Source organism: Solilutibacter tolerans, from assembly GCF_900155935.1.
Lineage (GTDB): Bacteria > Pseudomonadota > Gammaproteobacteria > Xanthomonadales > Xanthomonadaceae > Solilutibacter > Solilutibacter tolerans.
In genome coordinates this window covers 224,069-281,739 of the sequence record NZ_FTLW01000002.1, presented here as the reverse complement: position 1 = coordinate 281,739, position 57,671 = coordinate 224,069, and the positions used below count along the sequence as shown (strand labels likewise).

Below are 57,671 nucleotides of genomic sequence, written 5' to 3'. Positions count from 1 at the left end.
GTGTGTAACCCGCCACCACGTTGCCGGCAAAGAACGGAAACATGCGATGCGCGACGGTCAGGTACACGGGCATCAGCAATCCGAACGTGCCGAGCTTGATCGCCACGAACATCCACCATGGATTGCCGTTGTGCAGGAACGTCAGCACGCACAGCAGGCCGATGAAGCCCAGCGTCATCGCGGCAAAGCATGACCATGCATGCCACGTCGGCCCCTTGCCCGCGCGCCGCTCGGCCAGCAGCGGGCGCAACAACTGGACCACGCCATAGCCCCAGCCCGCCGTGGCCATGAACAAACCGATCTGCACCCATGCCTCCAGCCCCAGCAACATGCCGCCGACCACCGCCACCTGTCCGCCGAACAAGCCCAGGCCGACCGGCAAGTAATGCCAGCGATGAAGCTCGGGCAACCCCATCCAGCGCGGGAACACCGTCAGCAAAAAGCCGAACATGAAAGGCGGCAGCAGTTGGTATTGCATGACGATGGCGTGCACCCAACCGGCGAACAACGGCGCTTCGGGCAGCCATCCAAGCTGCCATCGTGCATCGGCCAGCCACAGCGCCCACCAGGACATGGCCAACAAGACATTGATCGCGCCCACGAAGAACAACAACCGATGTGGCGCTGCTGCCAGCAGGCGGGGATCGAGGGACGTCGTGCGGCGCGGAGGCAGGCTCATGCCGGAAGCATCGATGAAGCGACGGGTCCTTGCCTTGATCGAGGTCAGAACGATTTGTCTGGAGCCGCTCTCGTCCTGGCTGGTGCGCACAAAAAAACGGCCGGGGATCCCTCCCCGGCCGTTCCCCGGTCAGCCTCATGCCAGCCTTCCGGGGCTCATTGGATCAGAGTGCGTCCTGCTGGATGGAGTGTTTGATGTCCTTCGCCGTGGTCGTGTCCAACGCCGGATCGACCTTCGGCATGATCCAGTGGCGCAGCACGAACCACGCCAGCAAGACTGCGCCAACACTGAAGATCACGTCGCCCGGCATTCGCATCCACACCAGTACGTCGATGATCGGCTTGCCCATGAATTCGGCGGAGCGCGCGTACCAGTAGCCGTTTTCCAGTGCGGCCTGCAGTTGCAAGGTGCCGAGCGGCAGCAAGGTGATCAGCGCCATCAAGGCGAGACCGATGTTGAAGCACCAGAACGAGGCTTTCAGCAAGCCCGGGTGCCACAAGGCATCGGGCTTGAGGCCGCGCAGGCAGAACAGCATCAGGCCGATCCCGAGCATCCCGTACACGCCGAACAACGCGGTGTGGCCGTGCAGCGGGGTCAGGTTGAGCCCTTGCATGTAGTACAGCGCAATCGGCGTGTTGATGAGGAAACCGAACAGGCCTGCGCCTACCAGGTTCCAGAAGCTCACCGCCATGAAGAACATGATCGGCCAGCGATAGCGCGCCATCCAGGGCACCGCGCGGCTATGGCTCCAGGTCTCGTATGCCTCAAGGCCGATCAGCGCCAGCGGCACCACTTCGAGCGCGGAGAAGCTCGCACCAAGCGCGACTGCCGCCGTCGTCGTGCCGGCGAAGTAGAGGTGATGGAACATGCCCAGCACGCCGCCTGCCATGTACACGATGGTGGCAAACAACACGTTGATCGTGGCCGACTTGCCGCGGATGAGGCCGAGCTTCACGAACAGGAAGCTGATCACCGCGACCGCGAAGACTTCGAAGAAGCCCTCCACCCACAGATGCACCACCCACCAGCGCCAGTACTCGACCATCGAGATATGCGTGTGCTCGCCCCACATGAGGCCAGCGCCGTAGAACAGGCCAATCGCGATGGTGGAGAGGAACATCAAGCCGACGATGGACGACATTTCATCGCGACGCTTGAGCGCAGGCCACAACGCGCGACCGACCAAGGTCAACCACAACAACAGGCCGATGAACAGGAACGCCTGCCAGAAGCGTCCGATATCGACATATTCCCAGCCCTGATGACCGAACCAGAAGTTGTGTTCCAGACCCATCTTCTGCATCACCGCGAACCATTGCCCGGTGAACGCGCCGACCACGATGATCAGCAAGCACACGAACAGGAAGTTGACGCCGAGGCGCTGGAATTTCGGCTCATGCCCGGAAATCGCGGGCGCAATGTAGAGGCCGGTGCCGAGCCACGCCGTGGCGATCCACAGCACCGCGAGCTGCGTATGCCAACTGCGCGTCAACGAGTACGGCAGGATGTCGGCGATGGCGAAGCCGTAGGCTTCTTGGCCTTCGACCTGATAGTGCGCGGTGGTCGCGCCGAGCAGGATCTGTACGAGGAACAGCGCGATCACGATCCAGAAATACTTGGCGGTCGCCTTCATCGACGGCGTGATCGTGAGGCCCTTCAGCGGGTCCGTCGCGGGCGGCGTTACTGGCGCTTCCTTGCCGTGATAGGCGGCGTAGTGCCATGCAAGCAAGCCGATGCCGCCGATCATGAAGAGGATCGAGAACATCGACCACATGAAGGTGCCGGAGGTCGGCGTGTTGCCGATCATCGGCTCGTACGGCCAGTTGTTGGTGTAGGTGCGCGCTTCACCTTCGCGATCGGTGCTGGCCGCCCAGGACGTCCAGAAGAAGAACGCGGTCAGGGCGCGACGATGTTCCGCGTCGGGCACGGTGTTGTTCTTCATCGCATAGGTTTCGCGCAGGTCAGCGGTGGCCGGATCGTTGGAGAACAGGCTGATGTAGTGCGCGGCCACCTGCGCGATCGCCTGCGCACGCAGGTCGCTTACGCGGATGTCGCCGGTCGCCGCATCATAGGTATTGGTGCGGAACTGCGGTTTGAGCGCTGCCTGCACGCGGGTTTTTTCAACCTCGTCCAACATCGCATAGGGTTCACCCGTGTTGGCGCGGGAATCGAGCTCGGCCAGTGCTTCGGCTTCGCGATGCAGCCAGTCGGCCGACCAGTCGGGGGCGATCAGGGCGCCATGGCCCCAGATGGAGCCCAGCTGCTGGCCGCCGGCGCTTTGCCAGACCTGGCGTCCACGTTCGATGTCGGCGCGGGTGTAGAGCACCTGGCCGTTGGCGGCGACCACGCGATTGGGAATGGGCGGCGCGGTCTGGTGCAGATCCGCGCCCAGCCACAACATGACGCCGAAACTGGCGATGAGCAGCGCTGCCAATCCCAGCCAGAGTTTTTTGGTGGTGGACATGATGAAGACACCCTCCTTTGGGTTGTCGTCATCCTCGTCCTGCGCCTTGGCCGGCGCGCTGATTCAGATCAAGTGAAGGGGGCTGCGATCAGTCGCGCAGGATGTCGCGCGCCAGCGCGTGCAAGCCGTCCATGTCAAGGATCTCGAAATCGCGGCGATCCACCTGCAGGATGCCCTCGGACTGGAAGCGGCGCAGCACGCGGCTGACCGTTTCCGGGGCTAGGCTCAGGTAATTGGCGATGTCGGTACGTGGCATCGCCAAATGGAATCGTTGCGCCGAATAGCCACGTTGCGCGTAGCGGCGCGACAGCGATAGCAGGAACGCGGCCATGCGTTCATCGGCGCTGAAATCGCCCGCCAGCAAATGCGCCTTGCCGATGTCGGCCGACAGCAGGCGGAACAGCTGTTGCTGCAGCCCGGGCATGCGGGTGGCCAGCATCGCCATCTTGGGGAAGGAGAAGCGGCACAGCATCACCGTGTTCAGCGCGACCGCATTGCAGGGGTAGCGCTCGCTGTGGATTGCATTGAGGCCGATGATCTCGCCCGGCAAGTAGAAGCCCAATACTTTCTCACGGCCGTGGGTATCGGTGACGTAGGTCTTGACCATGCCGGCGCGAACCGCGGCGATTGCATTGAAGGGATCGCCTTCGCGGAACAGCTCGCTGCCTTCGGGGAACGGGCCGACGTGATCGACCAGCACATGCAGCTCCTGCAGGCTGGCCTTGTCGTAACCCTGGGAGATGCAGGCGCTGGAGAACGCGCACGTGCTGCAGAAGTTCAGCGCATCCCCGTCATCGGCCATACCGGGGTCGGGACGCGCATGCCGGAGCGAGCGCGTCATGTCGCCGCCCTCCATGCACACGGCGTCAGATCGCTTTGGAGAAGCGCGGCGTTTGCGCGGCAGGGGAGAGATAGGCATCGAAGCACATCGCAATGATACGCAGCAGGAAACGACCTTGCGACGTGACCTGGATGACGCCGCGTTGCAGCACTACCAACCCTTCGCCGACCAGCGGCTGCAGCTGTTCCAGCGCCTCGGAGAAATAGTCGTCGAAATCGATGTCGAAGCGGCGCTCGAAGCGGGATTTGTCGATGCGTCCCTGGCACATCAGTTGCTGGATCACCTCGCCGCGGAGCACATCGTCATCGCTCATGCGCAAGCCGCGCCACACCGGCAACTTGCCCTCGTCGATCGCCAGCTCCCACTCCGGCAAGGTGCGCGGGTTCTGGCTAAAGGTATCGCCGACGTGGCTGATCGACGACACGCCCAGGCCGACCAGATCGCTGTCGGCATGCGTGGTGTAGCCCATGAAATTGCGATGCAGTCCCCCGCGTGCCTGCGCGAGCGCGAGCTCGTCGTCGGGCAGGGCGAAATGGTCCATGCCGACATAGACGTAACCCGCATCGACCAATCGCGCGATGGCGAGATGCAGCAGGGCGATCTTGGTTTCGGCCGAAGGCAGGTCATAGGCGTTGAGCTGGCGCTGGGCTTTGAACAGCTCCGGCAGGTGCGCGTAGCTGTAGACGGCAAGACGATCCGGGCGGATATCGATGACGGTATCGAGCGTTTTCGAGAAACCTTCGACCGTTTGCTTGGGCAGGCCATGGATCAGGTCGATGTTGACCGAGTGGAAACCATGCTCGCGGCAGGCATCGACAACCGCGCGGGTTTCCTCGACGCTTTGCACGCGATTGACCGCTGCCTGCACGTCGGGATCGAAGTCCTGCACGCCTAGGCTTGCGCGGTTGAAACCGATGGCCGTCAGCGCGCCGATGTCATCCGGGGTGACGAAGCGCGGATCGAGCTCGATCGAAATGTCCCGGTCGGGCGCATCGGAGAAACGGAAGTGCCGACGCATTTCGTCGACGATGTCGCGCAGCTCCGCGGGATTGAAGAAGTTCGGCGTACCGCCGCCGAAATGCAGCTGGATCACCTCCCGATCGCGATCGAAGAGCCCCGCCATCAGGCCGATCTCGCGCTTGAGCCGTGCGATGTAGGGCGCGCTGCGGGCCTTGTCGCGGGTGATGATGCGGTTGCAGCCGCAGTAGAAACACGGACTCATGCAGTACGGCACGTGCACGTACAGCGACAGCCGGCGCGGGATGGGATCGCCGTTGCTGGCGGTGATCGCCTCGCGCAGCGCAGGTTCGCCAAAGTCGGCGGCGAAATGCGGGGCAGTCGGATAAGAGGTGTACCGCGGGCCGGGCCGGTCGTGGCGGCGCAGCAAGTCGGCGGCGATGGGCGCAGTTGGGCTCATGCCAAGGAGACTGCCGCAGTCGTCTGGCAGCCTCCTTGATGCGGATCAATTCCCGCGTTGCGGGATGGCGTGCTTCAGCCGCAAGTGAGCCGGGTGATGACGCGCTGGCCATCGACCATGATGTTCAGGCGATCGCCGCGATAGTCCATGGTGGCGACATCGCCCGGGCCGAGCACGCGCACGCTGTTGGCGCCAGTGGCCTTGCGGGCGGCCTCGGTCACGCCGTGGTCCGCGCGCTTGCCTACATATGCATTGGCTGGGGCGATGTTGCAGCTCACCGGCGGGGCGGGTTCAGGAGTCGGGGTGGCAGCGCAAGCGGCCAACAAGCCGGAGAACAGCGGAAGCATCAGTAGCGACGTGCGCATCGGTGGGTCCATCCAGGAGAGAGCCGCGAGCATCGCATTCATCATGTTGCGCCGGGGTCAACGCAGCCGGGCAAGGCCCACGAACGTGACCGATGCGGCATCGACCATGGCTTTCGGCAGGGGTGCCTGCGCCGTGCGTGGGTAGGATGGAAGATTGCCCAGCCGGAGTCGTTCATGAAGCACCCCTTGTGCCCTCTCGTCGCGGCCATCGCCTTCGCATTTGCCGCCAGCGCCCACGCCCAAGTGCCGGAACCACGCGATGTGCCCTATGCGCCCGGCCCGATCACGGTGGAAGTGGATGCGACCAATCTGGGCCAACGCATCATGCGGGTGCGCGAAACGATCCCGGTCGCACCGGGCAAGCTGACCCTGCTGTATCCGGAATGGCTGCCCGGCAACCACGCGCCGCGCGGGCCGATCGACAAGCTGGCCGGCATCCAGTTCAGCGCCGGTGGCCAGAAGTTGGCGTGGAAGCGTGATCCCGCGGATGTCTACGCTTTCCATCTGGAGATTCCCCAAGGCGTGTCGAGCATCACCGCGGACTACCACTACCTGACGCCGACCGATTCCTCGCAGGGGCGCGTGGTGATGACGCCGTCGATGCTCAACCTGCAATGGAACGCGGTGTTGTTGTATCCGGCGGGCCATTACGGGCAGCAGATCGAGTTCCGTCCCAGCGTGAAGTATCCGAGTGGCTGGCAGGCCGGCACCGCGCTGGATGTGCAATCGAAGAACGGCGACACCATCGTGTACAAGCCGGTTGCGCTCGACATCCTGGCCGATTCCCCGGTCTACGCAGGCCGCTACTTCAAGCAGATCGATTTGACGCCGGCCGGCAAGCGCCCGGTGCGCTTGAATGTGGTCGCAGATGACCCGAAACAACTGGAAACGAAACCCGAGCACATCGCCCAACACAAGGTGCTGGTGGAGCAGGCACTGAAGCTGTTCGGCAGCGAGCATTACGACCACTACGACTTCCTGCTTTCGTTATCGGACCAGATGGCGGGCAACGGCCTGGAGCATCAGCGTTCCAGCGAGAACGGTGAGGATGTCGGCTACTTCAAGGACTGGAAAGAGAAGGAAGGCGGCGGTGACCTGCTGCCGCACGAGATGACGCATAGCTGGAACGGCAAGTACCGCCGCCCGGCCGATCAGTTCGTGCCCAACCTCAACACGAAACTCGAGGATTCACTGCTCTGGGTGTACGAGGGCCAGACGCAGTACTGGGGCAATGTGCTCGCCGCGCGCTCCAAGCTGCGGCCGATGGATCGCTCGCGCGACACGCTGGCGATGGTCGTCGCGACCTATCAGGACAACCGGCCGGGCCTCGCGTGGCGCAACGTGCTCGACACTACCAACGACCCGATCATTTCCGCGCGTCGCCCGAAGCCGTATCGCAACTATCAATTGTCCGAGGATTACTACAGCGCGGGCCAGCTGATCTGGCTGGGTGCGGACGCGCTGATCCGCGAGGAAACCGGTGGCAAGAAATCGCTGGACGATTTCGCCCGCACCTTCTTCGGCGTCAACGACGGTCAGTGGGAAGTGCCTGCGCCCTACACCTTCGACGACGTGGTCGCCGCGCTCAATGCCGTGCATCCGCATGACTGGAAGACGTACCTGTCCGATCGCATCGAAGGTCGCGTGCCGTTTGCGAGCAGCATCGAATCCACCGGCTGGCGGCTGGTTTACAAGGACGAGCCCAATGCCGCGGCCAAGGCCGGCAAGCGCACCGATGGCGACTTCGTCTACTCGCTGGGCCTGTCCTTGTCGAAGGAAGGCAAGGTAAGTGACACGCGATGGGACAGCCCGGCCTTCAACGCCGGCATCGGCACCGGGATGACGGTCGTCGCCGTGAACGACGTCGAATACAGCAGCGATGCCTTGGCCGAAGCCGTGCGCGGCGCGAAAGGCGGGAAGACGCCGATTCGATTGTTGGTGAAGGATTTCAATCGCTACCGCGACATCAGCATCGACTATCACGGCGGCCTGCGTTACCCGGCGCTGGAGCGCATCGAAGGCAAGCGGGACTGGTTGACGCCGATCTTTACCGCGCGCAAATAAGCAAAACGCAGCGGGGCGGCGCGGGCTCACCGCGCCATCACCCGGGCGCGTTATCGTCGAGGCATGAATACGGCGATGTCATGGGGATGCGCGATCGGGCTGTGCCTGGGCCTGTCCCTATGCGCGCCCGTGGCGGAGGCGGCGAAGAAGAAGGCCGCGCCGGCGACGATGGAATCGCGCGTCGTGCGGCCGGGCAGTTATGTCTGGCAACCCGAGCGATCGCCCGATGGCGCGGTGCTGGTGGTGGTCAGCCTGCCCGAGCAACGCGCGCACATCTATCGCGGCGGCAAGCGCATTGGCCTGACCACCGTGAGTACGGGCAGCGAGGGACGCGACACGCCCGCGGGGCATTTCGAGATTCTGCAAAAGCGCGTCGTCCATCACTCCAATCTGTATGACGACGCGCCGATGCCCTTCATGCAGCGTCTGACCTGGGACGGCATCGCGTTGCATGCGGGCGCGGTGCCGGGCTATCCGGCCTCGCATGGCTGCATTCGCCTGCCGCGCAAGTTGGCCGAGCAGCTGTTCGCAATCACCGACATCGGCACCCGGGTGATCGTCGCGGATGAGCACGAGTACGCCGAAGTCACGTATCCCGGCGACGCCGCCCCGGTGGATGCGCTGACCGGCGCCTACATCTTCCCGGATGCGCCGCCGCCCCCACCGCCGGCAGAACCGCCCAGCCAGCGGGTGACGGTGATGGGCGATGGACGCGTAGTGCGGGTGGAAGGCGCCGGAGCGACATCGTCCCCCGGTGCCGTGGTGGTCCCGGCCCCGACCGCCAACCCCACCGGGTCCGGCTACCAGCCCTACTCGGCCCCGGTGACCGACCCGGCCAAGCGCGTACCGCCGCCTGCAAAGCCCTGATTGAGGCGGCATCGAGGGCCTTCCGCCCTTTGATATCCAGAAAAATGAACACGGCTGACTGAATACGCAAATCCTGAATGAGCCAGCCGAATCACGGCGTATTCATGCAAATCAAGAAGTTATGCATGTATCGTCGCCCGAATGAAAAGACTTCACGCCGTCTTCATCGCGCTGACTGCCTCCACCCTGGCCAGTTGCTCCAGCACCCCGCAGCGCGAAACGGCCGCCATCCCTAAACCTGTGCAAGCCGCGCCGGTGCAGGTAGATCCGGACCAGGCGCTGCTGGCGAAATTGCAGCGCCTCGCCCCGACCGCCGACCCGGGCGTGCTCGCCTTGGCGGTGGAAGCGCGTGCCTGCGCGGTCGCTTCGGGGGAGGTCGCGCCCGAGACGCGTCTTGCCGTCATCGATTATTCCCGCCCGTCCACCGACAAGCGCCTGTGGGTGTTTGACCTGGCCAACGAACGCCTGATGTTCAACGAATACGTCAGTCACGGCCAGGGCAGCGGTGACAACTACGCCACCCGTTTCTCTAATGTGGAAGGCAGCTTTGCGACCAGCCTGGGCCTTTATCGCACCGCCGAAACCTACTATGGCAGCAACGGCTACTCGATGCGCATGGATGGGCTGGATGCCGGCTTCAACGACAACGCGCGCATGCGTGCGATCGTCATGCACGGTGCGTGGTACGCGAATCCGGATTTGATCCAGCGCCAAGGACGCCTCGGTCGCAGCCAAGGCTGCCCGGCCTTGCGCGAAGGCATCGCGCGCCAGGTGATCGACAGTTTGAAGGGCGACCAGCTGGTGTTCTCCTACGCCGATGATGCGCCGTGGCTGGAGCGCTCGCGCCAGTTCGGTTGTCGCGGCAAGAGTGCACGCCAGGTGCTGGCCTCCGCCCGCGCGGTGCGCAATGGCAGCTTGCCGGTGATGGCGACCGCGGTGCCCTGATTTTCTCGCGTTGCGTAAAGAATCACGGCCCGCATGCGGGCCGTTTTGTTTGGGTCGATGTCGCTTCGTTCAAGCGAACACGGCGGCCTGCTTGGGTGCGGGCAGCGCGGCTTGGATCATAGCGTTGAAACCAAGCGATAGGGTGGCGAAGCCGGCCTCGGTCGGATGGATTTCATCGAACCAGAAATCGCGGCCCAGGCTTGCGTCGAGCGATGAAAAATCCGCGAAGGTAAACAGTCCGCGGAAATCCTCGCGGCTGGGTACCAGCACCTGATCGCGGAAGCCATCGACCAACAATAAACGTGCGAAGCGAGCGGCCTCGGCCTTGCTGCCTAGCACCGGGCGCATCGTCGGCCACAACCACGGGCCCACCGCACCGATGAAAGGCGCGATCAGCCCCAGAGATTTGATATCGACCTGTCCCCGCTCGCCGATCGCATCCACATGCAATGGCACATAGGTGTGGCCGACGACGCGAAACTGCCGACCAATCTGCTGCATCGGGGTGAGTAGCGTTGTGTATCGACCGCGCAGGCGCTCGAATATGCCGTCATCGACCACGCGTCGGAATGCGCGCTCGGCATCCATGCGCCCGCTACTTGCGAATACGCGTTGCAGGTTTGCGCCCAGACAATCATTGCCACCGATGCTGACGCACAAGAGATCAAAGTCGCGGACGGCGAAACGCGCGGCGTTGTCGGCGCAGCGCGAGGGCGTGCACATCTCCGCCGCGCTGAGCCCCGGGCCGCCCAGCCGTATCGACATCCCTTCGATTCGGGCAAAGCTGTTCCAGTAGAGGTTCTTGTACAGCGGCGTGCTGAACCACGAGTCGCCCCAGTAGGCGATCAGCGGGCGGGTGCGCAGGTATTCGCGCCAGCGCCGGCGCTCCACGCTGCGAGGTGGTCCGCTGGCAGCATAGAGTTGTTGCCAGTTGTCGTAGATGCGCTTGAGGGGCATCGGCGGTCTCCCGCGGCCTGGGCGCGCAACCCCCTGTCTTGCGCGACGATGCGGGGCCACCGCATCGTCATGCCCATCCTACGACTCAAGCGGCCTGCATCACCACCCGCAGCGGATTGGCCCACTCTTTCAGCAATTCCGCCTCGCGCGCCTTGGCTTTCTCGAAGTGCGCTTCCTTGACGTGGCCAAAGCCGCGGATGTGCTCGGGGATGCTGGCGATTTCCGCCGCCAGCCCGACGTTGCCCGCATCAAGCGAACCCAGCAGACCGCCGACGGTGGCTTCGTAATCGCCGATCAACTGGCGCTCCATCCGGCGTTCGGCGGTATAGCCGAAGACGTCGAACGTGCCGCCACGCAGGCCCTTGAACTTCGCCAGCATGCCGAAGGCCTTCAGCATCCACGGGCCGTATTCGCGCTTCATCAGTTCACCCTTGGCATTGCGCTTGGCCAAGAGCGGCGGCGCGAGGTGCAGGTGAATCTTGTAATCGCCTTCGAACTGCTGCTCAAGGCGGCGCTTGAACTCCGGCGCGGAATACAGGCGGGCGACTTCGTATTCGTCCTTGTACGCCATCAGCTTGAAGAAGTAGCGGGAGACGGCTTCGGACAGGTCGGTCGAGCCCGGGGCGCGCTGCTCTTCTGCCGCACGCACCTTGCCGACGAAGTCGCTGTAACGCTTGGCGTAAGCGGCATCCTGATACGCGGTGAGGAAGTCGACGCGACGCGCGATCACCTCGTCCAGCGAACGTGACAGGCGCGCATCGTCCAGCGGCAGGAAGGCGACTTCGCCGCCGTGTGCGGGTACATGACGCAGCTCGTCTTCATCGCGCAGGTCAGCAGAGAACGGCGTCAGCCCCGATTCGCCGGCATCGTTTGGCGTGGCGCCGAGCAGCGGCAGCTCATGCGCACGCGATTCCGCCGCCGTCGGTGCATTGCGCACGATGCCGGCGGCCTCGATCACCGCTGGCATATCGACGGCCGCCAAACGGCCCCAGGCGAACGCGGTCTTGTTCATCGGCACCGCGGCGCCGTTGAGCTCGATCGCGCGCATCAGCGATTCAAACGACAGCGGCACCAAGCCTTGCTGCCAGGCATAGCCGAGCATGAAGAGGTTGGCGGCAATCGCATCGCCCATCAGTGCGGTGGCGAGCTGGGTCGCGTCCACTTGCAGCGGATCGCGACCTTCCAGCGCCGTGCGCACGGCAGCGACGATGTCGGCGGCCGGGAACTGCATGTCGGGGCGCGTGGTGAACGTGCCGGGCATCGCTTCGTAGGTGTTCATCACCACGGTGCTGCGCTCGGGGCGGATCTTTGACAGCACCCAGTAATCGTTCACCACCACCATGTCGCAGCCGAGCACCAGGTCCGCCTCACCCGCGGCGATGCGCACGGCGTGGATGTCGTCGGGAGACTTGGCGATTCGGATGTGGGTCGTGACCGCACCGCCCTTCTGCGCGAGGCCGGTCTGGTCGAGCACCGTGGAGCCCTTCGCTTCCAAGTGGCCGGCCATGCCAATCAGCGCGCCGATGGTGACCACGCCCGTGCCGCCGACGCCGGTGATCAAGATGTTCCAGGGTTTCGACAGATCACTCGCAAACGTCGGTGCCGGCAGGTTTTCCAACCGCTCGGCGGCGCTGATTTTCTTGCCCTTGCGTGGCTTGCCGCCGTGCACAGTGACAAAGCTCGGGCAGAAGCCTTCGACGCAGGAGAAATCCTTGTTGCAGTTGCTCTGGTCGATCTCGCGCTTGCGGCCGAACTCGGTGTCCTTCGGCAGCACGCTGACGCAGAACGATTTCTTGCCGCAATCGCCGCAGCCTTCGCAGACCAGCGTGTTGATGAGCACGCGCTTCTGCGGATCGACCATCTTGCCGCGCTTGCGACGGCGGCGCTTCTCGGTGGCGCAGGTCTGGTCGTAGATCAGCACGCTGACGCCCTTTACGTTGCGCAGGCGGCGCTGCACGTCGTCGAGGTCCTTGCGGTCATGGAATTCCACTTCTTTCGGGAAGAGGTAGCGCTGGCGCGTCCACTTGGTGATGTCGTCACTGAGCAGCACGATGGTGTGCACGCCTTCGCTCAAGACCTGCTGCGCGATCTGCGGCACAGTCAGCGTGCCGTCCACCGGCTGGCCACCGGTCATCGCCACCGCATCGTTATAAAGAATCTTGTAGGTGATGTTGACACCCGCCGCGATCGACTGGCGAATCGCCAGCGAACCGCTGTGGAAATAGGTGCCATCGCCGAGGTTCTGGAACACGTGCTCGGTCTCGGTGAAGGCCGCCTGGCCGGCCCAGGTCACGCCTTCGCCGCCCATGTGGGTAAAGGTGTCGGTGTCGCGGTTCATCCACGTCACCATGTAATGGCAACCGATGCCGGCCAAGGCGCGGCTGCCTTCCGGCACTTTGGTGCTGGTGTTGTGCGGGCAGCCCGAGCAGTAATGCGGCACACGCGGGAAGTTGGCCCGCGGTAGCGCCAGCTCGCCTTCCTTCGAGGCCATCCAGCGCAGCACGTCGCGGATGTGTTCGGAATCATGGAAGCGCTGGATGCGCTTGGCGATCACGCCGGCGATGCGCGCCGGGGTCAACTCGCCGGTGGACGGCAGAATCCACTCGCCGCTCTCATCGTATTTGCCGACGATCGACGGACGGTCACCCTCGAAGTTGTAGAACAGCTCCTTGATCTGGCTTTCGATGAAGCTGTGCTTCTCTTCGACCACCAGGATGTCCTGCAGGCCGCGGGCGAAGGCGCGGATGCCGACCGGCTCCAGCGGCCAGGTCATGCCGACCTTGTAGACGCGGATGCCGATCTCCCGGCAGGCCGCCTCATCCAGACCCAAGTACTCCAGCGCTTGCAGCACGTCGAGGTAGGACTTGCCTGTGGTGACGATGCCAAGGCGCGCATGGCCCGAGTCGATCACCGTGCGGTCGATCTTGTTCACGCGGGCAAAGGCCTGCGCGGCTTTCACCGCGTACCGGTGCAGGCGCATTTCCTGGTCCAGCGGCGGGTCCGGCCAACGGATGTTGAGGTCACCGACCGGCATCTCGAAGTCGTCGTCGCCTGGCAGGAGGATCGCTTGCGCGAAGGGGTTCACGTCCACCGACGCGGAGGACTCCACCGTCTCGGCGATGGTCTTGAAGCCCACCCAGCGGCCGGTGTAACGCGACATCGCAAAGCCCAAGAGGCCCATTTCGAGGATGTCCTGCACCCCGGCCGGATTCAGCACCGGCATCATCGCACTGACGAATTCGTGCTCCGAGCCGTGCGGGAGGGTCGAACTGCGGCAGTTGTGGTCGTCCGCGGCCAGGGCCAACACGCCGCCATGGCGGGAGGTGCCGGCCGCATTGGCGTGCTTGAACACATCGCCGCAGCGGTCCACGCCCGGGCCCTTGCCGTACCACATGCCGAATACGCCATCGACCTTCGCGCCCGGAAAGAGGTTGGTCTGCTGGGTGCCCCAGACCATGGTCGCGCCGAGATCCTCGTTCAAACCTGGGCTAAACTTCACCGAATTTCGCTCAAGATGCTTCTTCGCCCGCCAAAGTTCCAGATCGAAGCCGCCCAGCGGTGAGCCGCGATAGCCGGAGATGAAACCGGCCGTGTTCAGCCCGGCCGCGACATCGCGCAGGTGCTGCATCATCGGCAGGCGCACCAAGGCCTGGACCCCGGACAGGTAGATCCGGCCCTCGGTGCGGCCGTACTTGTCGTCGAGCGTGTAGTCGTGATCCTGGATGCCATGGGTCAGGCCGCCCTGAGCCGAGGCAGGAGAGGAGAGTTCGGCGGTGCTGGTCATGTAGCTGAATATTTGGCAGGCCGGACTTAGCCTGCTGATATTTTAGTGCCTGCATCCATTCACGAGTGAGTTGCGTATTCAAGGGTGTTGCGCCCTTGTGTGCAAACAAGCGCCTCCCAGAATGAATAGGCGACTTCTGTCACAAATCTGATACCATGCGCCCCAAATTTGGGGCAGTACGCCAAGTGGCTATGGCACGCATAATCACTTTATCCACCGGGTAATTGTGTTGGGTGTCACAACTTGCTTGCGCAAAATCTGGGCAGGCGTTTGTAGTCGCCACATGTCGTGGCGTACTGGGGGTGGTTGGTGAATTTGCAGTCTTTCGCGGGTTTTAAGTGGATGCGCGCCGCTATGGTGTGCATGTTGGCGTTGGGCGCAGCACCGGCCCTGTACGCCCAGAACGCCGTCAACACCGCCAGCGTCACACCTCCCGCCGGCGTGACCAACAGCGGCGCAAGCTGTACCAGCCCGCGCACTTTTACACCGGCTACAGGGGCCTGTTCGTCTGCGGATAGTGATGCGATTCTGCGACCCACGCTGACTCAGACCAAATCCGGCGTAGTCAATATGAATGTGGTTGCGCCAAATGGCGTGGCCAATGTCGGTGACCGTATTGATTACACGATCACTGTCGCAAATTCCGGCAATGGTACTGCGACGGGTATTTCTGTATCTGATCCCAAGATCGCAACTCTTTCCTGCACCATTGATGCGGTATCTGTCACGTTGCCGACCGATATCGCGGCTAGCAAGTCGTTGATCTGTACGGGTAGTTACACCCTAACTCAAGCGGATATTAATGCCGGGAGTGTAGCCAACACGGCTACCGTCACGGGTTCGAATGTCTGCAAGACCACAGATCCGGTGTGCGCGGCGCCGACGACGACGCCGCTGACGCAGGCACCGAGCGTGGCGCTGGTGAAGACGGCGGCAGCGCCGACGACGGGGCTGGGCACGAGCACGAGTGCGACCGACGCGGGTGACACGATCACCTACAGCTTCGTGGTGACCAACACGGGCAACGTGACGTTGACCAACGTCCGGATCACGAGCGACCCGAACCTGCCGAGCTTGAGCTGTACGGCGGTGACGCTGGCACCGGGTGCGTCGGCGACGCTGACGTGTACGGGCAACGTGTACACGATCACGCAGGCGGACATGAACGCCGGCCAGGCGAGCAACACGGCGGTGGCGAGCGGTACGCCGCCGACGGGTGCAGACGTGACCGATACCTCGGGCACGGCGACCAACAACAACACGCCGACGACGACGCCGCTGACGCAGGCACCGAGCGTGGCGCTGGTGAAGACGGCGGCAGCGCCGACGACGGGGCTGGGCACGAGCACGAGTGCGACCGACGCGGGTGACACGATCACCTACAGCTTCGTGGTGACCAACACGGGCAACGTGACGTTGACCAACGTCCGGATCACGAGCGACCCGAACCTGCCGAGCTTGAGCTGTACGGCGGTGACGCTGGCACCGGGTGCGTCGGCGACGCTGACGTGTACGGGCAACGTGTACACGATCACGCAGGCGGACATGAACGCCGGCCAGGCGAGCAACACGGCGGTGGCGAGCGGTACGCCGCCGACGGGTGCAGACGTGACCGATACCTCGGGTACGGCGACCAACAACAACACGCCGACGACGACGCCGCTTGTCAACCCGCCGGTCGCGAACAACGACAGCGCGACCAACGGCACGCCGGGTACGGCGACGACGTTGAATGTGGTCGGCAACGACACGGATCCGAACAACAACCTCGATCCGACGACGGTGGTGATGGTGAATCCGCCGGCAGGCAGCACGCTGTCGGCCGATGGCAAGACGTTGACGGTGCCGGGTGAGGGCACGTGGTCGGTGAACCCGACGACGGGTGCGATCACGTTCACGCCGGTGTCGACGTTCTTCGGTGATCCGACGCCGATCAGCTACACGGTGGCCGACACGACGGGCCTGGTCTCGAACGTGGCGACGGTGACGGTGGACTATCCGCAGGATGCGCCGGTCGCGAACAACGACAGCGCGACCAACGGCACGCCGGGTACGGCGACGACGTTGAATGTGGTCGGCAACGACACGGATCCGAACAACAACCTCGATCCGACGACGGTGGTGATGGTGAATCCGCCGGCAGGCAGCACGCTGTCGGCCGATGGCAAGACGTTGACGGTGCCGGGTGAGGGCACGTGGTCGGTGAACCCGACGACGGGTGCGATCACGTTCACGCCGGTGTCGACGTTCTTCGGTGATCCGACGCCGATCAGCTACACGGTGGCCGACACGACGGGCCTGGTCTCGAACGTGGCGACGGTGACGGTGGACTATCCGCAGGATGCGCCGGTCGCGAACAACGACAGCGCGGTGACACCGCAGAACGCGCCTGTGACCACGAACGTGCTGGCGAATGACAGCAGCACGGGGGCCCCGCTGGATCCGACCTCGGTGACGGTGACGACGGCTTCGCCGAACGGCACGACGACGGTGAACGCGGACGGCACGATCACGTTCACGCCGACGCCTGGCTTCTCGGGCACGACGACGTACACCTACCAGGTGTGCGACACCTCGACCCCGACGCCGGTGTGTGACACGGCGGTGGTGACGGTGACGGTGGGCGCGAACACGCTGACGGTGACGGACGATGCGGCATCGACGCCGCAGAACACGCCTGTGACCACGAACGTGCTGGCGAATGACAGCAGCACGGGGGCCCCGCTGGATCCGACCTCGGTGACGGTGACGACGGCTTCGCCGAACGGCACGACGACGGTGAACGCGGACGGCACGATCACGTTCACGCCGACGCCTGGCTTCTCGGGCACGACGACGTACACCTACCAGGTGTGCGACACCTCGACCCCGACGCCGGTGTGTGACACGGCGGTAGTGACGGTGACGGTGGCCAACGCGGTCTTGGCGGCGACGCCGGACACGATGGGCCCGATCAATGGCGCGGTGGGCAATCCGAATGCCGGCAACGTGCTGACCAACGACACCATCAACGGCCAGCCGATGACCGTGGATACAGTGAACCTGAGCGTGACGGATCCGGCGGATCCGTTGACACCGGGTGCACCGGTCCCGAGCATCGACGTCACCACGGGCAATGTCGTGGTGCCGCCGGGTACTCCGGCAGGCACGTACCCGATCACCTACCAAGTCTGCGACAAGGCCAACCCGACGCATTGCGCAACGGCGACGGCCACGGTGATCGTGGGTGCTTCGGTGGTCGACGCAGTCAACGACACGGCATCCATCCCGAGCACGGGTGGTGTGGCTGTGCCGAACGTGTTGGTTAACGACACGCTCAACGGCCAGCCGGTCACGCTGGAGGACGTCACTCTGACCCAGGTCAGTACGACGAACCCGAACGTGACGCTGGATCCGACTACCGGCGCGGTGAATGTCGCCCCGGGCACGCCGGCCGGCAGCTACACGCTGACCTACCAGATCTGCGAAGTGCTGAATCCGACGAACTGCGACACGGCTACCGTCACGGTAACCGTGACCATGGCGCCGGCCGTAGCCAATCCGGATCAGGGCAGCGTGACGGTCGTTGATGGAGGCGTGGCGGTGCCGAATATCCTGGTCAACGACACCTTGGGTGGCCAGACGGTCACGCTGGGCCAGGTCGTGATCACGGTGACCAGTCCGTCCTCGGATGATGGCGTGGTGTTGGATCCGGCAACGGGCACAGTGACCGTTGCCCCAGGTACGCCGGAAGGCAGCTACCAGATCGGCTACCAGTTCTGCGAACGGGCCAACCCGACGAACTGCGCGTTCTCTCGCGTGGTGATCACGGTGACCGGCGAAGTCAGCTCGATGCGGGTTACCAAGACCGCGACGCCGCGTGACGTGAAGGTAGGCGACCTGGTCCGCTACACGCTGGTCATCGAAAACATGGGTCAGAACCGTGTGGCCGATGCCACCGTGATCGACACGCCGCCTGCAGGCTTCAGTTACGTCGACGGGTCGTTGACGGTGGCTGATGCCGATGGTGCGGGTCGCCTGGTGGGCAAGAATCCGCTGTCGGTGGACAACATCGACATCGCGATTGGTGGCCGTGCGACCGTGGTGTACATCATGCGAGTCGGCGCAGGCGTGCGTCCGGGTGCGCATGTGAACCAGGCCAAGATGGTCGATAACGGCGTGGATTCGTCCAACGTCGCCAGCGCGGAAGTGCATGTTGTTGGCGATCCGCTGATGGATGACAGCCTGATCATCGGCACCGTGTTCGGTGATCGCGATGGCGATGGCTGGCAGGACAGCGCCGCAGCCAGCAGCTTGAAGGTGCAGGGTGGATTCGCACCGTCGGCTTACGTGGCCAACTCGACCACGGTGGATCGCGGCAATGGTCCGCAGCCGGAGGCCGATGCCAGCTCGCCGCTGCTGCATGGCATCGCGTTGGGCGACATCAGCGCACGTCAATCGGTGGCTGATCCGAAGGCGAACCACGCGATCGTGATCCGCCAGACCTTGTCGAGTCTCGACTTCACCAACGACTTCGTCCTGACCAACGCGCAGGGCTATACCGTCCGCATGAACGCGGCAGGTGAAACCACGGTCGAGAAGTCAGGTGAAGCGGCCAAGGGCCTGAATGCCGTCCAGCTCGAGGTCGAGCGCAAGGTGGCGCAGGTGGCAGGCGGCTATCAGGTCGACTACATCGTCCGCAATGCGGGTATCGATGAGCGCGGCATCCCGGGCGTGCGCATCGCGTCGGTGGAAGGCTTGCTGATCGAGACCGATCAGTTCGGTCGCTACCACGTCGCTGGCATCGATGGTGGCCCGACTGAGCGTGGTCGCAACTTCATCCTGAAGGTGGATCCGGCCACGCTGCCGCCGGGCTCGGTGTTCACCACCGACAACCCGCAGGTACGTCGGATCACCCCGGGTCTGCCGGTGCGCTTCGACTTCGGCATCAAGTTGCCGGAGGACGAGGCGATCGGTGGCAGCCGCGAGGATGTCGAGATGAACCTTGGCGAGGTGCTGTTCGAGCCGGGCAGCGCCGAAGTCCGTGACCGCTACGCCCCGGCCATCGAAGAGATGGCCCGGGCAGCGGACCGCAACCAAGGCATGGAAGTGATCATCGCGGCGCAAGGCGACACCGAGCTGCTTGCGTTCGACCGCGCGGTGGCTGTGCGGCGTGCCTTGCTGGATAAGGTGCGCCCCGAAACGCAAGCTAACTTGAAGGTGAGCCTGCGGACCAATCCACAAGACCCTTCAAGTACGGTGGTCGGACTGCTGGATTGGCCGATGCTGGGCACGGTTCTGTTCGACACGAATCGCGCCGAGATCAAGCCGCAGTTCCAGCCGCTGATCAAGAAAATTGCCGAGTACCTGATGGAAATCGAAAGCAAGCAGGTGTCGCTGGTCGGTCATGCCGATCCGCGAGCCAGCGATGAATACAACATGGCCTTGGGCCTGCGTCGCACACAAGCGGTCTATGAAGCGATCACCTCGCAGATGCCTGCGCAGGTCCGTGACAAGGTCCGGGTCGATTATGTGCAGGGCAAGGAGGGCCAGCCATGAAGAAGCGGGCACTACAAGTCGCGTTGCTCTATGCGCTGTATGGGATGTCGGGCGCTGTGGTGGCACAAGAGGCTGCCCCGGCGACCGCGACCGATGCGCAAGACGAAACGCAGTGCGATGAGGATGGCTGCACCTCTGATGAAGGCGTGTTGTTTAGCTTGAACTCGCATGGTGAGCAGGAACCTGCGGTCAAGAATGCGAGCGAGAACTCGGACGCGAAGACACTGGCCCCTGATCGACGTGTGACCATCCAAGCGGAAAAAGTCGACAGCAAGTGGCGCGAAGAGCTTCAGCCCGGGCAAGCCGTCGCGATCGGCAAATGGTCGGTGCAGCTGCCCGATGGCGGTGTGATCTGGGCGACGGAAGACCCTGACCTGGGCCGCCCCGAGATGTCGATGTCGGCCAGCAGCATGTTGTCCTTCGATGGCTCGCGCATTACCAAGCCGGTGAAGTTCTACGGCTACAGCAACTACGGTGCCTTCATCAAGCGCGCCGATGTGTTGGTGTTCGATGCGCGCGATGTCGACCTGGTCACGCCGCTTGCCACCATTCCTCTGCAAATGGGCACGGTGATGGAGGCCGAGTGGGATGGCCAGCTAGCCAATGCCAGTAGCCTGCGTGTGGGCGATGAGTTGGTCTACGTCGTCCGTGCGTGGGCAGATGAAAAAATCTATGACGAAACCTTCCCGCAGCGCATGCAATTGCTGCGTCCGGAGGAAGTCGAAGCTACCAACCAGCGCCTGCAGAACACCCTCGACAGCAGCCGCTACGGTTCGCTGACGGCGGAAGCCGCCGAGCGCATGCGCCAGGTCGAGAGCAGCTTTGGTCAAAACAGCCTCAATCGCCAGAACATTCCGGTGTATGGATCGCGCGTTCGCTTGCAGGGACGCAACATCCCCGAGAACGCGTTCCTGACCATCAATGGGCAGAGCATCCCGGTCGATCTCGAACGCAAATTCGTTGTCGAATACTTGGTGCCGGTCGGACAGCATGCATTCGATGTGCAGGTGGGCGGCCCCAATGCGAAGACTGGGGAGATTCAACGTCGTATCGATGTCGATGTCACCGGGCGTTATTTCTTCGCCGTCGCATTGGCCGATCTGACCTACTCGAACAACTCCGCGTCAGGTGCGGTTGGGCCGCAGAACCCGGACGGCCGCTTCGACAAGGACAGCCTGACCGAAGGCCGTCTTGCTTTCTATGCGAAGGGCAAGGCCAAGGGCAAATACCTGATTACCGCGCAAGCCGACACCGAAGAGCGCGAAATCAGTCGTTTGTTCAGTGATTTCTGGCAAGCCTATCCGCAGGATGTATTCCGTCGCCTCGATCCGGATCGTTACTACCCGGTGTACGGCGATGACTCCACCCTGTATCGCGATGTCGACACCATGGGCAAGTTCTATTTGCGCGTGGACTGGGATCAGAACCAGGCACTGTGGGGCAACTACAACACCGGCCTTACTGGCACCGAGTTCGCCCAGTACGCTCGCTCGCTGTATGGCGCCGCGTTCACTTGGCGCTCGACACGCACCACCGAATACGCCGAGCCGGGCACGTTCGTGCGCGCGTTTGGCTCGCAAACGCAAAGTGCGCCGGGCCATAGCGAATTCATTGGCACCGGCGGATCGCTCTATTACCTCAAGCACACCGATGTGCTGCCGGGCTCCGACAAAGTCACCTTGGAAGTGCGTGATGGCCTGACCGGCCGTGTCGAGAATCGCATCGAGTTGGTGCGTGGTGTGGATTACGAAATCGACGAATACCAAGGCCGCCTCATCCTCACCCGTCCGCTTGCACAGGTGACGCGCGAGAACATTCGCACGCTGACCCGTGATGACCCATTGGATGGCTACAGCCAACTCCTGTTGGTGGACTACGAATACGTGCCGACCGGTTTCCATAGTGATGAAGTCGCGGCGGGCGTGCGCGGCAAGCACTGGTTTGGTGATCACGTCGGCGTCGGCGCGACCTATGTCGAAGACAATAGCGGCGGTGACAACTATCGCTTGATGGGTGCGGATCTGACCTTGCAGGCGGGTCGCGGCACGTACCTGAAACTGGAGCAGGCCAAGAGTCGTGCGACCAGTGCGCCGGTGTTCTTCTCGGATAACGGTGGCCTCAGCTTTACCCGCACCAATCCGTTCCAGCCGGGCGGCGAAGGCACGGCTAGTGCGGTAGAGGCTCGCGCCAACTTCAAGGAGCTGGGTTGGACCCAGCGCGAATGGAGCGCGGGTGCCTGGTGGCGCCAGGTCGATGCCGGCTTCTCTGTGGCACGTTACGACACCGGGGCAGACATCGAAGAACGTGGTGCCGAAATCCTGGGTGATGTCAGTGAAGCGCTGCGCATCTATGCGCGTGTCAGCCGCGCGGACCGCGGTGCCGAATCGCTATCACAGGCCCAGGTAACCGCTGATTGGCGCATCAATGACGATGCGACCCTGAGCGCGGAATTGCGCCGCGTTGAGGAGTCGCGTCTGGGTGGCGAAGCGAGCGGCACCTTGCTCGCGGCGCGCTATCTGCAACGCATCGGTACAGCGCTTGATGTCTACGGCATCGCTCAGTTCACGCTGGATGATGACGGTGGGCAGTACGAAAAGAACAATGCGGTGACGGCGGGTGCGAAGTACAACTTCGCCAATCTGTCCACGTTGGGTGCTGAAGTCACTGCAGGTGATCGCGGCAACGCCGCGCAAGTGAATGGCGAATGGCGCGTCAGCCCGGACCATAGCTTCTACGGCAGCTATACCTACTCGACCGACACCACGGCGCGTGATCCGCTTTTCAATAGCGGCGCCAATCCTGGCTGGACGCTGGGCCAGCGCTGGCGTTTGTCCAACCAGGTCAATCTGTTCAACGAGAGCCAGTTCCTGAAGGCGCCGAATGAATCCGGTTTGGCCCACACCTTCGGCATGGATTTCTATCCGTCCATGGGATGGAACGCCGGCTTTACCTTGCAGTCCGCCGAGTTGGATCGTGAGCTTGGCCAGGTCAATCGCCGCGCGGTCAGCGTCAACGGTGGCCGCACGTCGGAATCCACGCAGTGGCAAAGCAAGCTGGAGTACCGCAAGGACACCGGTCTGGAACAGCGCGAGCAGTGGGTCACCACCAATTGGCTGAGCTGGAAGGCGAGTGAAAGCTGGCGCTGGGCGGCGCGCTTCAACTATTCCGATACGCAGGATGAGTTGGATGCATTGGCCGGTGCCAAGTTCGTCGAAGGCAATGTCGGCTTCGCCTGGCGCCCGTGGAACAGCACCAAATACGCCTTGTTCGGCAAATACACGTATCTGTACGACGTGTCATCGCTGCCGCAGGTGGGCGACAACGTTGCCTACTACGATCAGCGTAGCCAGATCCTTTCGGCCGAAGGTGTTTACCACCCGAATCCCCATTGGGAGTTCGCGGCCAAGCTCGCACGCCGTGATGGCGAGGTGCGCATGGGGCGTTTGACGGGCCAGTGGCTGGACTCGGGCGCCAGCTTTGCTGCCTTCCAGACGCGATATGCGCTCGGCAACACCAACTGGAACTTCCTGGGCGAGTATCGCTGGCTGAAGGTCGACGATGGCGGCGTTCGCAAGGGTGCACTGCTCGGCGTGGACCGCGACATCACCAAGAACTTCCGCGTTGGTGTGGGCTACAACTTCACCGATTTCAGTGACAACCTGACCAACTTCGATTACGACCACAAGGGTTGGTTCCTGAACGTGGTGGGACGATACTGAGAACGAGAAACAGGCCATGCATCCTCAACCCAGCCATCGCCGCACGCATGCCGCGGAGTCGCACATGAAGTCCATCAAGCCCGTGCGTGGCACGCGGATTGCGTCGGTGCTGGCTTGCGCCTGTGCCGTCGCGGGACTTCCGGTCCATGCGGCCCAAGTCTGCGCGCTGCCAGGAAGCGCCGGCAACGCGACGATTTCCGGTACGGTCAACACTTACTACGCAGTGCAGGCCGGAAGCTACGGGCCGAGCAGCAGCAGCATCGCGCTGGATGCCGGCAGCCAGCAGGGCGCGGCGGCGATCATGCAGCCGGGCGATCTGGCGCTGGTCATCCAGATGCAATGTGCCAACATCAATTCCAGCAACAGCACCTCATACGGCGATGGCGTGGCCGGCGAGCCGGCCAACGGCTATACCGATCCGGGCACCTGCGTGGCCGGCAGGCATGAATTCGTGCGTGCCGGTGCCGCCACCACGTCCAGCTCGTTGGACCTGGCCGGGTCGCCGTTGGTCAACGGCTATGTCCAGGCCGCCGCGACCGCGACCACCGGCCGTCGCAGCATGCAGGTCGTGCGCGTGCCGCAGTACTTGACGGCGACGGTTGCCGGCACGGTGACTGCCGCGCCGTGGAACGGGCGTAGTGGCGGCATCGTCGTGCTCGACGTGGCGAATACCTTGACCCTCTCAGGCGGCATCAACGTGGACGGGATGGGCTTCCGCGGTGGTGGTGGTCGGTCGCGCAGCCAGGTCGATCAGCAGGAGCGCTTCATCTCCAGCAGCGACCTGGTTCACGCCACGAAAGGGGAGGGCATCGCAGGGACGCCGCGCTACGTGAGCGAGAAGCGCGATGTCAGCTCCGGGCTGGCGGCCACCATCACCGATCTCGGGACGGGCTGGGGCGGCTATCCGAATGGTACGGCCAGCACGGGCGACTTCGCACGCGGCGCCCCGGGTACGGCCGGCGGTGGCGGTGCCTTCTGGAATGCAACGAGCGACAATGGCGGCGGCGGCGGCGGCGGCAACGGTGGTGCCGGCGGGCGCGGTGCAGCCGGTTGGCGCAGTGGCGGCTATGCAGGCATCAACAGCACGTACAGCAACCTCCCCGAGAAAAAATGGGGCTTTGGCGGTAGTGCATTTCTTGCGCCTGCGATCGGACGCCTCGTGCTCGGCGGTGGCGGTGGCGCAGGCGACAACAACACCAACAGCAGCCCCGGGGCATCGGCGGGCGCGGCGGGTGGCGGCATCGTGATGGTTCGTGCCGGGACCTTGGCCGGTTCGGGCGTGGTCAGCGCACGCGGTGCCCGTGCCCCGGACAACCCATCGAATGATGGTACCGGCGGCGGTGGGGCTGGCGGGAGTGTGGTGATGGTGGCCACGACATGGAGTGGTTCGCCTTCGGTCGATGTCAGCGGTGGACGCGGTGGCGACGCATGGGTGAATGGCGATTCCGCGCATGGGAATGGCGGTGGTGGCGGCGGCGGCGTGGTGATCAGAAGCGGGCCGGCGGTGTCCGTCGTCGCGGGTGGCGCCAATGGACTCACCAATACCGTGCAAGGCCAGCCCGGTGGTGCCGCACACGGTGCTGCAGCAGGCAATGCGGGCATCAATCAGTTGATTCCAGCGAGTGGCGATACGGTGGGTACCCATGTGGGGCGGACGTGCAAATCCGACCTGTGGATCACCAAGAGCAATACGCCGGGCATCAATGGCGAGGTCGACCAGACATCAGACACGGTGACCCAGGGGGCAACCACCACCTACACGATCACGGTGCACAACGATGGCCCAATGACCGCAGTCGATGCGATGCTCACCGATACAGCGACGGGCCTGCAGAATTGCGCCTACGTGGCTGGATCGTTGCAGACGACCGGCACAGTCATACCACCGGCGACGAGCGCACTGACTTACGCCAACCTCAGTGGCGCGGGCGTCAGCATCCCATCGATGGCCTCCGGGAGCACCTTGAGTTTCCGGATTCAGTGCGACGTACCCTAGGAAAGGCCGTTCCGCTCGACGTTTCCGAGTCGTCAATCCATTCCATGGCTGCAGAGGCCCGGTTCATTGGAAGCAAGTCGACGCTGTATTTGCGAAAGCACATCTGACTGGTGCATTTGGAACTATTGATGTCGTATCGAAGGACATGCCTGGAAATACTTGTGCTGGCATCGGTGTTCATTCCGGTGCAGGCAGCACTTGCCTCGACCGACCAGGTGATCTGGGAAAATCAGGGGATGGCCAATGGCGCAGCTATCGCCAATCCCAGGACATTGAATGATCAGTTGGGCTGGTTCACGGTTTCGGCTACCTCCAGCAGCACCATCAGCGGGACTTCCAGCTATACCTACAACGCCGGGACCACCGGCGGCCATGCCGGCTATGCACGTATTGAGTTCGATGCCACAACCGATTCGCCAAGCAATGCCTACACGGTCACCTATACTTTCAGCCAGCCGGTCTACAACCTGCAGTTCATGGTGATGGACGTGGACCGTTCCGGTTCGTGGGCGGATGCCGTCGAAATCTTCTACAACGGCACGAACAATGTGGTGGGAACAAGTTTCGCAACGCCTGGCAGCGGTGTCGCGTTGGACAACGAAAGCTACATGACGGGCTATGAGGGAGCGGATAACTGCTCCGGCCAAACCAACTGCAACATCAACATGAATTTCGGGTCGACTGCCGTCAGCTCGGTGACAATCCGTTTCTTCAGTTCGGACGATGCCCCATCGAATCCGAGCGCCCAGTTCATCGGCATCTCGGACTTCACCACGACGGTGGCGCGGGTCACCCTGCGCAAGCAGTGGTCGGGTGCGGTGGTCGGGGATGACGCCACGGTGGCCCTGAGCCGCGGCGGGACAGTCATCGACACCCTGGCCTCGGATGCTGGTACCGCGAATGAGCTGGATACCGATGCGACACCGGTCATCACCAACGTGAGCGAGACGCTGACGCTTGCTGAAACCTTGGCCGCAGGTAACACCGGGCTCTATGACGGCACCCTGGCCTGTACCGGCACCAGTGACACCACGCCGTCGAACGGCCTGACTGTCGGCGCCACCGATGGGGCGATCGTGTGCACCTTCACTAACACGCGCCAGCTGGCGGCCTTAGCCATTACCAAAACCGATGGCGAGAGCCAGGTTACATCAGGAGCAAGCACCACTTACACGATCACCGTGAGCAATGATGGCCCTGCCAACGTCGCCAATGCGCTAGTCCGTGACGTGGCGACGGGGAGCGGCTGCGGCACGTCTTCCGCCAGTGGGCTGTGCAACTGCAGCGTGTCGACGCAGTGCAGCGTGGTATCGGGTACGGCCACTTGTCCCGTCAGCAGCGCGCTGACCTATTCCAACTTGAGCGGGACTGGTGTTTCCATCCCATTGTTGAACGCCAACAGCAGTGTCCAGTTCCAGGTGAGCTGCCAGGTGTTTTGAACTGCATGCGCCAGGAGCGTCGTGCCGCGGCGGCGTAGTTGTTAAAATATCGTCATGAAACCGATTCGCATGATGATCCCCCTGTCCGGCTTGCTGGGCCTGCTGCTGCCGGTGACGGCCGCGTTCGCGCAAACGGTGCCCGCACCGTCCGAGTTTTATTTCGATGAAGATCGCAGCACTGCCCAGCCCATCATCGCCGTGCGCGGCGAGGGCGATGCGCTGGTGGATCGCCTGGCCAGGATGATCGAGCGTGACCCGCGCGCGCGTGAACCGATGCTGCAATTGGCCGGGATCGCTATGAAGAGTGATCGCGAAGCTTTGGGTCGCGACCTGTATGCGCGTGCGATGGCGGGGCTGGATCGGAATAATCGACTGATGCGCCCGGCCCGCTGGAACTACGGTTGGGATCTGTATCGCGCAGGGGATGCGAGTGGCGCACTGGCGCAATGGGCCGTGCTGGCCGAGCCGGGTCCGATTCGCGGCGAGTGGTTGCCCACCACCTTGGCCGTGGCCTTGTGGACGCTGGAGCGTAAGGACGAAGCGGTGAAGTGGTATGCCGCCGCGGTACGCACCTATCCGGATCGCTGGAGCTCACCGCGCGATATCGCGGCCCTGTTGCCCACCTGGCGAGACGCTGATCGCGCCACCTTGATCGAGGTGCAGCGTGCCTGGGCGGCCAATCCGCCGACCTGGCCCTGATCCAGCGCCAGGCCGGGCAGGCCTCAGTCCGCCGGCACCGTGCGGCTGGCCGCCCAATCGCGCAGGGCCTGCACGCGCTCGTGCATGACGACGGAGAGCGGGCGAGTGGCGCGGAGCTCCTGGCGCAGGGTGAAATCGGTCACCGGCATGTCCACGCCATGCGCAGCGTAGAGCGCGGCCACGATGACTTGCTCAATCTCGGCGCCTGAAAAGCCGTCGCTGGCCTGGGCCAAGGCCGGCAAGTCGAAGCTGGCGGCATCCAGGCCACGCTTGATCAAATGCAGGCGGAAGAGTTCCGCGCGCACATCGGCATCGGGCAGGTCGATGAAGAAGATTTCGTCGAAGCGGCCCTTGCGCAGCAACTCGGCGGGCAGGGCATCGATCTGGTTGGCGGTGGCGACCAGAAACACGCGTGATTTGCGCTCCGCCATCCAGGTCAGCAGAAAGCCAAGCACGCGGCGAGACACGCCGCCGTCAGCGTCGCCGCCATCACTGGACAGGCCTTTCTCGATTTCGTCGATCCACAGCACGCAGGGCGCGAGTTGTTCGGTCGAGGCAAGCGCCGCGCGCAGGTTCTTTTCGGTCTCGCCGTGGTACTTGTCGTACAGCGTGCCGAAGTCGAGCCGCACCAAGGGCACCTGTAGGCCGCCGGCGATCGCCTTCGCCAACATCGATTTGCCGCACCCCTGCACACCCAGCAGCAGCATGCCCTTGGGAGGGTCCAGGCCCGGCGGCGCATCACCTTCGACAAATACGCGCCGGCGCTGTTCCACCCAGCGCTTCAGTCGGCGCGCACCGGCCACATCGGCAAAGCGTGCGGTGTCGTATTCGTAATGCAGGTGTCCGCTCTTGTTGAGCAGCTCGAATTTCAGTTTGGCGAGTGCGGGCAAGTCATCGTGGCTCAACGCGCCGTCGCGAAAAATCAGTTGCCGGGCGATGCGACGGGCATCGGTTTCTGACAGGCCTTGCAGATTGCGAACGATCTGGGTGGCGGCATCCTGGTTGACTTCGGCGCGGCGACCGCCGTGCTCGCGTGCGTAGTGGGCGGCTTCATCCGCGACGATCGCTTGCAATGCCTGCGCATCGGGCAGGCGCGGGCTGAAGCGGGTGGCCAGCGCCTCGAGCTCATCGGGCAACTCCACCTTCGTGCCGACCATCACGATGACGTGGGGTTGGCCGTCTGTGCGCTGCAGGATGTCGCGCAGCATGCGCTGGGTGGTGGCGTATTGCAGGTAAGGGTGGAAATCCAGCAGCAGATAAATGCCGCGCTGATGGGCATTGCGGATCGCGGCCAGCGTGCTGCTGGCGTCCGGCGCGATGCCCGACGCTTGCTCGCCGCCCAGGTCCAATCGGCACAGGCCCTCGGTGATCGACCAGCGCCACAGGGCGCGCCATGCCTGCCCCAGTGCTTGCCGGAACAGCGCCACCACGCGCGGCTCATCCGGTGTTTCGATCACGATCAAGGGGGTGTTGGCGCGGATCAGCGCGACCAGGTCTTGCAGCTCGTTCATGCAACCAGATCCATCAAGGCGCGGCCACGATAGCAAACCAGCCATGCGGCACCAGGGTGGCGATGCTAGGCTTCACCCAGGCTTGGGAGGATGTTGATGAAAACGATCCTGGTGGCAAGTTCGAAAGGTGGTGTGGGCAAGACCACGGTGGCAACCCAACTCGCGGCGCAGGCAGCGATCGAGGGCCTGAATACTGTGCTGGTGGATGCGGACCCACAAGGCTCCGCCACCCGCTGGGCCGAGCGCCGCGCAGAGCTTGACTCGGCTGTGCTGCCGGTAGATGGCACCCGTGCAGGTTGGCGCAATCGCATCCCCGAAGACGCCCAGCGGGTGATCATCGATGCGCCCGCCGGCGCCATGGGCGGCGATCTGCAGCCCTTTCTCGACATCGCTGATGCGGTCGTCGTGCCTGTGCCGCCGTCCGCCCTCGACATCGAGGCCACCGTGCCTTTCCTCAATGCACTCGGCAAACATGCGCGGGTGCGCAAGGGCGATTTGCCGGTCGCCCTGGTCGGCAACAAGCTGAAGCCGTGGACCAACGCCTCGCAACAGGCGATGGATGTGCTCAAGCAATGGGGCGTGCCGTTGGTCGCCCAATTGCGTGACAGCCAGTCCTACGTCTTGCTGACGGGGCTGGGCCGCAGCCTGTTCGATTACCACTCCGCGCAAGTGCGTCAGCATCAGGAAGATTGGGCCCCGCTGATACGTTGGCTGTACAAGCCGCGCTGAGCCTGCGTTGACGCGATCACTGCGTCAGGGGCGCTAGGCTTCACTGCAAGGCTTTTGCAGATCGTGCAGCGGAGAGGTCGCGGATGCTGAAAGAATTGGTGGTGATGCGTCACGCCCATGCCGTCCATCCCTCTGGATGGCAGGCGGATGCGCAGCGTCCGCTCTCGCCGACTGGGCGCGAAGACGCATTTGCGGCGGGCATCTGGCTGCGGGATACCTGCGATCAGCCCGACGCCGTCATGTGCTCCACCGCGTTGCGCACGCGAGAAACCCTGGTCCAGCTGGCGCGTGCAGGCTGCCTGATGCCTACGCCCGAATTCGAGCCGCGCATCTACGAGGCGAGCTTGGGGGATTTGCTGGAAGTCATTGAAGAGCGCATCCAGGCCAGGCCCGCGCTTGAACGTCTGTGGCTGATTGGCCACAACCCTGGCCTGGAGCAGGTGCTGTTTCATCTGGACGCTGCGGCTCGTTTGTATGCCCTGCCGCCGGCTGGACTTGCGCGGCTGCAAATCGATCGCGATGCACGACCAACCGACCCGGGCGCCGCGACCATCGCCACGACCTGGATGCCCTGACCGGTGCGAGCACTCAAGATCTTGCCCGTGTTTGCCTGCATGGCGATGGGCTTGCATGCGATGCAGGCATGGCCACGAGAAATCGTCATCGACGGCAATCGTTCACATGCGCGCTTCCAGTTGAACCTGCCGCTTGGGCGTGAACTAGATGGCCGCTTTCCGCGCCTGGGTGCCGAGTGGTTGCCGCAGGGGGATGGTCGATGGCGGGTAGCTGTATGGCTGCCTGCCGACGCGGCGGAAATCCCCGATAGCCCTCGCTATACCCGGATAATGCGCAGCGAAATGTTCTTCGACAGTCGCCGCTACCCACGCATCCATTTTCTTTCTGACCCATTCGACGTGGCGATGTTGGCTCGTGGGGGCGACTTGTCTGGCGTGATGATGATGCGGGGTGTTGAGCAGCGCGAAACCTTGCGACTGTCGCCATCGACTTGTCGCCCACCGGTTCCGCGAGACTGCGTGATGGAAGCCACCGGTGAAGTCAGCCGCCGTCGTTACGGGATGAGGTCACTCCCCGGCGTGGTGGGAGATGCCGTGTATTTCAGCCTGCGAATCAACCACGGGAACGAACCGTGAGGATGTGGCATGCGCTGGTGCTTGCGTCAGCCCTGCTGGCTTCCGGCTGTGCCAGCTTGTCGGAGACGCAACGGGCCGAGGTGAGCCGCATCATCGACACGGAGCGCCCGACAGCACTGGATTGCGATGCTGCAGATCATTGCGCGCAACCCTCTGCCTTGCTTTCGCAAGTCAAGGCCGACGACCCGCAGCATCATGCATTGATTATCGATGCCGGGCAGGATGCATTGATGGCGCGCATCCATTTGATCCGCGCTGCACGCGAGCGTGTCGACCTGCAGACCTACATCTTTGATGAGGATGATGCTGGTCGACTGGTGCTGCGTGAGTTGATCGCCGCTGCGCATCGTGGCGTGAAGGTGCGATTGCTGATGGATCAGCTCACCGCGATGAAGAGCGCGCGCACCTTGGCGGCATTGGCTGGCGTGCATGCCAACTTCGAAGCCAAGGTCTACAACCCGGTCTTCAACAAGGGCAACCTCAGCTACACCGATTTCGCGATGGCTACCTTGTGCTGTTTCCGGCGCCTGAACCAGCGCATGCACACCAAGCTGTTGTTGATCGATGGCAAGGTCGGCATCACCGGTGGGCGCAATTACCAGGACGACTATTACGACTGGGATGCCGAATACAACTTCCGCGACCGCGACGTCATGTTGAGCGGGCCAGTCACTGCAGAAATGGCGGCCAATTTCGATGCGTTCTGGCAGTCGCAGCGCAGCGTTTCGGTGGCGGATTTGCGGGATGTTGCATGGGTGTTGCGCAACGAAGGCGTACCTGCATTGTCGACCCGCCCTTACGATCATCCGGATCGCGCACACGAGATGCAGCAGGCATCAAACGATGCTGCATTGTTGAGTGAGCGACTGGGCTCGAGAATTCGCCCGGTCGAAGGGGTGTCTTTCGTCGCCGATTTGCCGCAGAAGCACAAGCGCGATGAAAGCGCGGCGCGCGAGGTCGTCGCGCCCTCTACTCACGTGCTCTATGGCTTGATCGATTCCGCTCAGGAAGAAGTCTTGTTGCAGACGCCATATCTGGTGCTGTCGGATACGGCACAAGAATTGTTCGAATCGATGCAGGAACGAGCGCAGCCACCACGGGTGGTGATATCGACCAACAGTCTCGCCGCGACCGATGCCTTCATGGTCTATGCGCTGTCGCACAAGTACAAACGACGTTACCTGCGTCGGTTTGGTTTCGAGATCTACGAATACAAGCCGCATCCGCAGGCCTCCCCCATCGACTTGGTCGCCACGCGTAGCTTGCTGACGCCTGAAGAATCCAGCGAGCGCGAAGAGGCGCTCTCATTGCTCCGCCAGAAGCGGCGCGAAGCTTGGAACTCAAGTGCTCGACGCGAATACCTGGTGCAACGGCGTTTGTTGTTTGGCTCGCGTGGTAGTCCCATACCGCTTGAAAAGGCCGGGGTGCGCATCGGCCTGCACGCGAAGTCGATGGTGGTGGACGATGCCGTGGGGGTGATCGGCACGCACAATTTCGATCCACGCGGCGACCACTACAACACCGAGAGCGCGGTGATCATCCGTGACCGTGCATTTGCCGCCGAGCTCGCGGCCAGCATCCGCGGCGACATCGCCCCTGCCAATTCTTGGGTGGTCGCGCCGCGTACGCGCACGCCGATCTTGCCCGGGCTCAATTATTCGCTCCTGAAGATATCCGAGCAGCTGCCCTTGTTCGATCTGTGGCCGCTGCGTTACGCGACCAGTTATGAGTTCGTCCCTGGGCCGCAGTGCCCGCTGCCGTTGCGCATCGGTGACCCTCGTTTCTATGACTGCTATCGCGCGGTCGGTGACTTCCCGGAAGTGGATATCGGGCCGAAGTGGTTCGGCACCCGGGTGCTGACGGCCTTCGGGGCGGGGCTCGCTCCCATTCTCTGACCCGTGTTCTGGCATGACTTCGGCTGGGTGACTTCCGGCACAGGTGTTTTGTTGTTCTGGTGTATTACATTACCAACACACCAGAACAACACCCCGACAGGAGTTAGCCATGAACAGCACCGCCCCCCGCCTCCCGACCCGTGAAGTCAACCCGGCCCCGCGCCGCACCAGCCGCCGCGAGCGCAGCTTCGGCACCGGCTATGGCCGCAGCAGTGGTTATGCCGACAACGAGCGTCGCTACACCAGCGATTACGCCGCCGAACGCTTCCGCGTCCATTGAGCCTCCCATTCGGCACATTGGCGTAAGCTGACCAGCCTCCCCGTCCGGTCAGCTACGCCGATGTTCCGTCCTGATATCACCCTCGACACCCTCAACCAATGGTCCGAAGGGACCTTGATGCAGCCGCTCGGCATCCGTTTCACCGAAATCGGACCGGATTACGTGCGTGGCACGATGCCGGTCGATGCCCGCACCCACCAGCCTTACGGTTTGCTGCACGGCGGTGCTTCGGTTGCGTTGGCGGAGACACTCGGCAGCACCGCAGCTGGCCTGTGTGTCGAAGAGGGGCAGGGCGTGGTCGGCATCGAAATCAATGCCAACCATCTGCGCGGCGTGCGCGAAGGCATCGTCACCGGTACTGCCAGGCCGCTGCATGTCGGTCGTAGCACTCAAGTGTGGGAAATTCGCATCGAGGACGAGGCAGGCCAGCTGGTCTGCATTTCGCGCCTGACCCTGGCCGTCATCCGCAAGCGCGGCTGAGCCCATGCTGTGGCGCAACACGCGCAGTGCCGCTATCGTGGCGGGATGACTCTCGCTCGCCGCGACAACCCGCTCCTGCGCGTCATCCGTTACGCCTACCGGGTTCCGCTGCTCCTTTGGCATATCGCGGTGCATTTGCCTGCGGTGTTGTTGTTGATGTCGCCATTGACCGGCGGCATTCAAGTCGGCGGGATGCGTTTGGAATACCGGCTTATCCGTTGGTGGTCGTGGATGCTGATGTGGGTGTTTGGTATCACCGTACGCGGTATCGGCCAGCCACTACCCGGCGCGACCATGTTTGTAGCCAATCACGTCAGCTGGGTGGATATCGTCGTATTGCATAGCCAGCGCATGATGGGGTTCGTCGCCAAGCGCGAGATCGCCAGCTGGCCCCTGGTTGGATGGATGGCCAAACGCGCCGAGACGATTTTCCATCAGCGTGGCAGTCAGGAATCGCTCGGCGGCGTGGTCGAACAAATGGTCGATCGACTCCGTGATGGCCGCTCCGTGGGTGCCTTTCCCGAAGGTGGAACACGTGGGGGGCGCGGCCTGGGCCCCTTCCACGCACGCATCTTCACTGCAGCGGTTGAAGCCAGCGCGCCGGTGCAGCCTGTCGCGCTGCGTTATGGTGAAGGCGGCAGCGCGCAGACCCAGGTCGCCTTCCAGCCGGGTGAGAACTTCCTGCAGAACTTCCTGCGCCTGTTGGGTGACCCGGCCTGCGTGGCGGACGTGGTGTTCCTCATGCCAATCATGCCGGGCGATGCAGAGGGTCGGCGTCGCATCGCGGAAACCGCGCGCGAGCGAATCGCCGAGATTTTGCCTGCCGCATGAAAGTGGTCGATAGCGACTACCGTGCACCCTGGTGGGCAACCAGCCCTCATTTGCAGACCGCGCTCGCCAGTAGCCCCTTGCGTGTCCGGCGTGGCCAGCGTGAACTGGTAAAACTCGGCGCCGCCAACGAAGAGCATGTGTTGGATGCGGGCGGCGGCGTGCGCCTGCATGGCGTCCACACGCACTTGCCCGGCCAAGCATCGCGAGGGCTCGCCTTGTTGTTGCACGGCTGGGAAGGCAGCGCTGAATCCGGTTACATGCGTCTGACGGCGGCACGGCTGCTTGCGGCCGGTTTTGAAGTGTTCCGGCTCAACTTCCGCGATCACGGCCCGTCGCATCATCTCAACGAAGAAGTCTTCCACTCTTGCCGATTGGATGAGGTTGTCGGTGCGGCCAAGCAGGTCGCCGCGCGTTGGCCAACGCGCCCGATGGTGGCGGCGGGCTATTCGCTGGGTGGCAACTTCGCACTGCGCCTTGCCTTGGCGGCGCCCGATGCGGGCCTGCCTTTGGTGCATGTCGCGGCGGTGTGCCCGGCGCTGGATCCGGAACGCACCACCCAGGCGATGGAGCAAGGGTTTCCGCTGTACCAGACCTACTTCCGACGCAAATGGGCGCGTTCGTTGCGGCGCAAGCGTGAGCTGTTCCCCGAGCGGCATGATTTCGACGAGGCTGGCTTCAAGCGCGACCTGCGCGGCATGACGGCGTGGATGATCGACAAAGGCGGCTACGACTTCCGGAGTGTCGATGATTACTTCGATGGCTATCGCATCAGTCGTGAACGCCTGTCCGACATGCGCGTGCCCGCTGACATTCTGACCGCGGCCGATGACCCCGTGATTCCAGTCGAGGATTTCCATGCGCTGGAACTTCCCGATAGTGCCCAAGTGGAGATCGCAACCCATGGCGGCCATTGCGCTTTTCTCACCGATGCACGTCTGCATGGCTATGCGGAAGAATGGGTGGCCGCACGCCTGTCCGCTGCGCTCCAACACTGTGCTTGAACATTCGCCCAGCTAGCATCCGACCATCGACTTCATTGAGGATTCGCGCATGAAAATCCAAAGCGACAGCTTCGCGCATGGCCAACCGATCCCCGTCGAATTCGCGATGGGTGCAAAAGACGGCTTCGGTGGCAACCGCAATCCGCATCTTGCATGGGAAGGTGCGCCTGAGGGCACGAAGTCTTTCGTCCTTTTGTGCATCGACACCGATGCGCCGACCGATGCCTCATTGGCGGGCAAGGAAGGTGTGGAGATCCCGGTTGAACATCCCCGCGGCGACTTCGTCCACTGGGCCATCATCGACATGCCGCCCGACATGACCGAAATTACTGCAGGAAGCACGTCAAACGGCGTGACCAAAGGTGGCAAGGGCCCGTGTCAGGGCGATGGAGCGCGCCAGGGTTTGAACGATTACACCGGCTGGTTTGCGGGCAGTGATGAACTCAAAGGCGACTACTTCGGTTACGACGGCCCGTATCCGCCGCCCAACGATTTGCGCACACATCGTTACTTCTTCCGCGTGTTTGCATTGGATGTCGCCAAGATCGATGTGCCGAAGGTGTTCACCGCGCAGCAAGCGCTCGCTGCCATGCATGGCCATGTGCTGACCGAAGCCAGTACATACGGCACCTATCGGCTGCACGACTGAGGCGTCGGCATGTCACGCGTGCACGAGCGGTTGCACGCGCTCAAGCGGCAGGCTCTGCTGGTGTGGTTTATCGCGCGCCATCCACGCTTGCCATGGCATGTGCGCCTGCTGGCGATGGGCGTGGCCGCTTACGCGTTCAGCCCCGTTGATCTGATCCCCGACTTCATCCCGATACTGGGCTTGTTGGATGATCTTTTGCTGATCCCGCTGGGCGTGGCATGCGTACTTGCGCTCACGCCCAGCGATATACATGAAGAAGCGAAAGCGCAGGCCCAGGCCGCATCCACCAAGCCGGTAAGCCGCAAAGCGGCAGTGGTGATCGGTTTGCTATGGATGCTGCTGGTGGCCGCGCTTGCGTGGTGGGCGTGGCGTCGATTTCGCTAGCCGCGCACCGTCATTCCAGCGGCATTGCCGTGAACGAGAGTTTGTCGCCTGCGGGTGTTTCCAGGTGCAGTTGCTCGGGATGGCTTTCCATCAGGAACATCGTCAATGGCTGCTCCAGCAACTTCGCCATCACGGCGTCGTGCTGCATGCGCGGTTCGGGGCAGGCCATGGTGGACGCGAGTGCACCGACTTGAAGCTTGCCATCGACCATCGCATAGCGGCCTGACATGCGATTGCATCCACCCAGCACGCTGACACGATCATCGACGAATTGCAGTCGGTAATCGGTGCCCGCAGGCAACAGTGTCGCGCCATCGGCTGAAGTCGCGGCATTCAGTTTCCACGCGCCTTGCGCAGTTAAAGCGCTGGGTGATGTGGCATCCCGGGTTGGCGCAGGTGTGGTGGCGCAGGCCGCCAAGCCGATGGAGAACACGCTGGCGATCATGGTGTTTCGAAGTGACATCTCACGTCTCCCAAGATGGAATGGACACCTTAGCCCGGTGTTGGTTAACGCGACATGTGCGCTTAGAACATGCCGAGCTTGTTGGTGGATTCTTTGGGGATTTCCTGGCTCACATCCCACATCTCCACGATGCGTCCCTCATGGAAGCGCAAGATGTGCACGACGGCGTATTCGGTGTTTGCATCCTGTCGACGCAGGTGCGAGAGCGTCGCGACGCGATCAGCGCTTTCGACGGCTTGTTTGACCTCGAATGATTTGTTTGGCTCTTTGATCGCACTCTCTTTCATGGCCAATCGCAATGACTCGCGGTCCGATGGAAAGTAGGCGTTGTGATGGATGAAGTCATCGCTGACGAATTGATCGTAAGCCACGTCCACCTGGCCTTGTGCGCAGAGCGTCAAGAATTCGGTGGCTATGTCGCCAAGTGATGGAGTGGCCATGTATCGACTCCTTTGCCAGGTGCTGGCGATGTCGGTGACCTGTGAATCAGGCGGTCGCCGGCAAGAACACCAGAAGCGCGATGCCGAGCGCCAGGCGATATACGGCGAATGCAGTGAAGCGATGGCTTTGGATATAACGCAACAACCATTTCACCGAGATGAAAGCGGTGATGGTGGAGGCGATGAAGGCCACGCTGAGCGCTGCCCAGTCTTCATTTGCGATGCCGCCGTCTTGCAACATCGACATCAACTCCCATGCCGTCGCTGCAAACATCGTCGGGATACCGACCAAGAACGCAAACTCCGTCGCTGCGGAGCGCGAGGTAGTGCCCGCAAGCAACGCAACGAAGATCGTCGCCGCCGAACGCGAGGTGCCTGGGAAGACCCCGGCAACGACCTGTGCTGCACCGACGAGAATGGCGGTGGTCCAGGAAATCTCGGTCTTTTCGCCTTCGCGTGCGGCACGCCGAGCAGCCAGTTGCTCGGCGATCACCATCCAGACCGCGCCGATGATCAATGCCCAGGCGATCGGGCGAACGTGGTCGGGTAACTCCCACCCCAATTTCTTGACCAACACGCCGCCGACAGCGGTGACGGCGAATGCGGTCAGCAGCTTGAAGCCGTAGCGGCGTGCTTGGGCGGGCGAGATGTCGACGCCGAGCGGATCGTACGGTGCGCGCATGTCTCGGCCGATAAAGGCATTGACGAGGCCCCACAGGCGGCGGCGATAGATCAAGACCACCGCGAGGATGGCGCCGGCCTGAATGGCGATGTTGAACAGATCACTGCGGTGGCCCAGCCAGTGTTGCGCGATCAACAAATGACCGGTGCTGGAAATGGGCAGGAATTCGGTGATGCCTTCGATGATGCCGAGTAAGAGCGCGGCCAGGAGATCGGACATGGGGTTGGGTCAGGATGTGCAACCCGCATCATCGGGAATGTGGGCGGCATTGTCGAACCGGCGGGGACCGCTTTGCGCTTCGCAAAATTGCACCATAACAGTGATTATTTTTATGTGTGATGCGCCAATTTGGGGTTGTTGGGTGAAGTGATGACATCGACTTTCATATAAAACAACAAGATAGGCGCCCCTGAGTCATGGCACATGCCTTGCTGATGCCTAGGGCATCCCATCACTCCGGAGTCCCCGCATGTCCACCGAACACGTCCTGAAACTCATCAAGGATCACAAGGTCGAGTGGGTCGACCTGCGCTTCGCCGACATGCGCGGCGTACAGCACCACGTGACCTTCCCGGCCAATATCGTCGATGACAGCCTGTTCGAAGACGGCAAGATGTTCGACGGCAGTTCGATCAGCGGCTGGCGCGGCATCCAGAACTCCGACATGGTGCTGCTGCCCGATGCATCGACCGCATTCCTGGACCCGTTCACCGCCGATCCGACGATCGTGCTGACCTGCGACATCCTGGACCCGACCACCATGCAGGCCTACTCGCGCGACCCGCGCGGCGTGGCCAAGCGCGCCGAGGCCTACCTCAAGGCCAGCGGCATCGCCGATACCGCGTTCTTCGGTCCGGAACCGGAATTCTTCATCTTCGACTCGGTGCGCTTCTCCAACGAGATGGGTCACGTCTTCTACCACGTGGATTCCGAGGAAGCGCACTGGAACTCAGGTCGCGACTATGACGGCGGCAACAGCGGTTATCGCCCGATGGTGAAGGGCGGTTATTTCCCGGTCGCGCCACTGGATTCGCTGCACGATATTCGCGCAGAGATGTGCAAGACGCTGACCCAGGTCGGCATCGAAGTGGAAGTGCACCATCATGAAGTCGCCAACGCCGGCCAGTGCGAGATCGGCACGCGTTTCGACACGCTCACCAAGAAAGCCGACGACCTGTTGACGATGAAATACATCATCAAGAACGTCGCGCATCGCTACGGCAAGACCGCCACCTTCATGCCTAAGCCGATTGTTGGCGACAACGGCAGTGGCATGCATGTGCATCAGTCGCTGGCCAAGGGTGGCCAGAACCTGTTCACCGGCGACGGCTACGGCGGCCTGTCGCAGATGGCGCTGTGGTACATCGGCGGTATCTTCAAGCACGCGCGCGCGATCAACGCCTTCGCCAACAGCACCACCAACAGCTACAAGCGCCTGGTGCCCGGCTTTGAGGCGCCTGTGATGCTGGCGTACTCGGCATCGAACCGTTCCGCGTCCTGCCGCATTCCGTACGTGGCCAATCCGAAGGCGCGCCGCATCGAGATCCGCTTCCCCGACCCGATGAACACCGGTTACCTGATCTTCGCCGCGCTGATGATGGCGGGCCTGGATGGCATCAAGAACCAGATCGATCCGGGCTCGCCCAGCGACAAGGACTTGTACGACCTGCCGCCGGAAGAAGAAAAGAACATCCCGACCGTTTGCCATTCGCTGGACCAGGCGCTGGAAGCGCTCGACAAGGACCGCGACTTCCTCAAGGCCGGTGGCGTGTTCACCGACGATTTCATCGACAGCTATATCGCTTTGAAGATGAAGGAAGTGACCAGCTTCCGCGCCGCAACGCATCCGCTCGAATACCAGATGTACTACACGATTTGATCGTTAGCGGGCACGTGGAGTCCGTTGTATCCGATGGGCGGATGTCCGGCCCGGTGCAGTGCACCAGGCGCTCGATCGGCCTGCGCGGCAGTGCCACGCGAGCAGGCCGTTCTCGCCCGCTCGAATACCAGATGTCACACGATTTGATCTAACTGATCTTTCGTTTCAATACGAAGCCCCGCCACGCGTGGGGTTTCGTCTGTCTGCGATGTCGATACGTTCTGGCCTGGGGCGTTCTGTTCTATGATCAGGCCATGCGCCGGACTGCCCTTCCCCTGATCGCCGCGCTCGCGTTGTCTGCCTGCGCCACTGCGCCACGCAATCCCATCGCCACCTGGGTGCCGTCGGAGAACTTCGACGCGCGTCGCCCCGTGGTCATCGTCTTGCACTTCACCGAGCAAGACTCCGTGCAACAAAGCCTCGACACACTGCGCTCGCGCAACAGCGGTGGCCGCGTCAGTTCGCATTACTTGGTCGGCGATGACGGTCGCATCTACCAATTGGTGTCCGACGAGGGTCGCGCCTGGCATGCGGGCGCGGGACGTTGGGGCACCATCACCGATCTCAACAGCGCCAGCATCGGCATCGAGATCGACAACGACGGTCACGAGCCCTACGCCGAGCCGCAAATCGCAGGCTTGTTGCGCCTGTTGGATGACCTCACCACGCGTTTGCGCATCCCCAAGTCGCAAGTGATCGGTCATTCGGATCTAGCGCCCACGCGCAAGGTCGATCCGGGCCCGCATTTCCCGTGGAAGCGATTGGCCGATGCCGGCTACGGACGCTTTCCGCAAGGCGCGCTCGTCGATGCACCTGCCGGCTTCGATGGCTGGGCTGCGATGCAGGTCTTTGGTTACACCATCGATGACCGCGCGGCGGCGTTGCGCGCGTTCCGCATGCGCTTCCGTGGTCGCGATGATGGTGCGGACCTTGCGCCTGAACTTGACGCAGATGACCTACGCATTTTGCATGCCCTTGTTCAACCACAATAAGTCGATGTTGCGTCTCGGCGTCATCGCATTGGCCGGCGTGCTGCTGGCGGGCTGTGCATCAATGCCGGCCGGTCAGCGTAGTGCGCTCGCCGAATGGAAGCCCTCGCCCAACCACGCGCTGCGCAAGCCCTCGATCATCGTGTTGCATTACACGGTGGAAGACACGCTCGATGGCAGTCACGACATCCTCAGTGACCCCAAACGTAAGCATCCGGTCAGTTCGCATTACCTCTTGGATCGCGATGGCCGTTTGCTGCAATTGGTGCCCGATCACTTGGCCGCCTGGCATGCAGGCGTGGGTAATTGGGGTGCGATGCGCGATCTCAATCAAACGTCCATCGGTATCGAGATCGTCAATACCGGCAGCGAACCGTTTCCTGATGCGCAGATCGATGCGTTGATCGCGCTGCTCGGTGATCTGACGACGCGTCACGATATTCCGCGCAGCCAGGTCATCGGCCATGCGGATCTCGCGCCCGGTCGGAAGATCGATCCGGGCCAATTCTTCCCATGGAAAAAATTGGCCGATGCGGGCTTCGGCATCTGGCCGCAGGGCGAGTTGATCGATCCACCACCCGGCTTCGACCCATGGATGGCGCTGCGCGTGATCGGCTATCGCATCGACAATCCGCGCGCGGCGTTGCATTCGTTCCGCCTGCGTTTTCGCGGCATCGACGACGGCGATCGCGGCACCGAAAAATCCGCCTCCAACATCGCGCAAGAAAATGCGCAGGCCTTGCCGGCGTTGCAGCCGGAAGACCTGCGCATCCTTTACGCACTCACGCGTCAGCAGTAACGCGCGCGGTTACTCCTGGAAGGTCACCGGCGTGCCGATCTTCACCGCGCTGGACACGGCCTCGGCGGCGAAGTTGGTCAGGCGCACGCAACCCGAGGACTGGGTACGGCTGATGTGACCGGGCTCGGGCGTGCCGTGGATGCCGTAATGCTCTTTGTTGATGCCCATCCACACGATGCCCACCGGGCCATTCGGACCGGGCGGGAAGATCGCTTCCTTCGCGCCCTTTGGCTGGTTGACCAGGATGTCCGGGTCATAGCGATAGTCCGGGTTATGTACGACCGAGTTCACCTTCCACTCGCCGATCGGCAGCGGGAACTTGGACGAACCGGTCGAGGCCGGGAACTGCGCATAGACCTTGCCGGCCTCGTTCACCAACTGCAGTGCGCCTTCCGATTTGTCGACGACGATGCGCGCGGCCGCGGCGATCTGCTGCGCCGGGCGCGTGTAAGGCACCAGCAACTCGGTGCCGGCCTTAGTGAAGTCCGCGTTCGGGTTCAGTTCTTTCAGGAACTCTGGCTTGATGTTGAAGCGCTCGCCCAGCGACTCGTAGATGTCCTGATAGACGATGCGCTCCATCTTGGCTTTTTCCTGCGGGCTGTCCGGCGTCGGTGCATACGGACCATCGATGTCCTGTTGGGTCAGCGCATAGCTGATCAACACTGGCGCGCTGTCCTTGTTGAGCGCTGCCCAAGTCGCTTCATCCAGCTTGCCGCTCGCCTCGATGCCGCGGTCGGTCTGGAAGGCGCGAATCGCCTTCTCGACATTCATGCCTTCCTTGCCGTCGATCTCGCCGGTGGAGAAATGCGCGCGCAGCAGCAGCACCTGGGCGCGCAACACGCCTTCGGGGCCAGTGGTGGTGGCGATGTCATTGGCCAGCTGGTTGGCTGCCGCGGTCGGGGCCGTCGCGGGGTCCATCGCGGCCAGCGGATAACCGTCCGGACCGTACAGCTCGATCGGGGCCGGGGCCGGGGCCGGGGCCGGCTCGGGCGCCGGGGCGACCTGGGCCTGCGGTGCGGGCTCCGCGGGCGCAGCCGGCGGCGGCGGATCACCGCAGGCGGACAACATCAGCGTGGCGCCCAAGGCGAGGGTGAGCGGATGACGAATCAGGGTCATGGCGGGTCCGGCTTGGAAAAGGTGGGTTGATGCTGCTCAGGCGGCGGCGATGCGGCCGTGAAGATGCGCACTTCCATTCATTTTTCCCGCAGTCACGCCATCCCGCAGAGACTTAGCCCCATAATGGTGCAATGTCGGATGTCGCCCCTCCACCCGGAGTTGAACAGCTCGCCACGCCCATCGCGTGGGGAGATGCCGAGGGCGTGCTGCGCGGCTGCAATCCCGCCTTCGCGCGCTGGCTGGGCGTCGGCCAGCGACGTTTGCTGGGCCTGCCGCTCGGATCGCTTGAGGCACAAGGCGACCGAATCGCCACGTGGCTTGAGGTGGTCGATGTCGCTTCTGCACCGCCACGGCTACGCCGGGTGGCGATGGCGCTGCCCGGTAGTGCCGAGACTCGGTTCGCCGATCTGTGGCTGACCTGGCATGAATCCGGCTGGCTGCTCGAAGCGCATCCGGTCGATGAATTTGCTGATGGCGAGGCAGGCGCCGCGTTGCCTGCGGCCGTGGCGGCGGCGCTGAAAGGCTTGGCGCACGAATTGCGCAACCCATTGGCCGGGATCAAGGGTGGCGCGCAACTGCTGGCGCGCAAGCATGACGATGCCGCATCGACCGAACTCACCACGCTGATCCAGACCGAAGTTGATCGCCTCGCTGAGTTGTTGGATCGCTTGATGTCGCCGCAACCGGCCACGCCGCACGCGCCGCTCAACCTACATGCGGCGCTCGACCGCGTGCTTCGGCTGGCCGAGAACGACGCCGGCTGGGCCGTGCGCCTGATCCGCGATTACGACCCCAGCCTGCCCGAAGTCGAAGGCGATGCGGATCGCCTCGCGCAGGCCGCGTGGAACCTGGTGCGCAACGCGATCGAGGCCGGCGCGACCCAAGTGACGCTGCGCACGCGCGCCGAACACGGCGTGCGTATCGCCGACCAAGTGCATGCACTGGCCTTGCGGCTGGACATCATCGATGACGGGCGCGGCATTCCCGAGACGCTGGCCGAGCAGGTGTTCCTGCCGCTGATCAGCGGTCGCGCGGAAGGCAGCGGCCTGGGCCTTGCGCTGGCGCAACAGGTCACGCGCGAGCACAAAGGCGCGCTGACCTTCCGCTCGCGCCCGGGCCACACGGTGTTCACCCTGCTCTTGCCGCTCGAAGGAATTGCCGATGAGTGAGGCTGCACGCATCTGGGTGGTGGATGACGATCACGGCGTGCGCTTCGTGTTGGCAACGGCGCTGCGCGAAGCGGGTCACGAGGTGCGCGCCTTCAATTCGGCGGATGAAGCGTTGATGGAAATCGCATCCAATACGCCGCCTGCCTTGCTGTTCACGGACGTGCGCATGCCGGGCGAAGGCGGCTTGGCCTTGCTCGAAAAGTTGAAGGCCGCGCATCCGCGCCTGCCGGTCGTGGTGATGAGCGCCTATACGGATGTCGCTTCCACTGCCGGCGCCTTCCGTGGCGGCGCATTCGAATATCTCTCCAAGCCGTTCGACCTGGATGAAGCGGTTGCATTGGCAGAACGCGCGTTGGACGAGGCGCGCGGCATCGCGGAAATCAATACGTCGACCGAAGACGTGCTAACCAAACAAAGCGACATCCCGCCCGCGTTGATCGGCCAGACCCCGGCGATGCGTGCCCTGTTTCGGAGCATCGGGCGCGTCGCGCAAGCGCCGCTCAATGTGCTGATCACGGGCGAGACCGGCACCGGCAAGGAGCTGGTGGCGCGCGCCGTGCATGCGGAGTCGCCGCGCACACACAAACCCTTCGTCGCGCTCAACACCGCCGCCATACCCGCCGAGCTGCTCGAATCCGAGCTGTTCGGGCACGAGGCCGGCGCATTCACCGGCGCGAACAAGCGCCACATCGGCCGTTTCGAGCAAGCCGATGGCGGCACCTTGTTCCTCGATGAAATCGGGGACATGCCGGCGGCCCTGCAAACGCGCTTGCTGCGCGTATTGGCGGAAGGCGAGTTTTTCCGCGTCGGTGGGCGTGAACTGATTCGGGTCGATGTGCGCATCATTTCAGCGACGCACCAACCCTTGGAAAAGCGTGCCGACGAAGGCGTTTTTCGCGTAGACCTGCTGCATCGCCTCAACGTCGTGCATCTTGCCGTGCCACCGCTGCGTGAGCGTCGTGAGGACATCCCATTATTGGCCGAAGATTTCATCGCACGTGCTGCGCGCAAACTGGGTATCACGCCGAAAACCTTCGGCAAGGCCGCGTTGCAAAAGCTGCAACAGCACGACTGGCCTGGCAACGTGCGTGAGTTGGAAAACCTGTGCTGGCGTGTTGCGGCAATGGCACCGGGCGAACGCATCGGCATCGCGGACCTAGGGGATGGTTTGCGCAGCCGAGATGCGGGCACCGGTTGGGAGCAATCACTCGCGGCCTGGGTAACGCAGCGCTTGGAGGCTGGTGAGACGGGTTTGCATGCAAAAACACGCGAACGATTTGACCGCGTCTTGCTGGAAGCTGCCTTGGCAGTGAGCGACGGCCATCGTGGTAGGGCGGCAGATCGTTTGGGGCTGGGGCGCAACACGGTGACGCGCAAGCTGGGTGCGTCGCGACGTCGGCGCAGTCACAAAAAAAATGATGCAGGTCTTTGACCCAACACGGCGTCTCACACATTTTCATCACACATGAACCCGCGCCTCGGTAGGGTGGAGCCACTTCCCCAAGGAGAAACTCCATGAACGTGCGCATTCCATTAGTTGCCGCCACTACCTTGGCGCTGGCTGCCTGCGCCAGCACGCCGATGGGCGATGCCGCTGCCACCGCAACGTTGTCCGCACGCTCGGGCAGTAACGTCGCGGGTGCCCTGCAGGTGATGCCGATGGGGGATGGTGTCCACGTCATGGGGGTGATCAGCGGCCTGACACCTAACGCGACGCATGCCTTCCACATCCACGAGAAAGGCGATTGCAGCGCTGACGACGCCAGCAGTGCGGGTGGCCATTTCAATCCGACTAGCCAGCCGCATGGCAATGCACAAGGCGGTGGCGCGCATCACCTGGGTGATCAAGCCAATCTGCAGGCCGATGCCGGCGGCACGGCGCGCGTCAATGCGCACTTCAGTGGCGTGAGCTTCCGCACAGGCACCGACACCGATGTGATGGGCAAGGCGATCGTCGTGCATGCCGATGCCGATGACTACACCTCGCAGCCCGCGGGTAATGCAGGCAAGCGCATCGCCTGCGGCGTGATTCGCTGATTGGGTGATCAGCGCGGTGCGCGTCAGTCCATGCAGGCCTGGCGCGCATCGTGTGCACCCGGGCAATCCACAAACGTGACCGGGATGCCGTGCGCTTCCAGCACGGCGGCCAATTGACGCACGCGTGCTTCGAAAAATCCGCGCCGGCGCGCAAGGCGTTCGACATCGTTTTCCTCGGGCGCATAGCGCTCGCGCCATGCATCATCCGAGAACAGTGCGACACGTGCCTCGCCCTTGACGAGATGAATGAGCGGCTCGGGTGGCGCATCCAGCCAGGCCGATTCGCCGGGTGCCAGCAACGCGGTTTCAATCAACGACCACAATGGTGCCAAGCCCATGTGCTCGTATTGCAAGGCGGTCATCGCGGCGAGGTCGTGCACGGTGAGATAGCGCGCGTGCTCGATGCGCGCCGCAAACGATTCTTGCGCCAGCAGTGCAGTTTCCGCGCGAGCCATGCCGCGATCCACCAACACGCTTTCCAGTTGCGCGCCGACATGCGCCGCACCGTCGCCTGCCAGCAGCAATGGCAGTACGCGCAGCATGCCGCCCTGCAATGAAGGCTCAGATCGCAGGGGTTGCGGAATGTCGCCACTCGCATCCGCGCCAAATCCAATAATGCGCGGACCAGCGTTGCGGCCGGGTGCGCGCTCACTCAGCTCGTGCAAACGGCGATGAACAGGCCAACCCGGGCGCAATACTTCGGCAGGGTCGAAGTGCGCACCCATCACGACCAAATCCAGGTTCGCGACCTCCGGCACCAAGAGAGCCAAATCATGACCAATGCGCTCGGCCAACTGACCGGCCTCGTCCTGTGACAGCGCGACGCGAGGAGCGGGGCCATCGGGCATCCATTCCAGCGCCATCACGGCAAGCACGGAAAGGTCGGAAGCGGTTTTGGTCATGACGTGCGCGTGATCAAGGCGGGCGGTAGACTGACATTCTAGCCGTGCGCCACCGCACGGAGCCCGAGGAGTCTTCGATGTCGCAGTCCCGTCGTGTCGCCGTGTTGGGTGGCGTACGTATTCCCTTCTGCCGCCAAAACACTGCTTATGCCGATGTCGGCAATATGGGCATGTCGGTGCGCACGCTGGGCGCGCTGGTCGAGAAATTCGGCCTGCAAGGCGTGGAGCTGGGCGAAGTGGCGATGGGCGCGGTGATCAAGCACAGCAGCGACTGGAACCTCGGCCGCGAGGCCGCATTGTCGTCGGGCTTGTCGCCGCTGACGCCGGGCATCACCCTGCAGCGCGCCTGCGGCACTTCGCTCGACACCATCGTGCATATCGGCAACAAGATCGCGGCCGGACAGATCGAAGCGGGCATCGGTGGCGGCTCGGACACGACATCGGACGTGCCCATCGTATACGGCGAAAAATTGCGTCGCCGCTTGTTGAAAGCCGCAGCGGGCAAAACCTTTGGCCAGAAGCTTGCTGCGTTCAAAGGCTTTCGGTTGGGCGAGCTGAAGCCGGAATTCCCGGGCGTGGCCGAGCCGCGCACCGGCAAGTCGATGGGTCAACACTGCGAGGACATGGCCAAGGAATGGAACATCAGCCGCGAAGCGCAGGACGAACTCGCCGTGGCGTCGCACAAGAAAATGGCGGCGGCGTATGACCGTGGTTTCTTCGATGATTTGGTCGTGCCGTTCCGCGGGGTGTCGCGCGACAACAACATGCGCCCGGACACCAGCATCGAGAAACTGGCGACGCTGAAGCCCGCCTTCGACAAGACCTCCGGACGCGGTACGTTGACCGCCGGCAATTCCACGCCGTTGACCGATGGCGCATCGGCCTGTTTGCTCGCCAGTGAAGAGTGGGCAGCCGAACATGGCTTGAAGCCGCTGGCCTATCTGGTCGATTCGCAAGTCGCGGCGGTAGATTTCGTCCATGGCGAAGGTTTGCTGATGGCACCGACCGTCGCCGTACCGCAGATGCTCGCGCGCAACGGGCTCACCCTGCAGGACTTCGATTTTTACGAAATCCACGAAGCCTTTGCTGCTCAGGTGCTGTGCACGTTAAAAGCTTGGGAAAGCGACGAATACTGCCGCAATCGTCTGGGCTTGCCTGGTGCGCTCGGCAGCATTGATCCCGCCAAGCTCAACCCGAATGGTTCTTCGCTGGCGGCGGGGCATCCCTTCGCTGCGACCGGCGCGCGCATCGTCGCCACAGCGGCGAAGGAGCTGGAGCAACGCGGTGGCGGGCGCTGCCTGATCAGCATCTGCACCGCGGGCGGCATGGGTGTGGTGGCGATTCTCGAGCGCTGATCGCGCGAAGACTCAGGCGATATTGATCGCCGCGAGCAGATCCTGTGGGCGCGCACTGGTTGCGCGCCGTATGTCTCGGAACCCGTGCGTGCGAGCCAGCGCGGCCAGGCGGTCGCTGGCCGCCACCAGGGTCACGTTGCGCAATCGCTTCGACAATGCCGACGGCGTTTGCGCAATGAATGCATCAAACGCCTCGCCACTGCTGAGCGCAAGAAAAGTAGGGGATGTTGCATCGTCCAATACCTGTCGCAACCGTTGCCACGTGGCATTCGTGATCGTCACCGGCTCACGCGCATAGACATCCGCGCGCACGATGCGAACCCCACGCATCTGTAGTTGCCGAGCGATCTCGCCGCGACCGCCCGGCGCCGTCACCAGGCCCAATGCATCGCCACGCTTGAGTGCGAGCATCTCCGGCATCGCCAACAAACCTTCGCTATCCATACGATCGGGCGCTTTCGCACTCGCTACGCCCACCCGCTGCAACGCACGGCGCGTGCCCTCACCCACGCCGAAAAACTGCTGCCCGCGCTTGGCCTTGAGCGCACGCAACTTCGATGCCGCGCGCACCGCATCCGGGCTGGTGAACACTACGCAGGTACAGGTCAGCGCATCAAGCAGCTGCCTGCGTGTCTGGCCATTTGATGGCAGTGCGATGCGTCTGGGAGACATTGCCATCACCTTTCCACCACGACGCCTTGCCGCACGGCGCAGGCCCTCATGGCCGCCGACCGGGCGCAATGAAATCAGGTGGAAATCGACATCGTCCATATCAGCATTGTGCCTTGCCGTATGGACAACGCGCGTACCATCGCGCTCACCCTGAAACAGGAACCCCCGATGCAAGACACGCGCGCGATGCTGGAAAGCCACCTCGACACCATTCCGATGGTCAAGGCGATGCAAGTCGCCATCGGTGATATCGAACCCACGCGCTTACAACTGACGGCACCATTGTCGGTCAACCTCAACGACAAGGGCTGCGCGTTCGGTGGCTCGCTGGTGTCGCTGATGACCTTGGCCGGCTGGGCTTTGGTGACGGCGCGCCTGCACGACGCCGGCTTTGCCGAGACCGAGGTCTTCGTCGCCGATAGCGAAGTGAAATACAAGGCGCCGCTATGGGATGACCTGATTGCGGAAGTGGTCGCGGCGGAAGGCGAAAGCCTGGAGGATTTTGTCGCTGCCTTCGCGCAGAAAGGCAAGGCACGCATCACGGTCGAAGCGCGTGTGCCGCTGCCCGATGGCGGCGTGGCGACCTCGATGCGTGCGCGTTACGCCGCATTCGCCAAGCGGTAGGATGGGGCGATGTCGTCTAGGAGCCTGCCCATGCGCGTGATGCGAATCCTCTTGTTGTCGATGTTGATGCTGGGCCTGTCGGCATGTGCGAGTGCTGGCGGCAAACAGATGAGTGCGCTCGAACAGGCGCAGTATGCGTATTCCGCAGCGATTCGCTGGGGCGATATCGAGGGCGCGTGGACACAGGTCGATCCGACGTGGAAGTCGGCGCATCCGCTCACCGACATCGAACGTGCGCGCTACAAGCAGGTGCAAGTCACCAGTTACAAACCCGTGGCCAGCGAACCGGTGGGCGAAGGCATGGCGCTGCGGGTGGTGGAGATTGGCGTGGTCAATCGCAACACCATGGCCGAGCGCAGCGTGCGCTATCAAGAGCGTTGGCGTTTTGATGGCCCCAGTGGTGCCTGGGTGGTGACTTCAGGCCTGCCCGACTTCTGGTCCGAACGCTGAGCCCTGGCTGGCCTGTGTCAGAATCGCCGGCCCAGCCTTTCGGTTATCTGTCGTGACGTTTCAGGAACTCATCGCCTTTCTCGGCCGCCATCCGATGCTTTCGCTCGGCTTGGCCGGTTTGACCATCGCCCTTCTCTACACCGAAATCAGCCGCTTCTGGCAGGGCTATAAAGTGTTGAAGCCGGATGGGCTGACTGCCTTGGTGAATCGCGAAAATGCACTCGTGGTCGATATCCGCGCCCAGAACGACTTCCAACAAGGCCATATTTCCGGGTCGAAAAACGTCCAGCCCAGCCAGTTCGACCCCGAGAACAAGCAGCTGGCTCCGGCCAAATCGCTGCCGGTGGTGGTGGTCTGCAAGACCGGCATGACCGCGGGTGGTGCCGCCAAGCGTCTGGCCAAGGCCGGTTTCGAGAAGGTTTATGTACTCGATGGCGGCATCGACGGCTGGCGCTCGGCCGGCCTGCCCTTGGTCAAGGGCCGTTGAGTCCATCCCACTAAGGCCCCTTGCGCAGCCGTGCGATAATCCCCAGTTCGACTGTTCAACCCATAAATTCCACGGAGTCATCCATGTCCGAAGACATCGCCAACGGCGCTGCCGCCCCCGCCGAAGCCCAGCAGGGCGCCAGCTTCTCGGTCGAGAAGATCTATACCCGCGATGTCTCGTTCGAATCGCCGAATGCACCGGCCGTGTTCAACGAGCAGGTCCAGCCGGAGCTCTCGATGAATTTGAACCAGCGCGTCGCCCAGCTCAATGACTCCGCTTTCGAGGTGGTCCTGGGCGTGACCCTGACCTGCAAGGCGGGCGACAAGACCGCTTACCTGGCCGAAGTGCAGCAGGCGGGCGTGTTTGGTCTGGCTGGTTTTGACCCGGCGGGTCTCGACGCGATGCTCGGCGCCCAGTGCCCGGCCATCCTGTATCCGTATGCTCGCTCGGCGATCAGCGACCTGGTCTCAAATGGCGGCTTCCCGCCCTTCCAGTTGCAGCCGATCAATTTCGATGCTCTTTACGCCGAAGGCCTGCGTCAGCGCGCTGAGCAGCAGGGCCAGGCCGATGCGCTGCAGCCCGGCAGCGAAACCGCCGGCAACGCCTGACCCAACGCGTTCGCCTTATGAACGCCGTCATGGAGCCCGTCGCCGTCCTCGGCGCGGGTTCGTGGGGAACCGCACTGGCTGCCTTGCTGGCCCGCAAGGGTCACGCAGTCACCTTGTGGGGGCGCGATGCGAAGACCATCGCCGCCATCGATGCGCGGCATGAAAACCCGCGCTATCTCCCGGACATACCGCTGCCGGAAACCCTGCGCGCCACCACCGACTTGGCTGCTGCGCTGGAAGGTGCCGCCTGGGTTTTGGTGGTAGTGCCCTCGCATGCTTTTGCCGAAACCTTGCACTCGTTGGCCCCCTTGCGTCCCGCGGGTGCGGGCGTGGCATGGGCGACCAAGGGGTTCGAGCCCGGCTCCGGCCGATTCCTCCATGAAGTCGCGGCCGAAATATTGGGCGATGACGTGCCATTGGCGGTTGTCACCGGCCCGTCCTTCGCCAAGGAAGTCGCGCTCGGCCTGCCCACGGCATTGACCGTGCACGCGGATGATCAAGCTTTCGCCCAGCGCGTGGCCGAGGCCATGCACGGACCGATGTTCCGCGCCTACACAGGCGATGACATGGTCGGTGCGGAGCTCGGCGGTGCGATGAAGAATGTCCTGGCCGTCGCCACGGGCGTGGCCGATGGCATGCAGCTCGGCCTCAATGCGCGCGCGGGCCTGATTACCCGTGGTCTCAACGAGATGCTGCGCCTGGCCGCGGCGATCGGCGCCAAGCCCGAAACCTTGATGGGGCTGGCCGGCTTGGGCGATCTTGTGCTGACGACAACCGGCGACTTGTCGCGTAATCGTCGCCTGGGCCTCGCCTTGGGACGCGGTCAGTCAATCGATGACGCTGTGCGCGAGATCGGTCAGGTCGTCGAATCGATCCAGACCGCCGATGAAGTGATGCGCCAGGCCGAACGCCATGGCGTTGAGCTGCCGATTTCCAGCGCCGTGCAACAAGTTCTGCATGGCGAGATGACGCCAGTCGAAGGCCTGCATCATCTGTTGGCCCGCGAGCAGAAAGCGGAATACCCGACGACCCTGTTCTCTTGAATTCGATTTGATGGTCGATGTCGCGTGAGCGACACACATCGCCCACCGTCATCACCGATGCGGAATAAAAAGAAGGCCCGACATCGCTGTCGGGCCTTCCACTAGCACGCTCTGGAGAGGAGCGATGTTGCTTGGTTACCAGCTGATGCGCGGGCCAACGCTCCACACGGCGTCGCCGTCGCCGAACTTGACGTCACCAAAGACGCCCCAGTTCGGGTTGAACTTGACCTGTCCACCCAGCCGGCCGTAAGCACCCTTCGGGCCTTCGTAGCCATCGTTGTCGCCGTACTTCTCGTAGCCGGCCATGGCGTAGCCTTCGAAGTTCGGGGCCAGGTTGCTGCGCACACCGGCTTCGACGCTGTAACCATCCAGATCAGCGCCATTCGCCAGTTTCAGGCCGCCGGCATAGATGTCGTCGGTCTTCAGCTTCTGGTAGGCGCCGCGCGCCACGAAATCAGTGTTGGCGGAGATGGCGTGGTTGAAGCCAACGCCGATCTTCCACTCATCGACGCCGATGTCGTAATCCTTGTCCTTCAGCTGCTGGGTGCCGGCAAAGATGTGCCAGTTCGGCGCAACCGCGACCGAGCCTTCCAGGTTGTAGCCGTCGGCATCGACATCGTCATCGCCATCGAGGCTGGTGTAGCCGCCTTGGGCATAGTTGTAGTTGGGACGGTCCTGGGCGTTGGCAGCAGCAAACGGCAGGGCGGCGATCAGGGTCAGAGCGAGCAAAGACTTCTTCATGGGGCACCTCGTTATCGTTGTTGTGTGAACGTCCGGATCAGCGGGCTGACTCGGACGTTGGGCACAAGTATCGACACTGCCGCTAAACGCCCCCTTAATATTGTACTATTGGGTACACTAATATTTTTGTGCCATTCAGGAAGGCATCTTCCTGGCTTTCTACTTGTTCCTAACAGGGAATCGGTTTACGTTGAACCAACGGCATCTGGGGAGAACAGCCGAAGTGCCGTGCTGCATTTAATTATTGACGAGAAGAGAATGATCGTTCATTCTTTCGCGCCTTATATCCCCCGTAGGCCGTGGCAAGTGCTGCGCTGGCTTACTCCTATCGAGTCCTTTCCTATGTCCAGAACCGCACTTCCCAAGCAGGCGGCCCTTGCCGCCTTGATTGCCACCAGCCTGATGCTTGCCGCGTGTGGCAAGGGCGACGAACAAGCGGGGGGCGCACCGCCGCCGGCTGAAGTCACGGTGGTCACTTTGAAGCCGCAGACTGTTGTGTTGACGCGTGAGCTGAGTGGTCGCGCGGAGGCTTCCCAGGAAGCGGAAGTGCGCCCGCAAGTAGGCGGCATCGTCGAGCGCCTCTTGTTCACCGAGGGCGGCAGCGTGCGCGCCGGCCAGGCGTTGTATCAGCTGGATCAAACCGCTTTCCGCGCCGACGCCAACAGTGCGCAGGCCTCCGTCGCACGTGCACAGGCTGCGCTGACTTCCGCCCGCCTGACCGCCAAGCGCTCGGGTGAGTTGGTCAAGATCGATGCGGTCAGCCGCCAGGACAACGACAATGCGCAGGCGGCCTTGCGTCAGGCCGAAGCGGATCTGCGCTCGGCACAGGCAGCGCTACAAGGCGCCAACGTGCCGCTGGGTTTCGCGCGCGTGACCGCACCGATCAGCGGCCGCATCGGTCGCTCCAACGTGACCCGCGGTGCCTTGGTGACCGCCGGCCAGCCCACGCCGCTGGCGGTGATCCAGAGCATGGATCCGATCTACGTCGAGATCAGCCAATCCAGCACGGAGTTGTTGCAACTGCGTCGCGAGATCGACGCCGGCACCCTGCAACCCACCGATTCGGTCCCGGTGGATATCACCCTGGAAGACGGCAGTGCTTATACCCACCAAGGTCGCCTCAGCTTTGCCGAGACGATGGTCGACCCGACTACCGGTGCTGTTGCGTTGCGCGTGATCGTGCCGAATCCGGAGCAGCTGCTGCTGCCCGGCATGTTCGTGCGCGCCAAAGTCGCCAATGGTGAACGCCGCAACGCGATTCTCGCCCCGCAGCAAGGCGTCAGCCGCGATCCGCGTGGCCAGGCCACTGCGATGGTGGTGAATGCCGATGGCAAGGTCGCCGCGCGCGAGGTGAAGGTCAGTCGCGCCATCGGCGACAAATGGCTGGTGGAATCGGGCCTGGCCGCCGGCGACAAGCTGATCGTCGAAGGCCTGCAGAAGATCAGGCCGGGTGCGCCGGTGCAGGCCACCGAGCAGGGCATTGCGCCGCCCGCCGCCGCCAAGCCGGCTGCCGCCGCGCCCGCCGCCAAGTAAGCAGGAGCTTCCCCCATGGCACGTTTCTTCATCGATCGCCCGATCTTTGCCTGGGTGATCGCCATCATCCTGATGCTGGCGGGCATCCTCACGCTGCGCGGCCTGCCGGTCGAGCAGTACCCCGACATCGCCCCGCCGCAGGTCAGCATCAACGCCATGTACCCGGGCGCTTCCGCCAAGGTGGTGGAAGATTCGGTCACGCAGGTGATCGAACAAAGCCTGCAAGGGCTGGACGGGATGATGTACATGTCGTCCAACAGCCAGTCCAACGGCATGGCCAGCATCACGCTCAGCTTCGTGAGCGGCACCAACCCGGACACCGCGCAGGTGCAGGTGCAGAACAAGCTGCAGTCGGTGATGCCGCTGCTGCCGCAGGAAGTGCAGCGACAGGGCGTGACCGTGAACAAGGCGGCCAGCGGCTTCCTGATGGTGCTGGGCTTCGTGTCCACCGACGGCAGCATGAGCGGGCAGGACATCGGCGATTACGTCGCCAGCTCGGTGGTGGAACGCATCGCGCGCGTGCCCGGCGTCGGCGGCACGCAGGCGTTCGGCACCAAGTACGCCATGCGCATCTGGCTGGACCCGAACAAGCTGGATACCTACGACCTGAGCGTGGCCGACGTCACCGCCGCGCTGCAGGCGCAGAACGCGCAGGTCGCGGTCGGCCAGCTGGGCGGCGCGCCGGCGGTCGAGGGCCAGCAGCTCAACGCGACCATCACCGCGCAGGATCGCCTGCAGACGCCGGAACAGTTCCGCAACATCGTGGTGCGCGGCGGTGGCGATGGCGCCATGCTGCGCCTGGGCGATGTCGCGCGTGTCGAGCTGGGCGCGGAAAGCTACGGTTTCACCAGCCGCTATAACGGCCAGCCCGCCAGCGGCATGGCGGTGATGCTGGCCACCGGCGCCAACGCGCTGGACACCGCCGCCGCCGTGCGCGCGGAGCTGGAAGAGATCAAGCCCTACTTCCCGGCCGGCCTGGAGGCGGTCATCCCGTTCGACACCACGCCGTTCGTGGAAGTGTCGATCAAGGGCGTCATCAGCACGCTGATCGAAGCGGTGGTGCTGGTGTTTTTGGTGATGTACCTGTTCATGGGCAACTTCCGCGCGACGTTGATCCCGACCATCGCGGTGCCGGTGGTGTTGCTGGGCACCTTCGCGGTGTTGGGCGTGCTGGGCTTCTCCATCAACATGCTGACGATGTTCGCGATGGTGCTGGCCATTGGCTTGCTGGTGGATGACGCCATCGTGGTGGTGGAAAACGTCGAACGCCTGATGAGCGAAGAAGGCCTGTCGCCGAAGGAAGCGGCGAAGAAATCGATGGACCAGATCACCGGCGCGTTGATCGGCATCGGCGTGGTGCTGGCGGCGGTGTTCGTGCCGATGGGCTTCATGGGCGGTTCCACCGGCGTCATCTATCGCCAGTTCACCGCGACGATCGTCACGGCGATGGGGTTCTCGGTGCTGGTCGCCATCGTGCTGACCCCGGCGCTGTGCGCCACCATGCTGAAGCCGATCGAGAAGGGCGGCCACATGGAGCACGGCAGCGGTCTCATCGGTCGCTTCCTGGACTGGTTCAACGACAAGTTCAATGCCGGCAGCAGGCGCTACCAGCGCGGCGTGCGCGGCATCCTCGGGCGTCCCGCGCGCTTCATGCTGATCTACCTGGTGCTGGGCATCGCGGCGGCCTTGTTGTTCCTGCGCACGCCGAGCGGCTTCCTGCCGGAAGAAGACCAGGGCGTGCTGATGACCATCATCCAGGCGCCGGTCGGCGCCACCCAGGAGCGCACGCTGGAATCGGTGAAGCAGGTCGAGCAGGTGTTCCGGGATACCGCGAAGGACGACATGGAGTCCATCTTCACCGTGCAGGGTTTCAGCTTCGGCGGCAGCGGGCAGAACACCGGCATGGGCTTCGTCAAGCTCAAGGACTGGAGCGAGCGCCCGGGCAAGGAGCAGAGCGCGCAGGCGATCGCCGGCAGCGCGATGGGCGGGCTCATGCAGATCAAGGATGCGATGGCGTTCGCGATGTCGCCGCCGGCCATCCAGGGCCTGGGCACGTCCTCGGGCTTCTCGTTCAATTTGATGGACAACGGCGGCCTCGGCCACGCCGCGATGATGGACGCGCGCAACCAGTTCATGGGGCTGGCGTCGCAGAGCAAGCTGATCACCGGCGTGCGCCCGAACGGACAGGAAGACGAGCCGCAGCTGCGCTTGGAGATCGACCAGACCAAGGCGCAATCGCTGGGGTTGTCCATCGCGGAGGTCAACAATACGTTGGCCACCGCGTGGGGCGGTCGCTACGTCGACGACTTCATCGACCGTGGCCGGGTCAAGCGCGTCTACGTGCAGGCCGATGCGCCGTATCGCATGTTGCCGGGCGACTTCGACCGCTGGTCGGTGCGCAACAAGGCCGGGCAGATGGTGCCGTTCTCCGCCTTCGGTACCTCGAAGTGGGAATACGGTTCGCCGCGTCTTGAGCGCTACAACAGCGTCGGCTCGCTGGAGATCCAGGGCCAGGCCGCGCCCGGCGTGAGCTCGGGCGACGCGATGGCCGAAGTCGAACGCATCGTGGGCGAGTTGCCCGACGGCGTCGGCATCGAATGGACCGGCCAGTCCCTGCAGGAACGCGCCGCCGGCAACCAGACCGCGATCCTCTACGCGCTGTCGCTGCTGGTGGTGTTCCTGGCGCTGGCCGCGCTGTACGAAAGCTGGAGCGTGCCGACCGCCGTGTTGCTGGTGGTGCCGCTGGGCATCCTGGGCGCGGTGCTGTTCACCCTGCTGCGCGGGCTGGAGCGCGATGTGTATTTCCAGGTGGCGATGCTCACCACGGTCGGCCTGACCAGCAAGAACGCGGTGCTGATCATCGAGTTCGCCAAGCAGTATTACGAGGCCGGCACCAATCTGGTCGAGGCGATCATGCACGCGGTGCGCGACCGACTGCGCCCGATCATCATGACCTCGCTGGCATTCGGCTTCGGCGTGCTGCCGATGGCCATCGCC

47 protein-coding genes (2 of these 47 running past the window's edge) are annotated in these 57,671 nt (G+C 63.3%); 32 read left to right on the top strand and 15 right to left on the bottom strand.

Annotated features, from left to right (window positions below):
- The 5 genes from BW989_RS04430 to BW989_RS04410 form a co-directional block, all read right to left on the bottom strand.
- Positions 1-679 carry the 5' portion of an NnrS family protein gene (locus BW989_RS04430; protein ID WP_076586439.1) on the bottom strand. 566 nt of this gene lie to the left of the window's left edge, so the window shows 679 of its 1,245 coding nt (coding positions 1-679); it begins with the start codon at positions 677-679; its stop codon lies beyond the left edge, outside the window.
- A 163-nt stretch (positions 680-842) separates the two neighbouring features.
- Entirely contained in the window at positions 843-3,143 is a 2,301-nt protein-coding gene (locus BW989_RS04425; RefSeq protein ID WP_076585769.1) for a nitric-oxide reductase large subunit, read from the bottom strand.
- Positions 3,144-3,231: 88 nt separating this feature from the next.
- Positions 3,232-3,984: a helix-turn-helix domain-containing protein gene (locus BW989_RS04420; RefSeq protein ID WP_207551614.1), complete on the bottom strand. Its 753-nt coding sequence runs from the start codon at positions 3,982-3,984 to the stop codon at positions 3,232-3,234.
- A 25-nt stretch (positions 3,985-4,009) separates the two neighbouring features.
- Entirely contained in the window at positions 4,010-5,401 is a 1,392-nt protein-coding gene (hemN, locus tag BW989_RS04415) for an oxygen-independent coproporphyrinogen III oxidase (RefSeq protein ID WP_076585765.1), read from the bottom strand.
- Positions 5,402-5,475: 74 nt separating this feature from the next.
- Positions 5,476-5,766: an I78 family peptidase inhibitor gene (locus tag BW989_RS04410; protein ID WP_076586437.1), complete on the bottom strand. Its 291-nt coding sequence runs from the start codon at positions 5,764-5,766 to the stop codon at positions 5,476-5,478.
- A 174-nt stretch (positions 5,767-5,940) separates the two neighbouring features.
- On the opposite strand from BW989_RS04410, the gene BW989_RS04405 reads away from it, so the two are divergent.
- From BW989_RS04405 to BW989_RS04395, 3 genes are all read left to right on the top strand, one after another.
- The gene (locus BW989_RS04405; RefSeq protein WP_076585763.1) at positions 5,941-7,830 is read left to right on the top strand and encodes a M61 family metallopeptidase; all 1,890 of its coding nucleotides are present in this window, start codon (positions 5,941-5,943) and stop codon (positions 7,828-7,830) included.
- 63 nt (positions 7,831-7,893) lie between these two features.
- Positions 7,894-8,697 carry a L,D-transpeptidase family protein gene (locus BW989_RS04400; protein ID WP_076585761.1) on the top strand — a complete coding sequence of 268 codons (804 nt, stop codon included), beginning with the start codon at positions 7,894-7,896 and terminating at the stop codon, positions 8,695-8,697.
- Between the two features lie 129 nt (positions 8,698-8,826).
- Positions 8,827-9,642, top strand: coding sequence for a murein L,D-transpeptidase catalytic domain family protein (locus BW989_RS04395; RefSeq protein WP_425476646.1), 816 nt, complete (start codon positions 8,827-8,829; stop codon positions 9,640-9,642).
- Positions 9,643-9,711: 69 nt separating this feature from the next.
- On the opposite strand, the gene BW989_RS04390 is transcribed toward BW989_RS04395, so the two are convergent.
- On the bottom strand, positions 9,712-10,599 hold the full coding sequence (locus BW989_RS04390) for a hypothetical protein (RefSeq protein WP_076585757.1): 888 nt from the start codon (positions 10,597-10,599) through the stop codon (positions 9,712-9,714).
- Positions 10,600-10,684: 85 nt separating this feature from the next.
- Complete coding sequence (locus BW989_RS04385) at positions 10,685-14,383, bottom strand: indolepyruvate ferredoxin oxidoreductase family protein (RefSeq protein WP_076585755.1); 3,699 nt, start codon at positions 14,381-14,383, stop codon at positions 10,685-10,687.
- A 570-nt stretch (positions 14,384-14,953) separates the two neighbouring features.
- Between BW989_RS04385 and BW989_RS04375 the strand changes: the two genes are divergently transcribed.
- From BW989_RS04375 to BW989_RS04355, 5 genes are all read left to right on the top strand, one after another.
- The gene (locus BW989_RS04375; protein ID WP_076585751.1) at positions 14,954-19,921 is read left to right on the top strand and encodes a DUF7507 domain-containing protein; all 4,968 of its coding nucleotides are present in this window, start codon (positions 14,954-14,956) and stop codon (positions 19,919-19,921) included.
- Positions 19,918-23,640, top strand: a complete 3,723-nt coding sequence (locus BW989_RS04370) for a hypothetical protein (RefSeq protein ID WP_076585749.1) — start codon at positions 19,918-19,920, stop codon at positions 23,638-23,640. The genes BW989_RS04375 and BW989_RS04370 overlap by 4 nt, the downstream gene beginning before the upstream one ends.
- Before the next feature lie 64 nt (positions 23,641-23,704).
- Positions 23,705-25,636 carry a DUF11 domain-containing protein gene (locus tag BW989_RS04365; protein WP_076585747.1) on the top strand — a complete coding sequence of 644 codons (1,932 nt, stop codon included), beginning with the start codon at positions 23,705-23,707 and terminating at the stop codon, positions 25,634-25,636.
- Positions 25,637-25,764: 128 nt separating this feature from the next.
- Positions 25,765-27,075: a DUF11 domain-containing protein gene (locus BW989_RS04360; protein ID WP_083688226.1), complete on the top strand. Its 1,311-nt coding sequence runs from the start codon at positions 25,765-25,767 to the stop codon at positions 27,073-27,075.
- 69 nt (positions 27,076-27,144) lie between these two features.
- A complete protein-coding gene (locus BW989_RS04355; protein WP_129582842.1) occupies positions 27,145-27,774 on the top strand; it encodes a tetratricopeptide repeat protein in 630 nt (209 codons plus the stop codon).
- Between the two features lie 23 nt (positions 27,775-27,797).
- Here BW989_RS04355 and BW989_RS04350 read toward each other — a convergent pair whose 3' ends face one another.
- Positions 27,798-29,285: an AAA family ATPase gene (locus BW989_RS04350; protein WP_076586435.1), complete on the bottom strand. Its 1,488-nt coding sequence runs from the start codon at positions 29,283-29,285 to the stop codon at positions 27,798-27,800.
- Positions 29,286-29,381: 96 nt separating this feature from the next.
- On the opposite strand from BW989_RS04350, the gene BW989_RS04345 reads away from it, so the two are divergent.
- From BW989_RS04345 to BW989_RS04305, 10 genes are all read left to right on the top strand, one after another.
- Positions 29,382-30,014: a ParA family protein gene (locus BW989_RS04345; RefSeq protein ID WP_076586433.1), complete on the top strand. Its 633-nt coding sequence runs from the start codon at positions 29,382-29,384 to the stop codon at positions 30,012-30,014.
- Positions 30,015-30,097: 83 nt separating this feature from the next.
- Positions 30,098-30,589 (top strand): SixA phosphatase family protein, encoded by a 492-nt coding sequence (locus BW989_RS04340; protein WP_083688224.1) that lies wholly within the window; start codon positions 30,098-30,100, stop codon positions 30,587-30,589.
- 3 nt (positions 30,590-30,592) lie between these two features.
- Positions 30,593-31,165, top strand: a complete 573-nt coding sequence (locus BW989_RS04335; RefSeq protein WP_076585740.1) for a YceI family protein — start codon at positions 30,593-30,595, stop codon at positions 31,163-31,165.
- A gap of 2 nt (positions 31,166-31,167) precedes the next feature.
- Entirely contained in the window at positions 31,168-33,060 is a 1,893-nt protein-coding gene (locus BW989_RS04330) for a phospholipase D family protein (RefSeq protein ID WP_076585738.1), read from the top strand.
- Between the two features lie 109 nt (positions 33,061-33,169).
- Positions 33,170-33,340 (top strand): hypothetical protein, encoded by a 171-nt coding sequence (locus BW989_RS12560; protein ID WP_165688551.1) that lies wholly within the window; start codon positions 33,170-33,172, stop codon positions 33,338-33,340.
- Between the two features lie 60 nt (positions 33,341-33,400).
- Entirely contained in the window at positions 33,401-33,820 is a 420-nt protein-coding gene (locus tag BW989_RS04325) for a hotdog fold thioesterase (protein ID WP_076585736.1), read from the top strand.
- 45 nt (positions 33,821-33,865) lie between these two features.
- Positions 33,866-34,651: a lysophospholipid acyltransferase family protein gene (locus BW989_RS04320; protein ID WP_076585734.1), complete on the top strand. Its 786-nt coding sequence runs from the start codon at positions 33,866-33,868 to the stop codon at positions 34,649-34,651.
- Entirely contained in the window at positions 34,648-35,652 is a 1,005-nt protein-coding gene (locus BW989_RS04315; protein WP_076585732.1) for a YheT family hydrolase, read from the top strand. Before BW989_RS04320 ends, BW989_RS04315 begins: the two co-directional genes overlap by 4 nt.
- Before the next feature lie 49 nt (positions 35,653-35,701).
- Entirely contained in the window at positions 35,702-36,301 is a 600-nt protein-coding gene (locus BW989_RS04310; RefSeq protein WP_076585730.1) for a YbhB/YbcL family Raf kinase inhibitor-like protein, read from the top strand.
- Positions 36,302-36,310: 9 nt separating this feature from the next.
- Positions 36,311-36,685, top strand: a complete 375-nt coding sequence (locus BW989_RS04305) for a YkvA family protein (protein WP_076585728.1) — start codon at positions 36,311-36,313, stop codon at positions 36,683-36,685.
- A gap of 10 nt (positions 36,686-36,695) precedes the next feature.
- Here BW989_RS04305 and BW989_RS04300 read toward each other — a convergent pair whose 3' ends face one another.
- The 3 genes from BW989_RS04300 to BW989_RS04290 form a co-directional block, all read right to left on the bottom strand.
- Complete coding sequence (locus tag BW989_RS04300; protein ID WP_076585726.1) at positions 36,696-37,148, bottom strand: META domain-containing protein; 453 nt, start codon at positions 37,146-37,148, stop codon at positions 36,696-36,698.
- 62 nt (positions 37,149-37,210) lie between these two features.
- Positions 37,211-37,588: a nuclear transport factor 2 family protein gene (locus BW989_RS04295; protein ID WP_076585724.1), complete on the bottom strand. Its 378-nt coding sequence runs from the start codon at positions 37,586-37,588 to the stop codon at positions 37,211-37,213.
- Between the two features lie 46 nt (positions 37,589-37,634).
- Complete coding sequence (locus BW989_RS04290) at positions 37,635-38,489, bottom strand: undecaprenyl-diphosphate phosphatase (RefSeq protein WP_076585722.1); 855 nt, start codon at positions 38,487-38,489, stop codon at positions 37,635-37,637.
- Between the two features lie 250 nt (positions 38,490-38,739).
- Here BW989_RS04290 and glnA point away from each other — a divergent pair, with 250 nt between their 5' ends.
- From glnA to BW989_RS04275, 3 genes are all read left to right on the top strand, one after another.
- A complete protein-coding gene (gene glnA / locus BW989_RS04285) occupies positions 38,740-40,149 on the top strand; it encodes a type I glutamate--ammonia ligase (protein WP_076585720.1) in 1,410 nt (469 codons plus the stop codon).
- Between the two features lie 254 nt (positions 40,150-40,403).
- Complete coding sequence (locus tag BW989_RS04280; protein ID WP_076585718.1) at positions 40,404-41,141, top strand: N-acetylmuramoyl-L-alanine amidase; 738 nt, start codon at positions 40,404-40,406, stop codon at positions 41,139-41,141.
- A complete protein-coding gene (locus BW989_RS04275) occupies positions 41,119-41,937 on the top strand; it encodes an N-acetylmuramoyl-L-alanine amidase (RefSeq protein ID WP_165688550.1) in 819 nt (272 codons plus the stop codon). The genes BW989_RS04280 and BW989_RS04275 overlap by 23 nt, the downstream gene beginning before the upstream one ends.
- A 9-nt stretch (positions 41,938-41,946) precedes the next feature.
- On the opposite strand, the gene BW989_RS04270 is transcribed toward BW989_RS04275, so the two are convergent.
- Positions 41,947-43,053 carry a L,D-transpeptidase family protein gene (locus BW989_RS04270; protein ID WP_083688222.1) on the bottom strand — a complete coding sequence of 369 codons (1,107 nt, stop codon included), beginning with the start codon at positions 43,051-43,053 and terminating at the stop codon, positions 41,947-41,949.
- 131 nt (positions 43,054-43,184) lie between these two features.
- On the opposite strand from BW989_RS04270, the gene BW989_RS04265 reads away from it, so the two are divergent.
- The 3 genes from BW989_RS04265 (at position 43,185) to BW989_RS04255 (ending at position 46,259) form a co-directional block, all read left to right on the top strand.
- Complete coding sequence (locus tag BW989_RS04265; RefSeq protein WP_076585713.1) at positions 43,185-44,222, top strand: two-component system sensor histidine kinase NtrB; 1,038 nt, start codon at positions 43,185-43,187, stop codon at positions 44,220-44,222.
- Positions 44,215-45,654: a nitrogen regulation protein NR(I) gene (gene ntrC, locus BW989_RS04260; RefSeq protein WP_076585711.1), complete on the top strand. Its 1,440-nt coding sequence runs from the start codon at positions 44,215-44,217 to the stop codon at positions 45,652-45,654. Before BW989_RS04265 ends, ntrC begins: the two co-directional genes overlap by 8 nt.
- An 83-nt stretch (positions 45,655-45,737) precedes the next feature.
- Positions 45,738-46,259 carry a superoxide dismutase family protein gene (locus BW989_RS04255; RefSeq protein ID WP_076585709.1) on the top strand — a complete coding sequence of 174 codons (522 nt, stop codon included), beginning with the start codon at positions 45,738-45,740 and terminating at the stop codon, positions 46,257-46,259.
- A 23-nt stretch (positions 46,260-46,282) separates the two neighbouring features.
- Here BW989_RS04255 and BW989_RS04250 read toward each other — a convergent pair whose 3' ends face one another.
- Complete coding sequence (locus BW989_RS04250) at positions 46,283-47,161, bottom strand: hypothetical protein (RefSeq protein ID WP_076585707.1); 879 nt, start codon at positions 47,159-47,161, stop codon at positions 46,283-46,285.
- A 77-nt stretch (positions 47,162-47,238) separates the two neighbouring features.
- Between BW989_RS04250 and BW989_RS04245 the strand changes: the two genes are divergently transcribed.
- The gene (locus BW989_RS04245) at positions 47,239-48,516 is read left to right on the top strand and encodes an acetyl-CoA C-acetyltransferase (protein ID WP_076585704.1); all 1,278 of its coding nucleotides are present in this window, start codon (positions 47,239-47,241) and stop codon (positions 48,514-48,516) included.
- Positions 48,517-48,528: 12 nt separating this feature from the next.
- Here the strand turns inward: BW989_RS04245 and BW989_RS04240 are convergent, their stop codons facing one another.
- Positions 48,529-49,287 (bottom strand): uroporphyrinogen-III synthase, encoded by a 759-nt coding sequence (locus BW989_RS04240; RefSeq protein ID WP_076585702.1) that lies wholly within the window; start codon positions 49,285-49,287, stop codon positions 48,529-48,531.
- A 69-nt stretch (positions 49,288-49,356) separates the two neighbouring features.
- Here BW989_RS04240 and BW989_RS04235 point away from each other — a divergent pair, with 69 nt between their 5' ends.
- The 5 genes from BW989_RS04235 (at position 49,357) to BW989_RS04215 (ending at position 52,400) form a co-directional block, all read left to right on the top strand.
- Positions 49,357-49,812: a YiiD C-terminal domain-containing protein gene (locus tag BW989_RS04235; protein WP_076586428.1), complete on the top strand. Its 456-nt coding sequence runs from the start codon at positions 49,357-49,359 to the stop codon at positions 49,810-49,812.
- A gap of 30 nt (positions 49,813-49,842) precedes the next feature.
- Entirely contained in the window at positions 49,843-50,262 is a 420-nt protein-coding gene (locus tag BW989_RS04230; protein WP_083688220.1) for a hypothetical protein, read from the top strand.
- A gap of 52 nt (positions 50,263-50,314) precedes the next feature.
- Positions 50,315-50,749, top strand: a complete 435-nt coding sequence (locus BW989_RS04225; RefSeq protein WP_076585700.1) for a rhodanese-like domain-containing protein — start codon at positions 50,315-50,317, stop codon at positions 50,747-50,749.
- A gap of 83 nt (positions 50,750-50,832) precedes the next feature.
- Positions 50,833-51,357, top strand: coding sequence for a protein-export chaperone SecB (gene secB, locus BW989_RS04220; protein ID WP_076585699.1), 525 nt, complete (start codon positions 50,833-50,835; stop codon positions 51,355-51,357).
- Positions 51,358-51,386: 29 nt separating this feature from the next.
- Positions 51,387-52,400: an NAD(P)H-dependent glycerol-3-phosphate dehydrogenase gene (locus BW989_RS04215; protein WP_425476640.1), complete on the top strand. Its 1,014-nt coding sequence runs from the start codon at positions 51,387-51,389 to the stop codon at positions 52,398-52,400.
- A gap of 135 nt (positions 52,401-52,535) precedes the next feature.
- On the opposite strand, the gene BW989_RS04210 is transcribed toward BW989_RS04215, so the two are convergent.
- Entirely contained in the window at positions 52,536-53,141 is a 606-nt protein-coding gene (locus tag BW989_RS04210) for a diffusible signal factor-reguated Ax21 faimly protein (protein ID WP_076585695.1), read from the bottom strand.
- A 402-nt stretch (positions 53,142-53,543) separates the two neighbouring features.
- Here BW989_RS04210 and BW989_RS04205 point away from each other — a divergent pair, with 402 nt between their 5' ends.
- Together BW989_RS04205 and BW989_RS04200 are read left to right on the top strand one after the other, a co-directional pair.
- A complete protein-coding gene (locus tag BW989_RS04205) occupies positions 53,544-54,674 on the top strand; it encodes an efflux RND transporter periplasmic adaptor subunit (protein WP_425476645.1) in 1,131 nt (376 codons plus the stop codon).
- A gap of 15 nt (positions 54,675-54,689) precedes the next feature.
- Positions 54,690-57,671 carry the 5' portion of an efflux RND transporter permease subunit gene (locus tag BW989_RS04200; protein ID WP_076585691.1) on the top strand. It continues 192 nt past the right edge of the window, so only the first 2,982 of its 3,174 coding nucleotides appear in the window; it begins with the start codon at positions 54,690-54,692; its stop codon lies beyond the right edge, outside the window.

Excerpts from the sequence above, each read along its gene's own strand:
- BW989_RS04255 (WP_076585709.1), top strand. The coding sequence starts at position 45,738 with ATGAACGTGCGCATTCCATTAGTTGCCGCCACTACCTTGGCGCTGGCT.
- BW989_RS04230 (WP_083688220.1), top strand. The coding sequence starts at position 49,843 with ATGCGCGTGATGCGAATCCTCTTGTTGTCGATGTTGATGCTGGGCCTG.
- hemN (WP_076585765.1), bottom strand. The coding sequence starts at position 5,401 with ATGAGCCCAACTGCGCCCATCGCCGCCGACTTGCTGCGCCGCCACGAC.
- ntrC (WP_076585711.1), top strand. The coding sequence starts at position 44,215 with ATGAGTGAGGCTGCACGCATCTGGGTGGTGGATGACGATCACGGCGTG.
- BW989_RS04325 (WP_076585736.1), top strand. The coding sequence starts at position 33,401 with ATGTTCCGTCCTGATATCACCCTCGACACCCTCAACCAATGGTCCGAA.
- BW989_RS04270 (WP_083688222.1), bottom strand. The coding sequence starts at position 43,053 with ATGACCCTGATTCGTCATCCGCTCACCCTCGCCTTGGGCGCCACGCTG.
- BW989_RS04390 (WP_076585757.1), bottom strand. The coding sequence starts at position 10,599 with ATGCCCCTCAAGCGCATCTACGACAACTGGCAACAACTCTATGCTGCC.
- BW989_RS04245 (WP_076585704.1), top strand. The coding sequence starts at position 47,239 with ATGTCGCAGTCCCGTCGTGTCGCCGTGTTGGGTGGCGTACGTATTCCC.
- BW989_RS04315 (WP_076585732.1), top strand. The coding sequence starts at position 34,648 with ATGAAAGTGGTCGATAGCGACTACCGTGCACCCTGGTGGGCAACCAGC.
- BW989_RS04420 (WP_207551614.1), bottom strand. The coding sequence starts at position 3,984 with ATGACGCGCTCGCTCCGGCATGCGCGTCCCGACCCCGGTATGGCCGAT.
- BW989_RS04340 (WP_083688224.1), top strand. The coding sequence starts at position 30,098 with ATGCTGAAAGAATTGGTGGTGATGCGTCACGCCCATGCCGTCCATCCC.
- BW989_RS04290 (WP_076585722.1), bottom strand. The coding sequence starts at position 38,489 with ATGTCCGATCTCCTGGCCGCGCTCTTACTCGGCATCATCGAAGGCATC.
- BW989_RS04375 (WP_076585751.1), top strand. The coding sequence starts at position 14,954 with ATGAATGTGGTTGCGCCAAATGGCGTGGCCAATGTCGGTGACCGTATT.
- BW989_RS04280 (WP_076585718.1), top strand. The coding sequence starts at position 40,404 with ATGCGCCGGACTGCCCTTCCCCTGATCGCCGCGCTCGCGTTGTCTGCC.
- BW989_RS04210 (WP_076585695.1), bottom strand. The coding sequence starts at position 53,141 with ATGAAGAAGTCTTTGCTCGCTCTGACCCTGATCGCCGCCCTGCCGTTT.
- BW989_RS04365 (WP_076585747.1), top strand. The coding sequence starts at position 23,705 with ATGAAGTCCATCAAGCCCGTGCGTGGCACGCGGATTGCGTCGGTGCTG.
- BW989_RS04320 (WP_076585734.1), top strand. The coding sequence starts at position 33,866 with ATGACTCTCGCTCGCCGCGACAACCCGCTCCTGCGCGTCATCCGTTAC.
- BW989_RS04250 (WP_076585707.1), bottom strand. The coding sequence starts at position 47,161 with ATGACCAAAACCGCTTCCGACCTTTCCGTGCTTGCCGTGATGGCGCTG.
- BW989_RS04410 (WP_076586437.1), bottom strand. The coding sequence starts at position 5,766 with ATGCGCACGTCGCTACTGATGCTTCCGCTGTTCTCCGGCTTGTTGGCC.
- BW989_RS04265 (WP_076585713.1), top strand. The coding sequence starts at position 43,185 with ATGTCGGATGTCGCCCCTCCACCCGGAGTTGAACAGCTCGCCACGCCC.
- BW989_RS04330 (WP_076585738.1), top strand. The coding sequence starts at position 31,168 with ATGTGGCATGCGCTGGTGCTTGCGTCAGCCCTGCTGGCTTCCGGCTGT.
- glnA (WP_076585720.1), top strand. The coding sequence starts at position 38,740 with ATGTCCACCGAACACGTCCTGAAACTCATCAAGGATCACAAGGTCGAG.
- BW989_RS12560 (WP_165688551.1), top strand. The coding sequence starts at position 33,170 with ATGAACAGCACCGCCCCCCGCCTCCCGACCCGTGAAGTCAACCCGGCC.
- secB (WP_076585699.1), top strand. The coding sequence starts at position 50,833 with ATGTCCGAAGACATCGCCAACGGCGCTGCCGCCCCCGCCGAAGCCCAG.
- BW989_RS04360 (WP_083688226.1), top strand. The coding sequence starts at position 25,765 with ATGTCGTATCGAAGGACATGCCTGGAAATACTTGTGCTGGCATCGGTG.
- BW989_RS04370 (WP_076585749.1), top strand. The coding sequence starts at position 19,918 with ATGAAGAAGCGGGCACTACAAGTCGCGTTGCTCTATGCGCTGTATGGG.
- BW989_RS04310 (WP_076585730.1), top strand. The coding sequence starts at position 35,702 with ATGAAAATCCAAAGCGACAGCTTCGCGCATGGCCAACCGATCCCCGTC.
- BW989_RS04235 (WP_076586428.1), top strand. The coding sequence starts at position 49,357 with ATGCAAGACACGCGCGCGATGCTGGAAAGCCACCTCGACACCATTCCG.
- BW989_RS04215 (WP_425476640.1), top strand. The coding sequence starts at position 51,387 with ATGGAGCCCGTCGCCGTCCTCGGCGCGGGTTCGTGGGGAACCGCACTG.
- BW989_RS04345 (WP_076586433.1), top strand. The coding sequence starts at position 29,382 with ATGAAAACGATCCTGGTGGCAAGTTCGAAAGGTGGTGTGGGCAAGACC.
- BW989_RS04355 (WP_129582842.1), top strand. The coding sequence starts at position 27,145 with ATGATGATCCCCCTGTCCGGCTTGCTGGGCCTGCTGCTGCCGGTGACG.
- BW989_RS04350 (WP_076586435.1), bottom strand. The coding sequence starts at position 29,285 with ATGAACGAGCTGCAAGACCTGGTCGCGCTGATCCGCGCCAACACCCCC.
- BW989_RS04300 (WP_076585726.1), bottom strand. The coding sequence starts at position 37,148 with ATGTCACTTCGAAACACCATGATCGCCAGCGTGTTCTCCATCGGCTTG.
- BW989_RS04275 (WP_165688550.1), top strand. The coding sequence starts at position 41,119 with ATGCCCTTGTTCAACCACAATAAGTCGATGTTGCGTCTCGGCGTCATC.
- BW989_RS04400 (WP_076585761.1), top strand. The coding sequence starts at position 7,894 with ATGAATACGGCGATGTCATGGGGATGCGCGATCGGGCTGTGCCTGGGC.
- BW989_RS04240 (WP_076585702.1), bottom strand. The coding sequence starts at position 49,287 with ATGGACGATGTCGATTTCCACCTGATTTCATTGCGCCCGGTCGGCGGC.
- BW989_RS04205 (WP_425476645.1), top strand. The coding sequence starts at position 53,544 with ATGCTTGCCGCGTGTGGCAAGGGCGACGAACAAGCGGGGGGCGCACCG.
- BW989_RS04305 (WP_076585728.1), top strand. The coding sequence starts at position 36,311 with ATGTCACGCGTGCACGAGCGGTTGCACGCGCTCAAGCGGCAGGCTCTG.
- BW989_RS04385 (WP_076585755.1), bottom strand. The coding sequence starts at position 14,383 with ATGACCAGCACCGCCGAACTCTCCTCTCCTGCCTCGGCTCAGGGCGGC.
- BW989_RS04425 (WP_076585769.1), bottom strand. The coding sequence starts at position 3,143 with ATGTCCACCACCAAAAAACTCTGGCTGGGATTGGCAGCGCTGCTCATC.
- BW989_RS04405 (WP_076585763.1), top strand. The coding sequence starts at position 5,941 with ATGAAGCACCCCTTGTGCCCTCTCGTCGCGGCCATCGCCTTCGCATTT.
- BW989_RS04295 (WP_076585724.1), bottom strand. The coding sequence starts at position 37,588 with ATGGCCACTCCATCACTTGGCGACATAGCCACCGAATTCTTGACGCTC.